The organism is Kitasatospora saccharophila, from assembly GCF_039529925.1.
GTDB classification, from domain to species: Bacteria; Actinomycetota; Actinomycetes; order Streptomycetales; family Streptomycetaceae; genus Kitasatospora; species Kitasatospora saccharophila.
Map to the genome: position 1 here is coordinate 1 of NZ_BAAANS010000036.1, position 55,935 is coordinate 55,935.

The 55,935-nt window shown below is 75.8% G+C and carries 53 protein-coding genes; 34 read left to right on the plus strand and 19 right to left on the minus strand.

The genetic code is table 11. The features are described 5' to 3' along the window. Positions 1–487: 487 nt before the first annotated feature. The 5 genes from ABD345_RS24555 to ABD345_RS24575 are packed head-to-tail and all read right to left on the minus strand — an operon-like array spanning position 488 to position 5,748. On the minus strand, positions 488–1,477 hold the full coding sequence (locus ABD345_RS24555; protein WP_344554763.1) for a UDP-glucuronic acid decarboxylase family protein: 990 nt from the start codon (positions 1,475–1,477) through the stop codon (positions 488–490). 2 nt (positions 1,478–1,479) lie between these two features. After that, positions 1,480–2,442 (minus strand): ATP-binding cassette domain-containing protein, encoded by a 963-nt coding sequence (locus tag ABD345_RS24560; protein WP_344554764.1) that lies wholly within the window; start codon positions 2,440–2,442, stop codon positions 1,480–1,482. A gap of 32 nt (positions 2,443–2,474) precedes the next feature. After that, positions 2,475–3,248, minus strand: a complete 774-nt coding sequence (locus tag ABD345_RS24565; protein ID WP_344554765.1) for an ABC transporter permease — start codon at positions 3,246–3,248, stop codon at positions 2,475–2,477. After that, positions 3,245–4,849, minus strand: a complete 1,605-nt coding sequence (locus tag ABD345_RS24570) for a glycosyltransferase (RefSeq protein WP_344554766.1) — start codon at positions 4,847–4,849, stop codon at positions 3,245–3,247. The genes ABD345_RS24565 and ABD345_RS24570 overlap by 4 nt, the downstream gene beginning before the upstream one ends. Beyond that, positions 4,846–5,748, minus strand: coding sequence for a methyltransferase domain-containing protein (locus tag ABD345_RS24575; RefSeq protein ID WP_344554767.1), 903 nt, complete (start codon positions 5,746–5,748; stop codon positions 4,846–4,848). Before ABD345_RS24575 ends, ABD345_RS24570 begins: the two co-directional genes overlap by 4 nt. Before the next feature lie 573 nt (positions 5,749–6,321). Between ABD345_RS24575 and ABD345_RS24580 the strand changes: the two genes are divergently transcribed. The 17 genes from ABD345_RS24580 (at position 6,322) to ABD345_RS24660 (ending at position 23,329) form a co-directional block, all read left to right on the plus strand. Next, complete coding sequence (locus ABD345_RS24580) at positions 6,322–7,692, plus strand: class I adenylate-forming enzyme family protein (RefSeq protein ID WP_344554768.1); 1,371 nt, start codon at positions 6,322–6,324, stop codon at positions 7,690–7,692. A 138-nt stretch (positions 7,693–7,830) separates the two neighbouring features. Beyond that, on the plus strand, positions 7,831–8,112 hold the full coding sequence (locus ABD345_RS24585) for a phosphopantetheine-binding protein (RefSeq protein ID WP_344554769.1): 282 nt from the start codon (positions 7,831–7,833) through the stop codon (positions 8,110–8,112). 8 nt (positions 8,113–8,120) lie between these two features. Then, a complete protein-coding gene (locus tag ABD345_RS24590; RefSeq protein ID WP_344554770.1) occupies positions 8,121–8,342 on the plus strand; it encodes a hypothetical protein in 222 nt (73 codons plus the stop codon). Between the two features lie 181 nt (positions 8,343–8,523). Then, entirely contained in the window at positions 8,524–9,693 is a 1,170-nt protein-coding gene (locus ABD345_RS24595) for a beta-ketoacyl synthase N-terminal-like domain-containing protein (RefSeq protein ID WP_344554771.1), read from the plus strand. A gap of 544 nt (positions 9,694–10,237) precedes the next feature. After that, positions 10,238–10,768, plus strand: a complete 531-nt coding sequence (locus ABD345_RS24600) for a beta-ketoacyl-[acyl-carrier-protein] synthase family protein (RefSeq protein ID WP_344554772.1) — start codon at positions 10,238–10,240, stop codon at positions 10,766–10,768. A gap of 89 nt (positions 10,769–10,857) precedes the next feature. Then, entirely contained in the window at positions 10,858–12,117 is a 1,260-nt protein-coding gene (locus tag ABD345_RS24605) for a beta-ketoacyl-[acyl-carrier-protein] synthase family protein (RefSeq protein WP_344554773.1), read from the plus strand. Between the two features lie 62 nt (positions 12,118–12,179). Then, positions 12,180–13,283 (plus strand): 4-hydroxyphenylpyruvate dioxygenase, encoded by a 1,104-nt coding sequence (gene hppD / locus ABD345_RS24610; protein WP_344554774.1) that lies wholly within the window; start codon positions 12,180–12,182, stop codon positions 13,281–13,283. Then, the gene (locus tag ABD345_RS24615; RefSeq protein ID WP_344554775.1) at positions 13,280–14,221 is read left to right on the plus strand and encodes a phytanoyl-CoA dioxygenase family protein; all 942 of its coding nucleotides are present in this window, start codon (positions 13,280–13,282) and stop codon (positions 14,219–14,221) included. Before hppD ends, ABD345_RS24615 begins: the two co-directional genes overlap by 4 nt. Continuing rightward, positions 14,211–15,158 carry a thiamine pyrophosphate-dependent dehydrogenase E1 component subunit alpha gene (locus ABD345_RS24620; RefSeq protein ID WP_344554776.1) on the plus strand — a complete coding sequence of 316 codons (948 nt, stop codon included), beginning with the start codon at positions 14,211–14,213 and terminating at the stop codon, positions 15,156–15,158. The genes ABD345_RS24615 and ABD345_RS24620 overlap by 11 nt, the downstream gene beginning before the upstream one ends. A 1-nt stretch (position 15,159) precedes the next feature. After that, a complete protein-coding gene (locus ABD345_RS24625; RefSeq protein WP_344554777.1) occupies positions 15,160–16,149 on the plus strand; it encodes an alpha-ketoacid dehydrogenase subunit beta in 990 nt (329 codons plus the stop codon). Next, complete coding sequence (locus ABD345_RS24630) at positions 16,146–17,846, plus strand: class I adenylate-forming enzyme family protein (protein ID WP_344554778.1); 1,701 nt, start codon at positions 16,146–16,148, stop codon at positions 17,844–17,846. Before ABD345_RS24625 ends, ABD345_RS24630 begins: the two co-directional genes overlap by 4 nt. Positions 17,847–17,923: 77 nt before the next feature. Further along, positions 17,924–19,417 carry a condensation domain-containing protein gene (locus tag ABD345_RS24635; RefSeq protein ID WP_344554779.1) on the plus strand — a complete coding sequence of 498 codons (1,494 nt, stop codon included), beginning with the start codon at positions 17,924–17,926 and terminating at the stop codon, positions 19,415–19,417. Continuing rightward, a complete protein-coding gene (locus ABD345_RS24640) occupies positions 19,414–20,352 on the plus strand; it encodes a 3-oxoacyl-[acyl-carrier-protein] synthase III C-terminal domain-containing protein (protein WP_344554780.1) in 939 nt (312 codons plus the stop codon). Before ABD345_RS24635 ends, ABD345_RS24640 begins: the two co-directional genes overlap by 4 nt. A gap of 34 nt (positions 20,353–20,386) precedes the next feature. Continuing rightward, positions 20,387–20,647 carry a phosphopantetheine-binding protein gene (locus tag ABD345_RS24645; protein WP_344554781.1) on the plus strand — a complete coding sequence of 87 codons (261 nt, stop codon included), beginning with the start codon at positions 20,387–20,389 and terminating at the stop codon, positions 20,645–20,647. Further along, on the plus strand, positions 20,644–21,420 hold the full coding sequence (locus ABD345_RS24650; RefSeq protein WP_344554782.1) for a hypothetical protein: 777 nt from the start codon (positions 20,644–20,646) through the stop codon (positions 21,418–21,420). Before ABD345_RS24645 ends, ABD345_RS24650 begins: the two co-directional genes overlap by 4 nt. Beyond that, the gene (locus tag ABD345_RS24655) at positions 21,417–22,643 is read left to right on the plus strand and encodes an alpha-hydroxy acid oxidase (protein WP_344554783.1); all 1,227 of its coding nucleotides are present in this window, start codon (positions 21,417–21,419) and stop codon (positions 22,641–22,643) included. Before ABD345_RS24650 ends, ABD345_RS24655 begins: the two co-directional genes overlap by 4 nt. Continuing rightward, positions 22,640–23,329 carry a 4'-phosphopantetheinyl transferase family protein gene (locus tag ABD345_RS24660; RefSeq protein ID WP_344554784.1) on the plus strand — a complete coding sequence of 230 codons (690 nt, stop codon included), beginning with the start codon at positions 22,640–22,642 and terminating at the stop codon, positions 23,327–23,329. Before ABD345_RS24655 ends, ABD345_RS24660 begins: the two co-directional genes overlap by 4 nt. 16 nt (positions 23,330–23,345) lie before the next feature. Here ABD345_RS24660 and ABD345_RS24665 read toward each other — a convergent pair whose 3' ends face one another. Then, positions 23,346–24,830: an aldehyde dehydrogenase family protein gene (locus ABD345_RS24665; protein ID WP_344554785.1), complete on the minus strand. Its 1,485-nt coding sequence runs from the start codon at positions 24,828–24,830 to the stop codon at positions 23,346–23,348. A gap of 173 nt (positions 24,831–25,003) precedes the next feature. Here ABD345_RS24665 and ABD345_RS24670 point away from each other — a divergent pair, with 173 nt between their 5' ends. Together ABD345_RS24670 and ABD345_RS24675 are read left to right on the plus strand one after the other, a co-directional pair. Further along, complete coding sequence (locus tag ABD345_RS24670; protein WP_344554786.1) at positions 25,004–25,867, plus strand: IclR family transcriptional regulator; 864 nt, start codon at positions 25,004–25,006, stop codon at positions 25,865–25,867. A 233-nt stretch (positions 25,868–26,100) separates the two neighbouring features. Then, positions 26,101–27,420, plus strand: coding sequence for a pectate lyase family protein (locus tag ABD345_RS24675; protein ID WP_344554787.1), 1,320 nt, complete (start codon positions 26,101–26,103; stop codon positions 27,418–27,420). Positions 27,421–27,513: 93 nt separating this feature from the next. Here the strand turns inward: ABD345_RS24675 and ABD345_RS24680 are convergent, their stop codons facing one another. Together ABD345_RS24680 and ABD345_RS24685 are read right to left on the minus strand one after the other, a co-directional pair. Beyond that, on the minus strand, positions 27,514–28,689 hold the full coding sequence (locus ABD345_RS24680) for a hypothetical protein (RefSeq protein WP_344554788.1): 1,176 nt from the start codon (positions 28,687–28,689) through the stop codon (positions 27,514–27,516). Positions 28,690–28,752: 63 nt separating this feature from the next. Next, positions 28,753–29,682 carry a 5-dehydro-4-deoxyglucarate dehydratase gene (locus tag ABD345_RS24685; RefSeq protein ID WP_344554789.1) on the minus strand — a complete coding sequence of 310 codons (930 nt, stop codon included), beginning with the start codon at positions 29,680–29,682 and terminating at the stop codon, positions 28,753–28,755. Between the two features lie 200 nt (positions 29,683–29,882). Between ABD345_RS24685 and ABD345_RS24690 the strand changes: the two genes are divergently transcribed. The 5 genes from ABD345_RS24690 to ABD345_RS24710 all read left to right on the plus strand — a co-directional run bounded on the left by ABD345_RS24690 (position 29,883) and on the right by ABD345_RS24710 (position 35,033). After that, on the plus strand, positions 29,883–30,797 hold the full coding sequence (locus ABD345_RS24690) for a carbohydrate ABC transporter permease (protein ID WP_344554790.1): 915 nt from the start codon (positions 29,883–29,885) through the stop codon (positions 30,795–30,797). Further along, positions 30,794–31,678, plus strand: coding sequence for a carbohydrate ABC transporter permease (locus ABD345_RS24695; RefSeq protein WP_344554791.1), 885 nt, complete (start codon positions 30,794–30,796; stop codon positions 31,676–31,678). The genes ABD345_RS24690 and ABD345_RS24695 overlap by 4 nt, the downstream gene beginning before the upstream one ends. A gap of 114 nt (positions 31,679–31,792) precedes the next feature. After that, entirely contained in the window at positions 31,793–33,097 is a 1,305-nt protein-coding gene (locus tag ABD345_RS24700; protein ID WP_344554792.1) for an ABC transporter substrate-binding protein, read from the plus strand. Positions 33,098–33,102: 5 nt separating this feature from the next. Beyond that, a complete protein-coding gene (locus ABD345_RS24705; protein WP_344554793.1) occupies positions 33,103–34,260 on the plus strand; it encodes an enolase C-terminal domain-like protein in 1,158 nt (385 codons plus the stop codon). Then, positions 34,257–35,033 carry an NAD-dependent epimerase/dehydratase family protein gene (locus ABD345_RS24710; protein ID WP_344554794.1) on the plus strand — a complete coding sequence of 259 codons (777 nt, stop codon included), beginning with the start codon at positions 34,257–34,259 and terminating at the stop codon, positions 35,031–35,033. The genes ABD345_RS24705 and ABD345_RS24710 overlap by 4 nt, the downstream gene beginning before the upstream one ends. Here ABD345_RS24710 and ABD345_RS24715 read toward each other — a convergent pair. From ABD345_RS24715 to ABD345_RS24730, 4 genes are all read right to left on the minus strand, one after another. Next, a complete protein-coding gene (locus ABD345_RS24715) occupies positions 35,020–36,210 on the minus strand; it encodes an RNA-binding protein (RefSeq protein WP_344554795.1) in 1,191 nt (396 codons plus the stop codon). The genes ABD345_RS24710 and ABD345_RS24715 overlap by 14 nt on opposite strands. A gap of 96 nt (positions 36,211–36,306) precedes the next feature. After that, positions 36,307–36,822: a hypothetical protein gene (locus ABD345_RS24720; protein WP_344554796.1), complete on the minus strand. Its 516-nt coding sequence runs from the start codon at positions 36,820–36,822 to the stop codon at positions 36,307–36,309. A 538-nt stretch (positions 36,823–37,360) separates the two neighbouring features. Further along, entirely contained in the window at positions 37,361–38,413 is a 1,053-nt protein-coding gene (locus tag ABD345_RS24725; RefSeq protein ID WP_344554797.1) for a 3-oxoacyl-[acyl-carrier-protein] synthase III C-terminal domain-containing protein, read from the minus strand. 190 nt (positions 38,414–38,603) lie between these two features. After that, positions 38,604–39,269 (minus strand): substrate-binding domain-containing protein, encoded by a 666-nt coding sequence (locus tag ABD345_RS24730; protein WP_344554798.1) that lies wholly within the window; start codon positions 39,267–39,269, stop codon positions 38,604–38,606. Between the two features lie 62 nt (positions 39,270–39,331). Here ABD345_RS24730 and ABD345_RS24735 point away from each other — a divergent pair, with 62 nt between their 5' ends. The 8 genes from ABD345_RS24735 to ABD345_RS24770 all read left to right on the plus strand — a co-directional run bounded on the left by ABD345_RS24735 (position 39,332) and on the right by ABD345_RS24770 (position 47,485). Further along, positions 39,332–40,099, plus strand: a complete 768-nt coding sequence (locus tag ABD345_RS24735) for an IclR family transcriptional regulator (protein ID WP_380276111.1) — start codon at positions 39,332–39,334, stop codon at positions 40,097–40,099. 154 nt (positions 40,100–40,253) lie between these two features. Continuing rightward, a complete protein-coding gene (locus ABD345_RS24740; protein ID WP_344554800.1) occupies positions 40,254–41,468 on the plus strand; it encodes a 4-hydroxybenzoate 3-monooxygenase in 1,215 nt (404 codons plus the stop codon). 26 nt (positions 41,469–41,494) lie between these two features. After that, entirely contained in the window at positions 41,495–42,517 is a 1,023-nt protein-coding gene (locus tag ABD345_RS24745; protein WP_344554801.1) for an amidohydrolase family protein, read from the plus strand. Between the two features lie 29 nt (positions 42,518–42,546). Continuing rightward, positions 42,547–43,233, plus strand: coding sequence for a 4-carboxy-4-hydroxy-2-oxoadipate aldolase/oxaloacetate decarboxylase (gene ligK / locus ABD345_RS24750; protein WP_344554802.1), 687 nt, complete (start codon positions 42,547–42,549; stop codon positions 43,231–43,233). Positions 43,234–43,238: 5 nt separating this feature from the next. After that, entirely contained in the window at positions 43,239–44,186 is a 948-nt protein-coding gene (locus ABD345_RS24755; protein ID WP_344554803.1) for an amidohydrolase family protein, read from the plus strand. A gap of 5 nt (positions 44,187–44,191) precedes the next feature. Continuing rightward, positions 44,192–45,496 (plus strand): protocatechuate 4,5-dioxygenase subunit alpha, encoded by a 1,305-nt coding sequence (gene ligA / locus ABD345_RS24760; RefSeq protein WP_344554804.1) that lies wholly within the window; start codon positions 44,192–44,194, stop codon positions 45,494–45,496. Between the two features lies 1 nt (position 45,497). Continuing rightward, positions 45,498–46,472: a Gfo/Idh/MocA family oxidoreductase gene (locus ABD345_RS24765; RefSeq protein ID WP_344554805.1), complete on the plus strand. Its 975-nt coding sequence runs from the start codon at positions 45,498–45,500 to the stop codon at positions 46,470–46,472. Further along, positions 46,469–47,485, plus strand: coding sequence for an aldo/keto reductase (locus ABD345_RS24770; protein ID WP_344554806.1), 1,017 nt, complete (start codon positions 46,469–46,471; stop codon positions 47,483–47,485). Before ABD345_RS24765 ends, ABD345_RS24770 begins: the two co-directional genes overlap by 4 nt. Before the next feature lie 119 nt (positions 47,486–47,604). Here the strand turns inward: ABD345_RS24770 and ABD345_RS24775 are convergent, their stop codons facing one another. Beyond that, positions 47,605–48,450 (minus strand): DUF4097 family beta strand repeat-containing protein, encoded by an 846-nt coding sequence (locus tag ABD345_RS24775; protein WP_344554807.1) that lies wholly within the window; start codon positions 48,448–48,450, stop codon positions 47,605–47,607. Beyond that, entirely contained in the window at positions 48,447–49,682 is a 1,236-nt protein-coding gene (locus ABD345_RS24780; protein ID WP_344554808.1) for an MFS transporter, read from the minus strand. Before ABD345_RS24780 ends, ABD345_RS24775 begins: the two co-directional genes overlap by 4 nt. 99 nt (positions 49,683–49,781) lie before the next feature. Here ABD345_RS24780 and ABD345_RS24785 point away from each other — a divergent pair, with 99 nt between their 5' ends. Further along, on the plus strand, positions 49,782–50,867 hold the full coding sequence (locus ABD345_RS24785) for a DUF5937 family protein (protein ID WP_344554809.1): 1,086 nt from the start codon (positions 49,782–49,784) through the stop codon (positions 50,865–50,867). 193 nt (positions 50,868–51,060) lie between these two features. On the opposite strand, the gene ABD345_RS24790 is transcribed toward ABD345_RS24785, so the two are convergent. From ABD345_RS24790 to ABD345_RS24800, 3 genes are read right to left on the minus strand one after another with little or no spacing between them, the layout of a single operon-like run. After that, positions 51,061–52,401 (minus strand): MFS transporter, encoded by a 1,341-nt coding sequence (locus ABD345_RS24790; RefSeq protein ID WP_344554810.1) that lies wholly within the window; start codon positions 52,399–52,401, stop codon positions 51,061–51,063. Continuing rightward, positions 52,398–53,237 carry an SDR family NAD(P)-dependent oxidoreductase gene (locus ABD345_RS24795; protein WP_344554811.1) on the minus strand — a complete coding sequence of 280 codons (840 nt, stop codon included), beginning with the start codon at positions 53,235–53,237 and terminating at the stop codon, positions 52,398–52,400. Before ABD345_RS24795 ends, ABD345_RS24790 begins: the two co-directional genes overlap by 4 nt. Further along, positions 53,234–54,532, minus strand: coding sequence for a flavin-containing monooxygenase (locus tag ABD345_RS24800; protein WP_344554812.1), 1,299 nt, complete (start codon positions 54,530–54,532; stop codon positions 53,234–53,236). Before ABD345_RS24800 ends, ABD345_RS24795 begins: the two co-directional genes overlap by 4 nt. Positions 54,533–54,673: 141 nt before the next feature. Between ABD345_RS24800 and ABD345_RS24805 the strand changes: the two genes are divergently transcribed. Continuing rightward, positions 54,674–55,309: a TetR/AcrR family transcriptional regulator gene (locus ABD345_RS24805; protein ID WP_344554813.1), complete on the plus strand. Its 636-nt coding sequence runs from the start codon at positions 54,674–54,676 to the stop codon at positions 55,307–55,309. 55 nt (positions 55,310–55,364) lie between these two features. Here the strand turns inward: ABD345_RS24805 and ABD345_RS24810 are convergent, their stop codons facing one another. Then, positions 55,365–55,625: a hypothetical protein gene (locus ABD345_RS24810; protein WP_344554814.1), complete on the minus strand. Its 261-nt coding sequence runs from the start codon at positions 55,623–55,625 to the stop codon at positions 55,365–55,367. Then, positions 55,622–55,888 (minus strand): hypothetical protein, encoded by a 267-nt coding sequence (locus ABD345_RS24815; RefSeq protein ID WP_344554815.1) that lies wholly within the window; start codon positions 55,886–55,888, stop codon positions 55,622–55,624. The genes ABD345_RS24810 and ABD345_RS24815 overlap by 4 nt, the downstream gene beginning before the upstream one ends. Positions 55,889–55,935 lie beyond the last annotated feature (47 nt).

Sequence of the window (55,935 nt, forward strand, 5' to 3'; positions counted from 1 at the left end):
CTGCCCCCGGGCGACCTGCCGCGCGACCGGTTCCCAGTGGCCGTCCTCCGGCAACCGGCACACCACGGTCGGCCGGCCGATGCCCGGGTACGGCGCGAACGCGTCGGGCGTGTCGGTGTGCCGCCCGCGCTCCCCCCCGGCTGCCGGGCCCGCTCCAGCGCGGGAACCACTGCCCCCGGGCGACCTGCCGCGCGACCGGTTCCCAGTGGCCGTCCTCCGGCAACCGGCACACCACGGTCGGCCGGCCGATGCCCGGGTACGGCGCGGTGGCGGCGGTCGAGTGCGTCGGCGTCCACGGACGCACCCTGGCGGGGGGGTAGTCGGCGGGGACGGCCCGGCCGGTGGGGGGGTGGGGGCGGGCGGGTGTGCAGCAGCCGTCCGGGTCCTCGACGGCGCAGGGGGCGTGCTCTCCTCCGCCCGGCCGAGCGGTTCGCGGCCGGTGGCAGCGGCCGGGCGGGAGGTCGGGAGCCGGGTGGCCGTCGGAGGTTCAGGCCCGGGCGCCGACCGGGCGGCGGGCGAACCAGTCGATGGTCTGCGCCAGGCCGCGGTCGGTGTCGACGGCGGGCTGCCAGCCGAGGGCGGTGCGGGCCAGGGTGATGTCGGGACGGCGCCTGGCGGGGTCGTCGCCGGGGCGGCCGACGAACTCGACCGGGGAGGCGGAGTCGCACAGGTCCCGGATCCGGTGGGCGAGTTCGAGGATGGTCAGCTCCGCGGGGTTGCCGAGGTTGATCGGGCCGGGGTGCCCGGTGGCGGCCGCGGCCAGGATCCCGGCGACGGTGTCGTCGACGTGGCACAGCGAGCGGGTCTGGCCGCCGTCCCCGGCGACGGTGAGCGGCCGGCCCGCCAGCGCCTGGGTGATGAAGGCGGGCACGGCGCGCCCGTCGGTGGGGCGCATCCGCGGGCCGTAGGTGTTGAACAGCCGGACGATGACGGTGTCGGTGCCGCGGGCGGTGCGGTAGGCGGTGGTGAGCGCCTCGGCGTAGCGCTTGGCCTCGTCGTACTGGCTGCGCGGGCCGATCGGGTTGACGTTGCCCCAGTACGTCTCGGGCTGCGGGTGGACCAGCGGGTCGCCGTAGACCTCGGAGGTGGAGGTGAGCAGGAAGCGGGCGCCCTTGCGGCGGGCGAGTTCGAGCGCGTGCTGGGTGCCGTGGGCGCCGGCCCGGAGGGTCTCGACGGGGTGGCGGGCGTAGTCGTGCGGGGAGGCGGGCGAGGCGAGGTGGACGACCAGGTCCACCGGCCCTTCGACGTCGAAGGGCTCGCAGACGTCGTGCCGGCGGAAGGTGAAACCGGGGTCGTCGGCGCGGTCGGCGAGGTTGTCGAGGCTGCCGGTGAGCAGGTTGTCGACGCACACCACCTCGGTGCCGGCGGCGCGCAGCCGGTCGCACAGGTGCGAGCCTACGAAGCCCGCGCCGCCGGTGACCACCGCGCGGCGGACGTGGGGCAGGGGCCGGGGGTCGGGTGCGGGTGCGGGTGCCATGGTCAGGACTCCTCGATCGAGCGGCCGGTGCGGGCGAGGAAGACGTCGTCCAGGGTGGGGCGGTGCAGGGCGATGGTGGCGGTGGCGATGTCCGCCCCGGCCAGTGCCCGCATGATCTGCGGCATCGCGCTCTCCCCGGCGTCGACGGACAGCCGCAGGGCGCCGTCCCCGCGCTCCTCGGCGGTGCGGACGCACTCCTGGGCGGCGAGCACCTCGACGGCCTTGGGGGCCAGGTGGGGTTCGGCGACGGTGACGGTGACCACCTCGCCGGCGATGGAGCGCTTGAGCTCGGCCGGGGTGCCCTCGGCGACCTTGGCGCCGCCGTCGACGATGGCGATCCGGTCGCAGAGCGCGTCGGCCTCGTCCAGGTAGTGGGTGGTCAGGAACACCGTCATGCCCGCGTCGCGCAGCCGGCGGACCTCGGCCCACAGCCGGGCCCGGGCGGCGGGGTCGAGGCCGGAGGTGGGCTCGTCCAGGAACAGCACGGTGGGGCGGTGGACCACGCCGAGGGCGATGTCGAGCCGGCGGCGCTGGCCGCCCGAGTAGCCGCGGCAGGGGCGGTCGGCGTACTCGGCGAGGTCGAAGGAGTCGACGGCGGCGGCGGCCCGGGCCCGCGCCTCGGTCTTGTCCAGGCCGTGCATCCTGGCCTGCAGCACGAGTTCCTCACGGGCCGTCACCTCGTCCCAGGTGCCGCCGCCCTGGGCGACGTAGCCGATGGCGCGCCGGACGTCGGCGGGGCGGGCCAGCAGGTCGGCGCCCGCCACGGTGGCCCGGCCGCCGTCGGGCGGGAGCAGGGTGGCGAGCATCCGCAGGGTGGTGGTCTTGCCGGCGCCGTTGGGGCCGAGGAGTCCGAAGATCTCGCCCTCGGCCACCCGCAGGTCCAGTCCGGCCACGGCGTCCACGGTGGTGGTCCGGCCGCGGCGGCCGGTCCGGTAGGACTTGCGCAGTGCGCTGGTCTCGATCATCGGGGTCCTTCTGCTGGGGGTCGGGGAGGGGTTCAGCGGACGGTGCGGGCGAAGCGGCGGGCGGACCAGAGCAGCGCGGCGAGGGCGACGACCGCCATCAGGGCGAGGCTGCGCCAGACCGCCGGGTCGTCCGGGTGGCCGGTGAACAGCGCGCGCATGCCGGTCACGGCCCAGCTGAACGGGTTCCAGTCGGAGACCCGGCGCAGCCACAGCGGGGCCAGCGCGAGCGGCAGCAGGGTGCCGGAGAGCAGCATCAGCGGCTGGGCGAGGTTGTTGACCAGCTGGCCCAGCACGTCCGGGTTGCCGACCTTGAGCGCCAGGCCGTAGGAGACCGCGGAGCTGGTCAGCGAGATCAGCGCGAGCAGCAGGTAGGCCAGCAGCAGGTCGGGGACCCGCACCAGCAGGCCGAGCGGGGTCGCCAGCACGATGAGCACGGCCGCCTGGACGGCCAGCACCACCACGTCCCGCAGCGAGCGGCCGAGCAGCAGCGCGACCCGGCTGACCGGGGTGACCCTGGCCCGTTCGATCACGCCGGAGCCGAGTTCGGCCAGCAGGCCGAAGCCGACGTACAGGCCGCCGCCCAGGGCGAGCGCGACGAGCATGCCGGGCACGTAGATCCGGTAGGCGTCGGCCATCGTGCCCGCGCCCATCGGGGCCAGGGCGGGCTTGAGCAGCGGCGCGAACAGGGCGAGGTAGACGACGGGTTGGGCGACGCCGAGGAAGATCTGCAGCGGGGAGCGGGACATCAGCAGCAGGTGCCGCTGGAACACCAGCCAGGTGTCGCGGAGGGGCTTGGGGGTCTTCACGGGTGGGCGTTTCCTGTTCGGGACGGGGAGGGCGGCGGGGCGGGGCGGGGAACTCGGGGTCGGGCCGGGAGCAGGGTCTCCAGGTGGTCGGCGGCCGCGGGTGCGCCGCCGGCGGCGGCGAAGGACTCCTGGACCCGGCGGGCCGCGGCGGCGTGGGCGGGGTCGTCCAGGACGGCGAGCAGTTCCGCGCGCAGTTGCTGCGGGCTCGCGTGCGCGAACCGGACCCGGCGGCCGGCCCCGGCGGCGGCGACCTGGGCGGCGTTGATCGGCTGGTCGCCCTTGATCGGGGCGACCAGCAGCGGCACGCCGTGGGCGAGCGCCTCGCAGACGGTGTTCAGGCCGCCGTGGCTGACCACCGCGTCCAGCTTCGGCATCAGTTCGAGGACCGGGACCCGGGGCCGGACCAGGACGTGCGCGGGCGGGTCGGCCACCGTGCCGTCCGGGGCGGCGATCACGGCCTGCAGGCGGTCGCCGAGCGGGCGCAGCGCCTCGACCATCCGGGCGTGGAAGTCGGCGGCGAGGTCCAGGGACAGCGTGCCGACGGTGACCAGCACCCGGCGGCGGGCCGGGTCGAGCCACTCCCAGGGGAAGGCCCGGTCGGGTTCCCGAGCGGCCAGGGCCGGGCCGACCAGCACCGCGTTGTCCGGCCGGGCCGGCGGGCCGGTCAGGGCGGTGCCGGTGAAGCCGATCAGCAGGTGCGGGGAGAAGCGCAGGTCGTGCGGGGGCGTGCCGGGCAGTCCGGCGGCGGTCCACATCGCGGCCATCCGCCCCTCGATCCACTCCTCCACCCGGGGGACGGCGGTGCGGTACGGGCGGGTCAGCTCCATCGTGGTGGGCGCGAGCGACGCCCAGGGCAGGCCGGCGCGGTGCGCGGCGAGGGCGCCGGCCACGGCGTGCTGGTCGACGGCCAGGACGTCCGGGCGGAAGGCGGCCACCGCGCGCTCGATGCCGGGCAGGGTGTGCCGGGCGTGCGGGACGATGTAGCCGTCCCAGCGCGACCTGGCTGCCGCCAGCCCCCGGTCGGCCTGCCCCCGGTGCGCGCGCAGCGGGATCGGCGCGATCGGCGTGTCCGGCCCGAGCAGCGGCCGCAGGAACGCTTCGGACCCGGCCCACAGCACTTGGTGGCCGCGCGCGAGCAGTTCGCGGGAGACGGCGGCGAGCGGGTGCACGTGTCCGAACAGCGGCAGCGAGACGAAGAGGAACCGCCCGCGCGGGGGCCGGCCCCGGGACGGGGCGGGCCCGGGGGGCGCGGCCCCGGCGCCGGGGGAAGGGTCTGGGGCGTTGCTACTGGCGGAAGTTGATTTTCCGTCAGGTTCTGCCGGGGCGCCGGGCGTCGAGCCGGCGGCGAGGGTGGCGACGTCGGCGAGGGTCAGGGTGGTGAGGGCGTCGAGGTCGAGGGTGGTGAGGTGGGTGGCGAGGTCGGCGGCGGGGCCGTAGCGGGTGCGGAGGGCGAGGCTCCAGGCGGCCAGGTCGTGGCTCTCCAGGTGGAGTTCGCCGTCGAGGAGGGTGTCGGGGCGGAGGGTGTCGGTCCAGTCGGCGGGTCGGCCGAGGACGGTGCGCAGGAGGTCGGCGACCTCGCGGAGCGGGGGGTGCGCGGTCATGGCCGGGGTTTGACGGCGCGCAGGGCGCCGTAGGTGATGACGCCGGTGTCGAAGCCCTTCTTCATCAGGGGTCCGGCGTGGAAGAAGCCGAGGACGTCGACGCCCCGGGTCCGGGCCAGGTCGCGCATCGCGGCGGGGCCGCGGTCGATCTGCGGGATGCGGGCGAAGGCGGGGTCCCAGGAGTTGGCGACGGCGGCGCTCCAGTCGGCGACGGCGACGTCGGTGAAGCCGGCGGCGCGGGCGAGTCCTTCGTGCTCCTCCAGGGAGGAGAAGTCGGGCATCACCTGGTGCTGCAGGATCTGCCGGACGAGTGCGCGCTCGTCGGCGTCGAGCGCGCCGTCGCGGACGGCCCAGGTGGCGACGGCGAGGGTGCCGCCGGGGCGGAGCAGGCGGTGGGCCTCGGCGAAGAAGGCGGGGCGGTCGGGGAGGTGCATGAGGCTCTCCATCGCCCAGACCACGTCGAAGGCGGCGTCGGGGTGTCCGGTGGAGAGGGCGTCCTGCTGGTGGAAGCGGGCGCGGTGGTCGAGGCCGGCGGCGCGGGCCTTCTCGTTGGCGCGGGCGGCCTGGCGGGCGCTGAGCGTGACGCCTTCGACCGTGCAGCCGAGCGGGCCGGCCAGTTGGAGGGCGGGGCCGCCGATGCCGCAGCCGACGTCGAGGATCCGGGAGCCGGCCGGGACGGCGGCGTGTTCGACCAGTTCGCGCACCAGCCGGTCGGTGGCGGCGTGCCGGTCGGCGCCGTCCAGGGCGGGGCTCTGGCCCTCGTCCCAGAAGCCGTGGTGGACGTGTTCGCCCCACAGCTCCTCGTACAGGTCGAGGGTGATGTCGTAGTAGCGCTCCACGGCCGTGTTCAGGCCGGGGTCGGTCGCGGGTTCGCGGGCTGGTTCCACTGCAGGGTCCACTGGGCCGGTCCTCAAAAAGTTGACATGGATGCGCCCATAAATGGCGGCCGGAAATGCCGCGGAAATGCGCGCGATAACGTCGGATTGGTCTGGTCCATCGCAAGATCGACCCGCCGGGGAAACGACCCGTGGGCATGCGGATGACACTCCGGCCGCAGCGGCGGCGGCAGCGGGGCACGCCGGGCGGGGGCGGCGGTGGAGCTGACCGGTCGTCAGCGGACGATCCGTCAGGAGCTGGCAACAGGCTGCCGTACCAGGCGAGTTGGCCAACCGGCGGTCACACTAGCGAGGGGGTGCTCCCCCGTCAACGCAGCGGACGCGACCGGCGGGGACGACCGGCGGGAGCGGGGCCGGGGCGGGCCCGCGGCGGGTTCGGGGCGGCGGAATTCGGCCGGGGCGCGGATTCCGGCAACAGGTCTTGACACCCGGTCAATTCAGCGTTGAAAGTTCGGCGTGGGAATTTCACAGGTTCCCCACGACCGTGCCAGGAAGAGGTTCGGGTTCTCCATGAAAGACGTTTCGGCAGCTCCGGCGCATAGCGTGGGAGCGCTCCCACAGGCCCTGTCCGGGCCGTTGGCACCCGAATGGGTCGACGAGGTGCTCCTGCGCGGCCCGGGCGCCGAGCCCTGCCTCTTCTTCGACGAACCGGTCACCCGGGACGGGCTGCGCCGGCTGGTCCGGGAGCGGCAGGCCGCGCTGGGCGCGGCCGGGCTGCGCCGGGGCGGATCGGTGGCGGTCCGGTTGGCGCCCTCGCTCGAACTGGTCGTCCAGCTGCTGGCCGGCTGGCGGACCGGGGCCCGGGTGGCGCTGCTCGACCACCGGCTGACCCCGTTCGAGACCGACCGGGCGCTGGAGCGGCTGGCGCCGCAGGTGCTGGTCGACGCGGAGCACCCGGTGCCGGGCGGTCCGGCCCGCGGCCACTACCGGCAGCTCGCCCGGGTCACCCCTCGGCCGGGCCGGCCGGCCGAGGGGCCGCACGCGCTGGTCCAGCTCAGCTCGGGATCGACCGGCCCGGCGAAGGTGATCGGGCGGACGGCGGCCGACCTGGTCGCCGAACTCGGCCGGTACGAGCGGATCGACGGGGTCCCCCGGGCGGGCGAGCGGATGGTCTCGCTGGCCTCGCCGGTGCACGTGCTGGGCCTGGTCGGCGGTCTGCTGCACTGCCTGCACGCGGGGGTGCGGCTGGCCTTCCCCGAACGGATCACGGCCGAGGGCGTGCTGGCCGCGGTGGCGGCCGGCCCCGAACCGACCACCCTGCTGGGCGTGCCGTTCCACCTGGAACTGCTGGGCTGGGCGGCCGATCCGCCCCGGCTCCCCCAGCTGACCGGCATGACCACCGGCGGCGAGCCGGTCCGCGCCGAGGTCCACCGGGCCTTCGTCGACCGGTACGGCGTCCGGCTGGGCAGCATGTACGGGATGACCGAGGTCGGCGTGATCGCCACCGACCTGTCCGGGGCGCACCGCCCCGAACTGACCCCCGCGCCGGGCCTCGGCCTGCGCGAGGCGGACGGCGAACTGCTGGTCGCCGCCGAGCGCTCGCCCTACCTGGACCCGGCCGGCGCGGAGCGCTGGGCCGACGGCTGGCTGCGCACCCGGGACGGCGGGTCGGTCGATCCCGGGACCGGGCGGGTCCGGGTCCGCGGGCGGCTCGACTCGCAGGTGTCGGTCGGCGGGCTGAAGGTCGACCTGACCGAGGTCGAGCACACCGTGGCCGCGCTGCCCGAGGTCGAGTCCGCGGTCGTCCTGCACGGCTCCGCGATCGAGGCGTACCTGGTGCTCGCCCCCGGCGGCACCGCGGCCGCGGTCGAGGAACGGCTGGCCGAGCGGTTGGCGGCGTACAAGCGACCCCGGCTGCTGCACGTGCTGGAGCGGCTGCCGCGGACCGCCACCGGGAAGCCGGTGCGCGACCGGGCCGCGCTGGCGGCGGCCGTCCGGCGGCCCTGAGCGCTCTGAGCGTTTGAGGGGTTGAGCGGTTGAGCGGTTGAGCGGTTGAGCGTCAACGGCATGGTCCTGAACGGTCCGGCCCCGGCGGCCGGGACCCGAGAAGTCGAAGCAACGGAAGAAGAAGAGGAAGGAGCGGCGATGTCCACCGAGGCGATCACCCTCGACGAGATCCGCGCGTTCGTGCTGTCCGCGCTGGGCGAGATGAACTACGACACCACCGACGTCGACGACGACACCCGGCTCGGCCCGGCCGGCGCGGACCTGGAGTCGCTGGCGCTGGCCGAGCTGGGCGTCCGGGTGGAGGAGCGGTTCGGCGTCCGGTTCGACGACGACGAGGCGGAGCTGCTGGGCACCATGACGGTCGGCGAGTTCGGTGCGGCGGTGGCCGCCCGGCTGGCGTCCGCGACGGCGGGGCACTGACCGTGGCGGTGACGGCCAGGGAGGAAGTGCTCGCGCTGCTCGCGGAGTTCGGCGGGCGGACGCCGCAGGAGGTGCCGGAGCGGATCGACTCGATGGAGCTGGCCTGGCTGGCGCACGTGATCGAGCAGCGGCACGGGCAGCGGCTGGACGACGACACGCTGGCCCGGATCGCCACGGTGTCCGACGCCGCACTGCTGCTGGACGGGCTCCGGACCGGGACGCAGCGGTAGCGGCGGGACGGGACGGAGCAGGACGGGACGGGACGGAGCGGGAGAGCGACCGGACCCGGTGGGCGGCCCCGTACGGCCGGGCCGCCGGACGGCGCGGGACGTGCGGAACGCACGGAACGCACGGAACGCACGCGGAAGAGTCGATGACAGGGCGAGACGCACGAAGGGGAGGTGACCGAGGATGACCGACACCGTACTGACGGCCGTCCGTCGGGGCCCCCGGTCCGTGGTGCTCGGCGGGACGGGGGTGCTGAGCGCGTTCGGGCGGGGCGTGGGGCCGCTGCTCGGGGCGGCGCTGGAGGGGCGGGCGGCGTTCGGCCCGGTGGGGCGGTTCGAGGTGGCCGGGCGGCGGACCGACCGGGCCGCCGTGCATCCCGAACCGCTGCGCCTGGAGGCGGAGTTGGACCGGGTGGTCGAGGAGGCGTGCGGGACGGCGGGGCTGTCCGGGGCGGAGCGGGCCGACTGTCCGCTGTACCTGGCGGTGCACGGCGATCCGGCGCTGGCCCGGGCGGTGCCCGAGCGGCGCGCGGAGCACGCGGTGGGCGCGTTCGCGGCCGCCGTGGCCCGGCGGACCGGCCTGTCGGGCCACGGCGGCCGGGCGTACACCTCGGGCTGCACGGCCTCGGCCGACGCGGTCGCGGACGCCGCCTCGGCGGTGGCGCGCGGCCGGGTGGAGCGGGTGGTGGTGGCGGCCGGGTACCTGGTGGAGGCGGACCAGTTCGCGGTGTTCGACGCGGGCGGGGCGCTGGCCCGGGACGGGCGGGTGCGCCCGTTCAGCGCGGGCCGGACGGGGCTGCTGCTCGGGGACGGGGTGGCGGCGGTGGTGGTCGAGGCGGCGGACGCGGCCCGGGCCCGGGGCGTCGATCCGCCCGCCGTGCTGGCGGGTTGGGGCCGCGCGGGCGACGCGTACCACGTCTGCCGGCCCCGGCCGGACGGGGCGGGGCTGGCCCGGGCGATCGGGGCGGCGCTGCACCGGGGCGGGGTGGGCCCGGAGCGGGTCGGGTACGTGAACGCGCACGGCGCGGGCAGCGTGCTCGGTGACCGGGCCGAGGCGGCGGCGCTGCTGCGGGCGCTCGGACCGGCGGGCGCGCGGGTGCCGGTCTCCTCGACCAAGTCGGTGCACGGCCAGGCCCTGGAAGCCGGGGCGCTGCTCGAACTGGTGCTGACGGTGGCCGCGCTGCGGGCCGGCCGGCTGCCGGTGAACGCCGGGCTGCTGGGCCCGGACCCGGACTGCCCGCTGAACCTGGTGCGGGCCTCCGACACCCCGGCGCCGCCGCCGGGTGCGTACGCGCTGAGCCTCAGCACGGCGTTCGGCGGCGCGAACACGGCGCTGCTGGTGGGTGTCCGGTGAGCGCCGACGGGCTGCGGGAGCTGGCGGCGGCCGGAAGTGGCGGACGCCGTGCTGCCGGTACTGCCGGGGGCCGGGGCGTCCTCGTTCGACCCGCTGACCAGCGAAAACACCCGGCCCCGCCCGAGCGGGCACCCCTCCGGGCCCCGTGCCGCACTGCCGATCACCGCCTCACTGGCGGGCGCCCGGTCAGCGCCGCCGGGCTACGGGAGCTGGCGGCGGCCGGAAGTGGCGGACGCCGTGCTGCCGGTGCTGCCGGAGGGCGAGGCGTCCTCATTCGACCCGCTGACCACCGAAAACACCCGGCCCCGCCCGAGCGGGCACCCCTCCGGGCCCCGTGCCGCACTGCCGATCACCGCCTCACTGGCGGGCGCCCGGTCAGCGCCGACGGGCTACGGCGGCCGGGAGTGGCGGATGTCGTCGTGCCGGGGGGCGGGGCGTCCTCGTTCGACCCGCTGACCAGCGAAGGCACCCGGCCCCACCCGGGCGGGCACCCCTCCGGGCCCCGTGCCGGACGGCCGGTCACCGCCTCGCTGGCGGGTGTCCGGTGAGCGCCGACGGGCTGCGGGAGTTGGCGGTGGCGGCCGGGTTGCGGGTGTTGGCGGCCGGGCGGTGGCCGGAGTCGGCGGCGGACGTCGTGCTGCCGGTGCTGCCGGGGTTCGTGGCGTCCTCGTTCAGCCCGCTGGCCGCCGAGGCCGCCCGGCGCTGCTTGGACGCGCACCCGTCCGGGGCCGGTGCCGGGGGGCCGGTGACCGCGGTGGTGGTGGCCAGTGCGCTGGGTGATCTGGCGGGGGCGGTGCGGGTGGCGGGGGCGGTGGACGGCGGGGAGCGGCTCGGGCCGCTGCTGTTCTTCCAGGCCGTGCCGAACGCGGTGGCCGGGCACCTGGCGGCGCGCCGGGACCTGACCGGTCCGGTGGTGTGCGTCGGTGACGCCCGCTCCGGGGTGGCGGTCGCCGAGGGGCTGCTCGCGGACGGGGACGCCGGGCTCGCGCTGCTGGTGCTGGTCGAGCAGTCGGCCGTACCTGGCGGGGCGGAGCGCGCCGCCGCCGTCCTGCTCGCGCCGCCGGACGCGTACTGACCGGGGTGCCGCACCGGCTCGCGCAGGAGAGACACCGGGCCCGCCGGGCGCTGGTTCGCAACACGTCGTCAGCTGGAGGGAGCACGGGCATGGGCACGGACGTCACGGTCACCGGGATGGGTCTGGTGACGCCGGTCGGCGGCAGCGCCGGGGCGGTGTTCGACGCGATGTGCGCGGGCCGGTCGGGGCTGCGCCGGCCGGATCCGGACGGGCCGTTGGCCGGGTCGCTGGAGGTGGCGGGGTTCGCTCCGCCGATCGATCCGGTGTCGGTGCTGCCGGCGCCGGAGACCCGGGTGGTGGACCGGTACATCGTGCTGGCGCTGCGGGCGGCGGCGGACGCGCTGGCGGACGCCGGGATCGTGGCGGGCCGGGACGTGGACCCGTACCGGATCGCGGTGGTGCTGTCGGGGACGGGCGGGCTGGCGACGCTGGAGTCGCAGGTGGTGGCGCGCACCGAGCGCGGGCGGCTGGGGGTGAGCCCGTACCTGCTGCCGGGGATGCTGCCGAACATGGCGGCGGCCCGGGTGGCGATCGGGCACGGCATCCGGGGCTACAGCTCCTCGGTGGGGACGGCGTGCGCGGCGGGGGCGCAGTCGGTCGCGGAGGGGTGGCGGCTGCTGCGCGAGGGGTTGGCGGACGTGGTGGTGACGGGCTGCGCGGAGGCGCCGCTGTTCCCGACGCTGGCCGACACCTTCGCCAACGCCCGTGCGTTGGCCCGTGGTTGGGCCGACGATCCGGCGGGGGCGAGCCGGCCGTTCGACCGGCGGCGCAGTGGTCTGGTGCTGGGCGAGGGGGCGGGCGTGCTGGTGCTGGAGCGGGCCGCGCACGCGGACGGCCGGGGTGCGGCGGGGTACGCGGACGTGCTGGGCTGGGGGGCGACCAACGACGCGCACCACCCGACCACGCCGCGCCCGGACGGGGAGGGCGCGGCGGCCTGCATGCGGCTGGCGCTGCGCTGCGCGGGTCTGGCGCCGGGGGGCGTGGGCTACGTGAACGCGCACGGCACCGGCACCCGGCTGGGCGACCGGGCGGAGGCGTCGGCCGTCCGGCAGGTGTTCGGGGCGGACGGGCCGCCGGTGAGCGCGACCAAGGCGGTCACCGGGCACCTGTTGGGCGCGTCGGGGGTGGTGGAGACGGCGGTGTCGGTGCTGGCGCTGCGGCGCGGGCTGCTGCCGCCGACGCACAACCTGGACGACCCGGATCCGGAGTGCGCGCTGGACCACGTCCGCGGGGGGCCGCGTCCGGCGCCGGGGATCCGGCACGTGCTGGCGAACTCGTTCGGGTTCGGCGGCCACAACGTGAGCCTGGTGCTGGGCCCGCCGAGCACGGCGCTGGCCCGCCAGGTCTGAACAACTTCCGCCAATGACAAGCGAACTGACGCTCCGTCGGAGAAGAGAAGGAACTGCACGCGATGGATTTCCTCGATCTCGACCACGTCGAGTTCCACGTGGGGGACGCGCGCCAGGCGGCGTACGTGCTGTCCGCGGGGCTCGGCTTCCGCCTGCTGGCGCAGGGCGGTCCGGAGACCGGCCTGCCCGGGCAGCGCAGTCTGCTGCTGGGGCAGGGCGACTGCCGGGTGCTGCTGACCTCGGGCCTGGAGCAGGGGCACCCGGCGGCGCGGTACGTCGCCCGGCACGGGGACGGGGTGGCCGTGCTGGCGTTCGGCACGCCGGACGTGACGGCCGCGTACGCGGGTGCGGTGGCCGGCGGGGCGCTCGGGCTGGAGCCGCCGCGGGAGCGCGGCGGGGTGGTGACGGCGGTGGTGTCGGGCTTCGGTGACGTGGTGCACCGGCTGGTGGAGCGGCGGGGCGCGGGCGGGGGGTTCCTGCCGGGCCTGGTCGCGGTGCCGCAGGCGTCCGGCTCGCCGGGGCGGGCGCCGGGGGCCCAGGAGGGTTCGCCGGGGCCGGAGTTGGTGCGGGCGATCGACCACGCGGCGGTGTGCGTGCCGGACGGGTGCCTGGACGACACGGTGGCGTACTACCGGGAGGCGTTCGGGTTCGAGGTGGTCTTCGAGGAGTACATCGAGGTCGGCGGGCAGGGCATGTTCTCCCGGGTGGTGCAGAGCCCGTCGGGCGGGATCACCCTGACGCTGATCCAGCCGGACGGGGCGCGCGAGCCGGGGCAGGTGGACGACTTCCTGGCCTGGCACGGCGGCCCGGGCGTGCAGCACCTGGCGCTGTCCTGCGCCGACGTGGCCGGGGCGGTGGACGCGATGGCGGCGCGCGGGGTCGGGTTCGCCCCGACGCCGGACGCCTACTACGACACCCTGCCGGTGCGCCCGGCGGAGCGGCTGCGCAGCCGGGGCGTCCTGCTGGACCGGGACCACTGGGGCGAGCTGTACCAGATCTTCGCGACCTCGCTGCACGTGCGGCGGACGTTCTTCTGGGAGCTGATCGAGCGGCACGGCGCCCGCACCTTCGGCACCGCGAACATTCCGGCGCTGTACGCGGCCAAGGAGCGCGAGCTGGCGGCCCTGCGGGTTCCGGCGGCGCGCGGCGGGGTGGTGGCGAAGTGAGCACCGGGACGGGTGAGCTGCGGTTCGAACTGACCGCCGGGGAGCTGGAGTTGCTGCCGGACGAGGCGGACGTCGCGTTCTACGCGGAGCACGGCTGGTACCTGAGCCGGCAGGTGTTCTCGGACGCCGAGGTGGACGCCCTGGCGGCGGCCGCCGAGGCGTACTACGCGGGGGCGCGCAGCCGGGAGCTGCCGGTGCGCCCGCCCCGGCTGGCGGCCTGGAAGCCGGCGGACGGGCCGGTGCAGCGGCACAACGACTACGTGCACTACGAGAGCGACCCGATCGCGCGGGTGCTGCGCAAGCCGCTGCTGGGGGCGGTGGCGGCGCTGCTGGCGGGGGTGTCGGAGATCCGGGTGTTCCAGTCGACGCTGATCCTGAAGCCGGCGGTGGCGGGCGAGCCGAGCAACGTGGTGCCCTGGCACATCGACAAGCACTACTGGTCGACGTCGAGTTCGGAGCGGATGCTGACGGCGTTCGTGCCGTTCCACGACTGCGACGAGGAGATGGGCACGCTGACGGTGGTGGACGGCAGCCACCGCTGGCGGGAGGTGGGCCGGGAGGACTCGGTGACCCGGCACTTCGCGGACCGCGACCGGGGCGACCTGGAGCGGCTGCTGGCGCTGAACGCGGCGCACAACGGCGCGGAGGTGCGGAAGGTGCCGCTGGTGATCCCGAAGGGTCACGTGTCCTTCCACCACTGCCGCACGTACCACGGCTCGGGGCCGAACGTCAGCGGGCGGCCGCGCCGGGCGGTCTCCTTCCACCTGCAGGACGGGGCGAACGAGTACCGGCGCTTCCCGCTCTCGGACGGCGGCGCGGCGGTGTACAACCACGACGTGCTGGTGCGCCGGCTGCCGGACGGGCGGCCGGACTACGCGGACCCGGAGTTCTGCCCGGTGCTGTGGCGTTCCGCCGGGGCGGGCCGTGATGGCTGCTGACGCGGACCTGTACCGGACGGTGGCGCTGATCCGGGGCTTCGAGCGGCGGGCGGTGGAGCTGGTCCGGGCGGGGGTGGTGCCGGGCGGCGTCCACCCGTACACCGGGCAGGAGGCGATCGCGGCGGGCAGTTGCGCGGCGCTGCGGCCGGACGACGTGATCACCTCGACCCACCGGGGGCACGGGCACGTGCTGGCGAAGGGGGCCGACCCGGCCCGGACGATGGCCGAACTGGCGGGCCGGGAGCCGGGGTTGAACCGGGGCCGGGGCGGTTCGATGCACGCGGCGGACTTCTCGCTGGGGGTGCTGGGCGCGAACGCGATGGTGGGCGCGGCGGTGCCGATCGCGGCGGGTGCGGCCTGGGCGCTGCGCCGGGCGGGCTCGGACCGGGTCGCGGTGGCGTACTTCGGGGACGGCGCGGTGAGCCAGGGCGTGGTGCTGGAGGCGTTCAACCTGGCGGCGCTGTGGCGGGCGCCGGTGGTGCTGGTGTGCGAGAACAACGGGTTCGCGACCTCGACCCGGACGGCGGACGCGGTGGCGGGCAGCATCCTGGGCCGGGCCCGGGCGTTCGGCATCCCGGCGCACGCGGTGGACGGGACGGACCCGCGGGCGGTGCTGGACGCGACGGCCGCGGCGGTGGCCCGGGCCCGGGCGGGCGGCGGGCCGACGCTGCTGGAGTGCGCGGCGTACCGCTTCGACGCGCACCACACCTGGGAGCACGCGGCGCGGCCGGGCTACCGTTCGGCGGCGGAGGAGGCGGCGGGCCGGGCCCGGGACCCGCTGGAGGTGCAGGGGGCGCGGCTGGCGCCGGAGGTGCGGTCAGCGATCGACGCGGAGATCGACGAACTGCTGGACGCGGCGGTGGAGTTCGCCCGCGCCGCGCCGCACCCGGATCCGGCCTCGGCGCTGGAGCACCTGTACGCGGCGGAGGTGGGTTGAGGTGCCGAAGCTGTCGTACCTGAAGGCGTTGAACCGGGCGCTGGGCGACGAGATGGCGCGCGACGCGTCGGTGTGCGTGTTCGGCGAGGACGTCCGGGTCGCGGTGTCGAACGTGACGGCGGGGCTGGCGAAGCGGTTCGGGCCGGAGCGGGTGCTGGACACCCCGATCTCGGAGCAGGCGTTCACCTCGTTCGCGACCGGCGCGGCGCTGGTGGGGCTGCGGCCGCTGGTGGAGTTCCAGATCCCGTCGCTGCTGTTCCTGGCGTTCGAGCAGATCGCCAACCAGGCGCACAAGTTCTCGCTGATGTCGGGCGGGCAGGCCCGGGTGCCGGTGACGTACCTGCTGCCGGGTTCGGGCTCGCGGGAGTCCTGGGCGGGGCAGCACTCGGACCACCCGTACGGCCTGTTCGCGCACGTCGGGGTGAAGACGGTGGTGCCGGCCACGCCCTCGGACGCGTACGGGCTGCTGCTGTCGGCGCTGCGCGACGACGACCCGGTGGTGGTGTTCGCCCCGGCGGGGGCGCTGGGGGTCCGCGAGGACGTGGACCTCGCGGCGCTCGGTCCGGTGCCGCTGGGCCGGGGCCGGGTGCACCGGTCGGGCACCGACGTGACGGTGGTGGCGGTGGGCCACCTGGTGCACGAGGCGCTGTCGGTGGCCGAGGAGCTGGCCGGCCGGGTCTCGGTCGAGGTGTTCGACCCGCGCACCCTGCACCCGCTGGACCGGGCGGGGCTGGCGGCCTCGCTGGCCCGGACGGGCCGGCTGGTGGTGCTGGACGACTCCAACCGCTCCTGCGGGTTCGCCGCGGAGGTGCTGGCGACGGCCGCCGAGGGGGCGCGGCTGCGGGCCGCGCCGCGCCGGGTGACCCGCCCGGAGGGGGCGGTGCTGCCGTTCGCCCCGGCGCTGGACCGGGCCTGCCAGCCGGGTCGGGCGCAGTTGCTGGCGGCTATCGAAGAAGTGACGGGCGTACGCGGGGAAGGTGGCGGGGCATGAGGGACACCGGTATCAGGGCGCGGCTGGCCGCCGACCCGGGGCTCGGCACGGGCAACGTGCTGACCTCGCTGCTGGCGCACGGCGCGGACCCGGACGGGCCGGGCGCGGCGTTCGACGTGCCCGTCGACGGCTTCCCGGCCGAGCACGGGCTGACGCTCGGCGAGCTGCGGGAGCGGGTGGCGGCCCGGGCCGCCTGGTGGCACGGGCACGGCGTCGGGCCGCGCGACCCGGTGGCGCTGTACGTGTCGGGGTCGGCGGACTGCCTGCTGAACTTCCTGGCGCTGACTTGGCTGGGCGCCGTCCCGGCACTGTTGAACCGGCACCTGCCGGGCGACGTGGCGGCCGAGTACGTGCGGCGGCTGCGGGCGGTGGCGCTGCTGACCGACGCCGAGCACCGGGAGCGGCTGGCGGGCGAGGACCCGGAGGTGGTCCTGCACGCGGACGCCGGCGGGCCGGGCACGGGCGATCCGGCGGCGGCGCCCGTCCCGTACCGGCACCACGCGGACGACCCGGTGGTGATCACGCACTCCTCGGGGACCACCCGGATGCCCGCCGCGGTGGTGCACTCGCACGCCAGCCTGTTCGCGGCGGTGAAGCTGTTCCGGCTGGCGGCGCCGCGCGCCCGCGGCACCGAGCGGATCCTCAGCGCGCTGCCGGCCGCGCACGCGGCGGGCGTCTCCACGCTGAACCTGGCGCTGTGCCACCGCAGCGAGGTGCTGTTCCTGTCCGCGCAGGACGGCGACGGGGTGCTGGCGGCGATCGAGCGCTGGGAGCCGACCGGCGTGTTCGGCTTCGCCGCGACCTGGGCGCAGCTGGCCCGGCACGACCTGTCCGCCCGCCGCCTGGACTCCGTCTCGCTCTGGTTCAACACCGGGGACTGCGCGCACGAGCCGCACGTGCGCCGCCTGGTGGCGGCCGGCTCCCGGGTGACGGTGACCCGGGAGGGGGTGCGGCGGGTGCCCGGCTCGCACTTCGTGGACGGCCTGGGCTCCACCGAGATGGGCCACTCCGCGTTCCACCTCACCCACGGCCCGGACACCGGGCGGTACGGGCGCTGCGTCGGCGTGCCGCACGGTTTCGCCGAGGTCGCGCTGCTGGACCTCGCCACCGGCCGGGAGGTGCCGGTCGGCGAGGTCGGCCACTTCGGCCTGAAGGCGCCGACGCTGGCGCCCGGCTACTGGAACGACTCGGCGGCGACGTACCGCAACCGGCTGGACGGCTACTACCTGACCGGCGACCTGCTGTACCGCGACGCGGAGGGCTACTACTTCCACGTCGACCGGGCCGTGGACGCCGTCGACCTGGGCGGCGGCGAGTGGCTGTACACGGCGCTGAGCGAGGAGCGGATCCTGGTGGCCTGCCCGGACGTGCTCGACTGCACGGTGGTGTCGCTGCGCACCGGGGCGGCGGGTTCCGGGGCGTCTGCGGGTTCTGGGGTGCCTGGGGGTTCTGGGGTCTCTGCGGGTTCCGTGGACGGTCCGGTGGTGACGGACGTGCTGCTGGCGCTGCGTCCGGGAGCGGATCCGGCCGTCGACCGGGCCGCGGCCGTCCGGGCGGCGCTGACGCCCGCGGCGGCGGCGACCCTGCGGGCGGTGCTGGTGATCGGCGAGGAGGAGCTGATCCTCGGGCCGACCGGCAAGGTCCGCAAGTTCCTGATGCGGGAGCGGCACCGGGCCGCGGCGGCGGTGACGGCGTGACGGGGCCCGGTGCCGGTGCGGCGGGGCCCGGTGACGGCGTGACGGGACCCGGTGACGGCGGGAACGGAGGCGGCCGCGTGACGGGACCCGCCGAGCGGATCGAGGTGCCCTTCGCCGGGGACGGTTCGGGCGTCGGCGAACTGTCCTGGGGCATGTGGGAGATCTGGCACGCGATGGTGGCGCAGCGCAGTTCGCTGCCGATCGGCGGCACGGCCGCCCTCCCGGCCGACCGCACGGTCGAGTCGGTGGCGGCGGAGCTGCGCTACCTGATGGGCCGCTTCCCGTCGATGCGCACCCGGCTGCGCTTCGGCCCGGACGGGCACCCGACGCAGGAGCTGTTCGCCTCCGGGCGGATCGGTCTCGAACTGTACGACGCGCCGGCCGGGACCGATCCGGGCGGGCTCGCGGCGCAGGTCGAACTGGCCTACCGGGAACGGCCGTTCGACCACGCCGGGGAGTGGCCGGTGCGGATGGCGGTGGTCCGGGCGGGCGGCCGGCCGACCCACCTGGTCAGCATCATGAACCACCTGGTGTCGGACGCCGCGGGCGGGGCGATCATGCTGCGCGAGGTGCGCGAGCGAGCGGACGGGCCGGTGGCCGGGCTGCAGCAGCTGGAGCAGGCGGCCTGGCAGGGTTCGGCGGCCGGGCAGCAGCAGAACGCGCGGGCGCTGCGTCACTGGGAGCGGATCCTGCGCACCGTTCCCGCCCGCCGCTTCGCCCCCTCCACCGATCCGCGCGAACCCCGGCACTGGACGGGCGAGTTCCGCTCCGCCGCCCTCCCGCTGGCCCTGCCGGTGGTCGCCGCCCGCACCGGCGGCGACCCGCGCGCCGTCCTGCTGGCGGTGTACGCGCTGGCGCTGCGCCGGATCGGTGCGGCGGAACCGGTGGTGCTCCGACCGGTGGTCAGCAACCGGTTCCGTTCGGCGCTCGGCGGGGCGGTGTGCATGGCCGCCCAGGCGGGCATCGCCGTCCTGGACACCGGCGACGGCGGCGTCCCCGCGGCCGTCGCGGCGGCCCGGGGCGCGACCCTGGCCGCGTACAAGCACGCGTACTTCCACCCGGAGCGGCTGAACGAACTGATCGCCCGGATCTCGGCGGAACGCGGCGAGGACCTGGACGTGCAGTGCTTCTTCAACGACCGCAGCACCCGCCCGGCAGCCGCCCCGACCGACCCGCCCCCCACCCCGACCGCCCTACGGGCCGCCCGGGCCCGCAGCACCTTCCGCTGGGTCCGGCGCACCGACCTGCCCGGACGGATCCTGCAGGCCCAGTTCGAGGACGCCCCGGAGGGCCTGCTGATGGAAGTCCTGACGGACACCCGGCACGTCTCCCCCGCCGACGCCGAGACGCTGGCGCGCACGGTGGAGGAACTGGCGGTCGGAGCCGCGCTCGACTTCCTGACGGCGGACGGGGAGGCGGGGGCGGGGGCGGAAACGGAGCCGGAAGCCGGTGCGGGCAAGGAGCCTGACGTCGCGGGCGCGAACGCCGTCCCGGGCGCGGACGCCGGTGCGGACGCGGGCGCGGACGCGGGCGCGGACGCCGGTGCGGCGGGGGCGGGGGTGCGGCGGTGACGTCGCTGTTCGCGGTCTCGGACCACCTGCCGGCCGGGCGGGTGCCGATCGAGGCGTTGGCCGGGGAGCTCGGGTTGACGCCGATGCAGGTGCGGATCTTCCGCCGGTACCACGGGCTGGGCGAGGTCAGCCGGGACGAGGGCGGCAGTCTGCTGGACCTGTTGCGCGGCGCGGTCGCGGGGCTGGCGCCGCTGCGCGGCCGGGAGCACCTGGTGCGCTACGTGCTGCACGCCCGGTCCTTCCCGACCGTCGCCCCGTACCCGTACGACCCGGTGCGGGAGCTGTGTGCGGAGCTGGGTCTGGACCCGGGGGTGCCGGTGTTCTCGGTCGGCCACCACGCCTGTGCCTCGGGCCTGTTGTCGATCGACGCGGCGGGCCGGCTGCTGGCCGCGGACGGCGATCCGGACGCGCTGGCGCTGGTGCTGGCCGGGGAGAAGGCGTTCACGCCGGAGGCGGCGGCGGTGCCGGGGAGCTCGTTCTTCGGCGAGGGTGCCGGGGCGTGCCTGGTCTCGGCGTCCGGCGGGCGTGACCGGGTGCTATCGTACGCGGTCGACCTGCGCGGCGAGTTCGACACCGTCACGGACTCGGCGGAGCTGGAGTCGGAGTTCCAGCGGATCTACGGCGAGGCGCTGGCGGCGGTGGTGCGCGCGGCCGTCGAGGAGGCCGGGCTGACGCTGGAGCGGGTCACGGCCGTCCTGCCGCACAACGTCAACCGGGTGGCCTGGCACCAGGTCTGCCGGGTCCTGGGCTACCCGCGCGAGCGGGTGGTGCTCGACCACGTGCCGACGGTCGGGCACGTCTTCTGCGCCGACCACTTCGTCAACCACCGCACCGCCCGGCAGCGCGGCCTGCTGCGCCGGGGCGAACCGTACGTGATGGCCGCGGCGGGCGCCGGGCGCGGTGCGACGTTCGCCGCCATGGTCCTCCAGCACTGACCGTCCTCCCCCTCTCTCCGCGAAGGATCCCCTCATGGCCTCTTCCGATCAACTGACCGCCGCCATCTGTGAGTTGCTGCCGGTCGTGCTCAAGCGCGAGGTGTCCGGCGCGGACGCCGGCACCGAACTGCTGGACGCCCTCGGGCTGAACTCGACCACCGGCCTGGAGCTCGTCCTGGAACTGGAGGAGCGCCTCGGCCTGGAGATCAGCGTGGAGGACCTCGGCCGGGACGACTTCGCCACCGTCGGCTCGCTGGCCGCGTACGTCGCGGACCACCTGCTGGCGGACGCGTGAGCCTGCGCACCCTGCTGCCGCCCGCCCCGGCCGGCGCCCCCGCGCCCCGCTGGGGGGTGCGCCGGGCCGCCCGGCTGGCCTTCCCGGAGCCGTCCGCGCTGGCCGCCGACCCGGTGCACGCGGCCCGGCTGCACCGCTACCTGACCGATCTGCTCGCCCCGTACGGCCTGTCCGTCCGCACGGACGCGCCGGGCACGCCGGGCCTGCCAGGCGCGCCGGACGCGCCGGACGCGGGTTCGCCGGGCCCGCCGGTCTCCGGGCAGTCGTACGGGGAGATGGCCGAGGCGCTGATCCGGGCGGTCGTCCCGGCGGGCGAGCAGGTCGACCTGCTGGTGCTCGCGCACTCCGTCCCCGACCTGACCCCGGGCCGGGCCACCGCCTGCCGGCTGGGCCACGTCTGTCCGGGCGCCCCGCTGTCCTTCGCGGTCAGCGGCCAGGACGGCACGGCCGCGTTCACCGCGCTGCGGCTGCTGACGGCGTACGCGGACTCGGCCGGGCTGCGGCGGGCGCTGCTGCTGGTGGTCGAGCAGGACGCGCTGCCGTACGACCCGGGCGTCCCGGTCGCGCTGCCCGCCGTCAGCCGGGGCGTCGCGCTGCTGTTCGGCGACCCGCTGCCGGGCGAGCGCGTCCTGCGGCTCGACCCGGCCGGCATCACCCCCGCCGGACCGCACCCCGCCGACCCGGCCCAGCCCGGCACCGGCCTGTGGTGGGAACTGGGGGCGCTGTCCTCGCCCGAGGAGGCCCCGGACCGGACCGGCGAGGTACCGCGATGACCACCCCGCGCCACCCGACCCACCACCACGACCACCACCAACCGACCTCCCCCGCCAGCGAATTCGTCACGGCAGAGGCGGACGAGGAGACACCCGGGCGCAGCCCCGGCCCGGACCGGCGAGGTGCCGCGATGACCGCCCCGCTCCGCCTGACCGATTACCGCGCCCGCGGGTACCGCCGGCTCCCCTCCTCCGTGCGCGACTTCGTCGAGGGCGGGGCGGGCGAGGAGCGGACGCTGGGGGCGAACCTGCGGGCCTTCGGGCGGGTGGTGCTGCGGCCCCGGGTGCTGGTCGACGTGTCGGCCCCCGACACCGCGACCGAGCTGCTCGGTGCCCCGCTGGCCACCCCGGTCGGCGTCGCGCCCACCGCGTACCACCGGCTGCTGCACCCCGAGGGCGAGCTCGCCACCGCCCGCGGGGCCGGGCGGGCCGGGGCGCTGTACGTGGTGAGCCTGTTCGCCTCCCGGACGCTGGAGGAGGTGGCCGCCGCGGCCACCGGGCCGTGCTGGCTGCAGCTGTACTGGCTGCGCCGCCGCGAGGTGCTGGCGGACCTGGCCGGGCGGGCCGCCGCGGCCGGCTACCGGGCCCTGGTGCTGACCGTGGACGCCCCGTACCTGGGCCGCCGGCACCGCGACGCCCGCAACGGCTTCGCGATCCCGCCGGACGTCCGGGCCGTCAACCTGGACCCGGCACTGATGGCCGCCGCCCACCGGCCCGCCCCCGGCCGTTCCGCGCTCGCCGTGCACACGGCCGAGGCCGTCGACCCGTCGGTGACCTGGTCCGACCTGGCCTGGCTGCGCGCCCGCAGTCCGCTGCCGCTGGTCCTGAAGGGCGTCCTGACCGGCGAGGACGCCCGGCGGGCCGTCGAGCACGGGGCGGACGCGGTCGTGGTCTCCAACCACGGCGGCCGCCAGCTCGACCGCGCCCCGGCCGCGTTGGACGCCCTGCCGGAGGTGGTGGACGCGGTCGGCGGCGCCTGCCCGGTGCTGTTCGACGGCGGGGTCCGCAGCGGCGCGGACGCCTTCGCCGCGCTGGCGCTCGGCGCGCGGGCGGTGCTGCTCGGCCGCCCGGTCCTGTGGGGCCTGGCGGCCGACGGCGCGGACGGCGTGGCCGGGGTGCTCGGCGTGGCCACCGAGGAGCTCGCCCACACCATGGCCCTCACCGGCCGTCCCTCGCTCTCCGTCCTGGACCGTTCCGCGGTCTCGCTGGCGGCGCCGCGATGACCGCCCGCCAGGACGACGCCGTGCTGCTGCACCTCGTCCCCGACCCCGGCCCCGGCCTCCCCCTCACCCCGCTGCTGGCCGACCTCTCCCCCGCCGAGCGGCTGCGCGCCGACACCTGCCGCGACCCCGACACCCGGCGCCGCTACGTCCTCGCCCACGCCGCCCTGCGCCGCCTGCTCGCCGACCGCCTCGGCACCGCCCCCGCCGCGCTCCGCTGGCGGCACGGCCCGCACGGCAAACCCGCCCTCCCCGACGGCGGCCCCCGGTTCAACCTGTCGCACTCCGGTGCCTTCGCCCTCGTCGCCCTCTCCCCCGTCCGCCCGGTCGGCGTCGACCTGCAACGCGTCCTCCCGCACACGGACCCCGCCGCGATGGCCGCCCGCTACTTCCCCCCGGCGGAGGGCCGCCTCGTCCGCGCCGCCGCCGACCCCGCCGCCTGCTTCGCCCGCCTCTGGGCCCGCAAGGAGGCCCTGGTCAAGGCGCACGGCGGCCGCCTCGTCGAGGGCCTGCGCGTCCCCGTCGAGGACCTGCGCGTCCCCCTCGGACCCGCCACCGCCCCCGAGGACGCCTGGTCCCGCGCCTACCGCCTCACCGACACCCCCGCCCCGCCCGGCTACCACGCCGCCCTCGCCCTCGCCGGCACCGCCCCGTTCCACGTCACCACCCGCACCTGGAGCTGGACCTGACCGCCCCGGGGCGGGGTCAGTCGCGGAGTTCGGCGGGGAGGAGGTCCGGCGGGGCGTCCTGGTAGGTGACGGGGCGGAGCCAGCGGTGGATGGCGCTGGTGCCGACGGAGGTGGTGGGGGTGGTGGCGGCGGGGTAGGGGCCGCCGTGCTGCATGGCGGGGGTGACGGCGGTGGCGGTGGGCCAGGCGTTGAGGACGAGGCGGCCGGCCAGGGGGGCGAGGCGGGCGAGGAGGGGGAGGGTGCGGGCGGGGGGTTCGTCGGGGGCGTGGTGGCGGGCGGCGGTGAGGGTGCCGGGGAGGCGGGCGAGGACGGCGGGCAGGTCGGTGTCGTCGTGGTAGCGGACCAGGACGGTGAGCGGTCCGAAGCACTCGTCGAGCAGGTCGTCGTGGAGGTCCTCGGCGGCGACGGCGAGCAGGCCGGGGCGGACGGCGAGCGGGGCGTCGGCGGTGGGGGCGGGGCCGGGAGCGAGGAGGACCTCGACGCCGGGGAGGGCGGCGCGGTGGGCGGCGCCGGCGAGGTAGTTCTCGCGGATGCGCGGGTCGAGCAGGGGTGCGGCGGGGGCCTGGGCGGCGGCGGTGGTGGCGGCCCGCTCCAGGGCGTCCAGGGCGGGGCGGGCGGCGGGCACGAGGACGAGGCCGGGTTTGGTGCAGTACTGGCCCTGGCCGAGGGTGTAGGAGGCGGCCAGGCCGGTGCCGATCTCGGCGGCGCGGGTGGCGGCGGCGCGTTCGGTGACGACGACGGGGTTGAGGCTGCCGAGTTCGCCGTGGAAGGGGATGGGGCGGGGGCGGGCGGCGGCGAGGTCGTGCAGGGCGCGGCCGCCGCGCAGCGAGCCGGTGAAGCCGACGGCGGCGGTGAGCGGGTGCTGGACGAGGTGGGTGCCGGCGGCGAAGCCGTGGACGGTGCCGAGGACGTCGGCGGGCAGGCCGACCCGCTCGGCGGCTCCGCGCAGCAGGCGGGCGCAGAGTTCGCCGGTCTCGGGGTGGCCGGGGTGGGCCTTGACCACGACGGGGCAGCCGGCGGCGAGGGCGCTGGCGGTGTCGCCGCCGGGGACGCTGAAGGCGAGCGGGAAGTTGCCGGCGGCGAAGACGGCGGCGACGCCGAGCGGGGTCTTGGTGCGGCGCAGGTCGGGGCGGCCGGTGGCGGGGTCGGCGCGGTCGATCCGGACCTCGAGGTAGCCGCCGTCCGCGACGGTCCGGGCGAAGCTGCGCAACTGGTGGGTGGTGCGGGCGAGTTCGCCGGTGAGGCGGGCTTCGCCGAGGGCGGTCTCGGCGTCGGCGGTGGCCAGGATCTCGGGGCGGGCGGCGTCCAGGGCGTCGGCGGCGGCGTGCAGCAGGGCGGCCCGGCGGGGGCGGTCGGCGAGCGCGTCGAGGGTGCGGGCGGCGGCGGTGACGGCCCGGTCGACGTCGGCGGGGCCGGCTTCGCGGGCGGGGTGGGCGCGGACGGCTCCGGTGCGCGGGTCGGTGCTGGGGACGGGGGCGCCGGTTCGGGTTCGGTCGGTCATGGCGCGGGCCTCCTCGTGGGGTGGCGGGGTCGGGTAGCGTCCGGTGCACGGCGGGGTGCGGCCCGCTGTGGGGCCGGACGGCCCGTCAACCCTCAGTTGTTCAGTATGCTGAACGGCAGTCAACTATTTGAACTTCGCGGGACGATACGCCGCGGGACAGAATGGGGTCAAGGATGCCCTCGCCGACCAACGCCGCCCGGGGCGGCACCCACCGGGGCGACACCGGCCGAGACGGCGCCGACCAAGGCGGCGGCCCGGGCCCCGGCCCGAGCGGCGGCCCGAGCGGCGGCGCCCAGGTGAAGTCCGCCGTGCGGACGGTGGAGCTGCTGGAGTACTTCGCGGGGCGGCCCGGGATGCACAGCCTGGCGGAGGTGCAGGAGCAGACCGGCTACCCGAAGTCGAGCCTGTACATGCTGCTGCGCACGCTGGCCGAGCTGGGCTGGGTGGAGACGGACGCGACCGGCACCCGGTACGGCATCGGGGTGCGGGCGCTGCTGGTGGGCAGCTCGTACATCGACGGGGACGCGGTGGTGGCCGCGGCCCGCCCGGCGCTGGACGTGCTGGCGGAGGACACCGGGGAGACCATCCACCTGGCCCGGCTGGACGGGGCGAACGTGGTGTACCTGGCGACCCGTCAGTCCCAGCACAGCCTGCGGCCGTTCACCCGGATCGGGCGGCGGCTGCCGGCGCACTCGACCTCGCACGGCAAGGCGCTGCTGGCGACGCTGGGCGACGAGGCGGTGCGGCGGCTGCTGCCGGAGCGGCTGGAGCCGCTGACCGAGCACACCCACACCGACCGGGAGGAGCTGATCCGGGAGCTGGCCGAGGTGCGCGCCCGGGGCTACGCGGTGGACCGGGAGGAGAACACGCTGGGGCTGCGCTGCTTCGGGGTGGCGATCCCGTACCGCACCCCGGCCCGGGACGCGGTGTCGGTGTCGGTGCCGGTGGCGCGGCTGACGCCGGGCCGCGAGCAGACCATCCGGGACGCGCTGTTCGACGCCCGGGACCGGCTGACCCTGGCCACCCGGCACCTGTGAGCCCCGCCCCCGCCCGCCGCTGACGCGGCGTCATGTACCTTTCGGCGCCCCGCACCCCGCGTGCGGGGCGCCGTCGCGTTCCGGCGCCGGACGCCTTGACAGGGCCGCGCGGGGCTCCCTAGGTTGCGGACACGGATGCGACCGACGTTCACGTCCGTGAACCACGGTCGTCCGACCGCACCGCGCACCGCACGCATGCACCCCACCCGACCAGCTCGACGAGGAGCACCGTCATGCGTCTGCCCCGCACCGTCCGCACCGCCGGACCGCTGTTCGCCGCCGCCGCCCTGTGCGGCTCGCTCGCCTGCGTCCCGCCCGCCCACGCCGCCGACCTCGGCCACTCCGTGCTGGCCGCGAAGGACGGCTGGGCCTCCGCCACCACCGGCACCACCGGCGGGTCGAAGGCGGACGCCGCGCACACCTTCACCGTCTCCACCCGGGCCCAGCTGGTGGCGGCGCTGGGCGGCAAGAACTCCGGCAACGGCTCGAACGCCACCCCGAAGATCGTCTACGTCTCGGGCGTCATCGACCTCAACACCGACGACTCCGGCAAGCACCTGAACTGCTCGGCGTACGCCGTGAACGGCTACTCGCTGCCCGCGTACCTGGCGGCCTACGACCCGAAGACCTGGGGCACCTCGGCGGTGCCCTCGGGGGCCCAGGAGGACGCCCGCGCCGCCTCGCAGAAGAAGCAGGCCGACAAGGTGCAGATCAACGTCGGCGCGAACACCACCGTCGTCGGCGTCAACGGCGGCACGCTGCGCGGCGGCGGGCTGGTGGTGAAGAACGTGGACAACGTGATCGTCCGCAACCTGTCCTTCGAGAACGCCGCCGACTGCTTCCCGCAGTGGGACCCGACCGACGGCTCGACCGGCAACTGGAACTCCGAGTACGACGCGATGACCGTCTACGGCGCCACCCACGTCTGGGTGGACCACGACACCTTCTCCGACGGGGCCGTGCCGGACTCCAGCCTGCCGAAGTACTTCGGCCGGGTCTACGAGGTCCACGACGGGCTGCTGGACGTGGTCAAGGGCGCGGACTACGTCACCGCCTCCTGGAACGTGTTCCGGGACCACGACAAGACCAACCTGATCGGCAACAGCGACAGCGCCTCCGCCACCGACGCGGGCCACCTGCGGGTGACCTTCCACCACAACCTGTGGCAGAACACCGTGCAGCGCGCGCCCCGGGTCCGCTTCGGGCAGGTGGACGCCTACAACAACTACTACGCGCCGACCGCCGGGGACTACGAGTACGGCATCGGGGTCGGCAAGTCCTCGCAGATCGTGGCGCAGAACAACTACTTCGCGCTGCCCTCCGGCATCACCGCCGCCCAGGTGCTCTACAACTGGGGCGGCACCGCGCTGACCGCGAGCGGCAACTCCGTCAACGGCACCGCCACCGACCTGACCGCCGCCTGGAACGCCGCCAACCCCGGCAAGCAGCTGGGCACTTCGGCGGGTTGGACGCCCACCCTGCGCACCGGGGTGGACGCGGCGAACACCGTCCCGGCGAAGGTCACCGCGGGCGCGGGCGCCGGCCGGCTCTGAGCCCCCGCGGCGCGGCCGCGCACCGCGAGGGCCCCGGCGGAACTCCTTCCGCCGGGGCCCTCGCCCGTTCCCTCCGGGGTATCCGAGTGAGCGTCAAGAAGGCTGGTTGGCATGGCTGTTCAAGTAGGAGCGGACGGCGGCCAGGTCGGCGTCGGAGGCCAACCCGGCGTGGTACAGGCGCAGTTCGTCGGCGTCCTGGACGTCCCGCGGCGGGCCGCCGCCGAGCGCGGCGACCACCGGGAGGTTGGCGGCCAGCACGGTGCCCGGGCGGCGGTGCGGGGCGGCGAGCGGCAGCAGGTGGGACGGCAGGACCAGGCCGTCGGTGCGGGCCAGCAGCCAGTCGGCCTCGACGCCGGGGTTGGGGCCGCTGCGGTGCGGGAGCGGGTCGGCGTGCAGCAGGATCCGGAAGCCGGGCGGGGCGGCGGCCCGGACGGCGGCGACCGCGGCGGCCTGCAGCCGGCGGGCGGCGGCCAGCCGGTGGGTCCGGGCGACGGCGGCCAGGTCGGCGCCCAGCAGCCGCTCGACCCGCTCCCACTCCTGCGCCGGATCGGTTTCGGGCCCCGCCGTTCCGGGCCCCGCCGTTTCGGGCGCGCCGCGCCACAGCGGTTCCAGGGCGGCCCGGGTCGCCGCGCGCAGGGCGTCGGCGTCGGGGCCGTAGCCGGCGCGGCAGGCGGGGCAGAAGCACAGCGACATCAGGAACTGCCCGGCGGGGCCGAGCGGAACGCCGCCGATCTTGTCGTGGGCGTGCAGGTGCGCGAGCCCGTACCAGCCGCAGGACTCCAGTTCGGTGCCGGTGGCGCCGGGCCGGACGGCGGCCTCGGCGGCGAGGTCGGCGCAGTACTCGACGACCTCGTCCTGGGCGATGCACGGCGCCCAGGGGTAGGACTCGCCGTAGGCGTTGTGCACGGTGCGGTGCGGGTTCTCGCGTCCCAGGCGGGAGTTGTGGGCGAGCACCACCCAGCTGTGCACGTCGAGCCCGGCGGCGGTGAGGGCGGTGGCGGCCTCGCCGAACGGGTCGGCGCCGTCCAGCCAGTGCTGGGCGGCGGGGCGCAGCGCGCGGCCGCGCCAGCGGGCGGGGTCGGGCGGGTAGTAGGCGGCGAAGTGCGGGGCGGTGACGATCCGCCGGGCGGGGTGGCGGGGGGTCAGGGCGCGGGTGGAGTGGTAGGCGGCGGCGAGGGTGGTGCCGTGCAGGCCGAGTGCGGCGAGCCGCTCGGGGGCGGCGGGGTCGCCGGTGACGTCCCACGGGTAGAGGAAGGCGCTGGCGCGCACGGGGTCTCCTGGCGGGCGGGGCACCCGGCCGGTGGTGCGCCGGCCGGACACCGGGCGGGCGGGTCAGAGCAGGGTGCGGCCGTGGGCGACCAGTTCGGCGAGGGCTTCGACGTGGGCGGGGGCGGGTTCGGCGAGCGGGGCGCGGACGGTGCCGACGTCGAGGCCGTCGAGCCGGACACCGGCCTTGACCAGCGAGACGGCGTAGCCGCGGCCCTGGTTGCGCAGTTCGACCAGCGGGCGGAAGAAGCCGTCGAGCAGGCGGTGGGCGAGGGCGTCGTCGCCGCCGTTGACGGCCCGGTGGAAGGCGAGGGCGAGGTCGGGGGCGAAGCAGAAGACGGCGGAGGAGTAGAGGGTGACGCCGAGGCCGCGGTAGGCGAGGCCGGTGAGTTCGGCGGTGGGCAGGCCGTTGAAGTAGCGGAAGTCCAGGCCGGGGTGGGTGGTGCGGACGGCGCTGATGACGCGTTGCAGCAGGTCGAGGTCGCCGATGCCGTCCTTGAACCCGATGACGTTGTCGAGGGCGGCGAGGGCGGCGACGGTGTCGGGTTCGAGGACGGCGTTGTCGCGGGCGTAGACGATGACGCCGAGCCGGGTGGCCCGGGCGAGGTCGGTGTAGTGCCGGAGCAGGCCCTGCTGGGAGGGCTTGACCAGGTAGGGCGGCAGGGCGAGGACGCCGTCGGCGCCGGCCTCCTCGGCGCGGCGCAGGAACTCCAGGGCGAGGGCGGTGCCGTGGCCGACGCCGGCGACCACGGGGACGGCGCCGGCGGTCTCCTCGACGGCGGCGGCGACCACGGCCCGGTACTCGTCGAGGTCGAGGGCGTGGTACTCGCCGGTGCCGCAGGCGGCGAACACGGCGCCGGCGCCGGCGTCGAGGCGGGCCCGGACGTGGGCGCGGAAGGCGGCGAGGTCGAGGCGGCCGTCGGGGGCGAAGGCGGTGACGGGGAAGAACAGCAGGCCGTCGAGGCGGCTGCGCAGGCGGTCGGGCGTGTCGGGCACGGGGGTCTCCTGTCGGGACGGCGGGAGGGGCGCTGCTGCGGCACCACAGCAGCGTTATACATCATTCTGATTGCAGTACACATCCATGAACGAAGAATCAAAATCCTTGCGTGCGAAGAGGGTTGACGGCCCATCACACCCTCCCTAGGGTGTCCACACATGTGAACGGCGTCCACGAATGTAGAGGAGGTGAGCTCCCCGTGACGCTCGCCGGTCCGTACGGAGCCCGCGTCCGCCGGGCACTCACCCCGTACGCCCTGATCGCTCCGACCGCGCTGCTGCTGGTGGGTTTCCTGCTGGTCCCGCTCGGCAGCGTCGGCTACTACGCACTGCAGCACCGGGTGGTGAACGAGCCGTACGACGACGCCTTCGTCGGGCTGGACAACTTCTCCCGGATGCTGGGCGACCAGCAGTTCTGGCACAGCCTGCTGTTCTCGGCGAAGTGGGTGGCCGCCGAGGTGGGCCTGCAACTGCTGCTGGGCCTGGCCCTGGCCCTGATCGTGAACGAGACCTTCGTCGGCCGGGCAGTGGCCCGGGCGCTGGTGTTCTCGCCCTGGGCGGTGTCCGGGGTGCTGACCACCGGGATCTGGCTGCTGCTGTACAACCCGGCCACCGGGGTCTTCCACCAGCTGTCCGCACTCGGCCTCGGCGACCCGGCGACCTCGGTGCTGGGCGACCCGGGCACCGTGTTCCCGGCCGTGGTGGTGGCCGAACTCTGGCGCGGCGTCCCGTTCTTCGCCATCCTGGTCCTCGCCGACCTGCAGTCCGTCCCGAAGGACCTGTACGAGGCGGCGTCGATCGACGGCGCGGGCCGGCTGCGCAGCTTCTGGCACGTGACGCTCCCCCACCTGCGGGACGCCATCGTGCTGGCCACCCTGCTGCGCGCGGTGTGGGAGTTCAACAACGTCGACCTGCTGTACACCCTGACCAACGGCGGCCCGGCCGGGGCGACCACCGGCCTGCCGCTGTACGTGGCCCAACTGGCCCGCAAGTCCTACGACTTCGGCTACGGCTCGGCGCTCACCGCGGCGGCCTTCGTGCTGCTGCTGTTCTGCTCGGTGCTGTACCTGCGGCTCAGCCGCTTCGAGGGCCGGGGCGAGGGGGTGCGGCGATGAGTTCCGAAGCCACCCCGCTGCCCGCCGCCCGCCGCCCCGCCGCCCGGGTCCCCCGGCGCGCCGCCGTCCGGGCGGGCACCGGGCGGGTGCTGCGGCTGTTCCTGCCGCTGGGCCTGTACCTGGTCTTCACCCTGGTCCCGTTCTACTGGATGCTGCTGTTCGCGCTGCGCCCGGCCGGCTCCACCGCGCTGCTGCCCTGGCCGGTGACCTTCGAGCACTTCGACACGGTGTGGAACGGCATGGGCTTCCGCACCTACTTCACCAACAGCGTGCTGATCGCCGTCCTGACCCTGGTGTCGGTGACCTTCTTCGCCCTGATGGGCGGGTACGCGCTGGCCAGGTTCCGCTTCCGCGGCCGGCGGGCGTTCATGCTGGCGCTGCTGTGCACCCAGTTCGTGCCGGGCGCGATGATGCTGATCCCGCTGTTCAACGTGTTCCGGCTGCTGCACCTGATCGACACCCGGTGGAGCCTGGTGGTCGCCGAGACGGTCTTCCAGCTGCCGCTGGCGATGATCCTGATGAGCGGCTTCGTGAAGAACGTGCCGGTGGAGCTGGAGGAGTCGGCGATGGTGGACGGCTGCGGCCGGCTGCGCGCCTTCCTCGCCGTGGTGCTGCCGCTGCTGCGGCCGGGCATCGTCGCGGTGGGCTCGTTCGCCTTCATCGGCAGCTGGAACAACTTCCTGTTCGCGCTGATGTTCCTCAACGACCCGGAGCTGCAGACCGTCCCGGTGGGGCTGCAGACCACCATCGGCGAGAACACCGTGGACTTCGGCGCGCTGGCCGCGGGCGGCGTGGTCGCCGCGGTGCCGGTGGTGCTGGTGTTCGCCTTCGTGCAGAAGTACCTGGTCCAGGGCCTGAGCGCCGGCGCCGTCAAGGGCTGAGCGCCGCCCGTCCCGCGAGTTCCCCGACCCCGCGCTCCCCGTCCCGCGAGTTCCCCGCGCGTTCCCCGACCCCGGGCTCCCTCCCGCCCCCGTCACAGACAGGACTCCCCACCCATGGCCCGTCCCCTGCGCAGCGCCGCCGCGGCCCTCACCGCGCTCGGCCTGCTGACCGCCTGTTCCGCCTGCTCCTCGGGCGGCTCCTCCGGTGACTCCGCGAAGAAGACGGTGATCACCTTCTGGGACAACAACGCCGGCCCGGCCCGCACCCCGCTGTTCCAGCACCTGATCGACGGGTTCGAGAAGGAGCACCCGGAGATCGAGGTCAAGTACGTCGGGGTGACCAGCTCCGAGGTCGCCGAGAAGTACAACACCGCGATCGCCGCGCACTCCACCCCCGACGTCGGCGGCGTCACCACCGCCCTGCTGGCCTCGCTCACCGCGCAGAAGGCGCTCGTCCCGCTCGACGACCGGCTGGCGGGCAGTCCGCTGAAGGGGGAGCTGTCGGCGGCGATGCTGGAGACGTCGAGGGCCGCGGCCGGCGGCAAGGGCCTGTACCAGCTGCCGTCCTCCGGCAACCAGGACGTGATCTGGTACCGGGCGGACAAGTTCGAGGCGGCCGGGATCGCGGTCCCGAAGACCTGGGACGAGCTGTTCGCCGCCGCGGCGAAGCTCACCGACAAGCCGGCGAACCAGTACGGCTTCACCATCCGCGGCGGCGCGGGCTCCGGCTTCCAGGTGCTCGCCGAGGCGTACGCCTACTCCGGGATCACCGGCGTGTTCGACGCGGACGGGAAGTCCACCGTCGACGACCCGAGGAACGTCGAACTGATCGCGAAGATCGCCGCCCAGTACAGGAACACCACCCCGGAGGCCGACGTCTCCAACGCCTACCCGCAGATGCTCGCCCAGTTCCAGGCCGGCCAGGTGATGATGGTGCACCACAACCTGGGCTCCACCAAGGACGTGAAGTCCGCGCTCGGCGACAAGGCGGCCGGCATGCTGCTCCCGGCCGGGCCGGACGGCACCGCGACGCTGGCCAACCCGGTCGACGGCTTCGGGGTGTTCAAGAACTCCAAGCACCAGGACGCTGCCTGGACCTTCCTGGAGTACCTGGACTCGCACGCGTCGAACTCGTACTGGAACGAGAACGCCGGGCAGATCCCCGCCAACACCGCGGCCTACGCGGACGACTGGTACGTCAGGTCGGGCATCACCAAGCAGGCCGGGGACGCGCTGAACAGCGGGAAGCTGGTGCAGCCGCCGGTCTACCTTCCGCAGTACTCGAAGATCACCAAGACCGAGGCGGAGCCGAACTTCCAGAAGGTGCTGCTGGGCCAGATGTCCCCGGCGGACTTCGCCGCGTCGGTGGCCGGGGCGCTGACCAAGGCGCAGGCCGACTACCGGGCGAAGAACGGCTGACGGGGGTGGCAGCCGTCGAATCGGTCGAGGTGACCTTCTTCACCACCCTCGCCCGCACCGCCGTCGACCCGCACGGCCACCGGCACCCCGCCGAGCCGCACCGGGTCCGCGAGGCCCTGCTGACCGTCACCGACGCCGACGGCGTCGCCGGGCGGGTGCTGGTGCAGCCCGACCACCTGCGCCCGCACGTGCTGGAGAAGTACGTCCGGCCCGCGCTGCTCGGGCAGGAGGCGCTGGAGCGCGAGCGGCTGTGGACCGCGCTGGCCCGGCGCCAGCGCGGCGCGGGCGGCGGCCTGACCGACCGGGCGCTGTGCTTCGTCGACCTGGCGCTGTGGGACCTGGCGGGCCACCGGCTGGGCCAGCCGGTGTGGCGGCTGCTCGGCGGCGCCCGCCGGGAGGCCCCCGCGTACGCCTCCACCATGTGCGGCGACGAGATGCCCGGCGGGCTGGCCACCCCGGCGGACTACGCGGCCTTCGCGGTGCGGCTGGTCGAGCAGGGCTACCGGGCGATCAAGCTGCACACCTGGATGCCGCCGGTGGCGGGCGCGCCGAGCGTGGCGCTCGACGTCGCGGCCTGCACGGCGGTGCGCGCGGCGGTCGGCCCGGACGTCGAACTGATGCTGGACGCCAACCACTGGTACTCGCGCACCCAGGCGCTGCGGCTCGGCCGGGCGCTGCAGGAGCTGGGCTTCTCCTGGCTGGAGGAGCCCATGGAGGAGGCGTCGGTGTCCTCCTACCGGTGGCTGGCCGAGCAGTTGGACATTCCGGTGATCGGCCCGGAGACCTCCTGGGGCAAGAACTTCACCCGCGCCGAGTGGGCGGCCTCCGGCGCCTGCGACATCCTGCGCACCGGCACCACCGACGTCGGCGGCATCACCCCGGCGGTGCGCACCCTGCACCTGGCCGAAGCGTTCAACCTGGACTGCGAGGTGCACGGCAACGGCTCCGGCAACCTCGCCCTGCTCGGCGCCAGCACGCACAGCCGCTGGTACGAACGCGGCCTGCTGCACCCGCTGGTGGACTTCGACCTGCTGCCGCCGCACCTGAACTCGGCGGTCGACGCGATCGACGGACGCGGCGTGGTGGTCTTCCCCGAACGCCCGGGCCTGGGCGACGATTTCGACCTCGACTACATCAAGTCCCACACCCTGGAGGTGTCGTGACACTCGTTCTGCTCACCGGTGCGGCCGGCGGCGTCGGCACCATGCTGCGCGAGCTGCTGCCCCCGTACGGCCACCGGCTGCGGCTGGCCGACCTGAAGCCCGTCGCGGACGCGCCGGACGCGCTGGCCTTCGACCTGGCCGACGCCGACGCCGTCCGGGCCGCGGTGCGCGGCGTGGACGCCGTCGTCCACCTCGGCGGGATCGCGCTGGAGGACACCTTCGCCAACATCGCGCACAGCAACATCGAGGGCACGTACCAGTTGTACGAGGCGGTGCGGGCCGAGGGCGTGCGCCGGGTGGTGTTCGCCAGTTCGAACCACGCGGTGGGCTTCACCCCTCTGCACGGCGAACTGCCGGTGCGCGCCGACGTCCCGCCCCGGCCGGACACCTACTACGGCCTGTCCAAGGTGTTCGGCGAGTCGCTGGCCTCGCTGTACGCCGACAAGTACGGGATCGAGACGGTCTCGCTGCGGATCGGCTCCTGCTTCCCCGAACCGCGCTCGCCCCGGATGCTCTCCACCTGGCTCAGCCCCGGCGACTGCGCCCGCCTGGTGCACGCCGCCCTCACCGCGCCCGGCGTCGGCCACACCGTGGTCAACGCGATCAGCGCCAACACCCGCGCCTGGTGGGACCTCGGCCCGGCCCGGGCGCTCGGCTACGAACCGCAGGACGACGCCGAGGCGTACGCCGGACGGATCCTCGCCGAGCACGGCGAACTGGACCCGGAGAGCGCGGACGCCCGGCTGCTCGGCGGGTACTTCACCACCCTGTAGCGGTGACCTCGACGCGTTCGCGCACCAGGTCGACCGCGGTGATCCGGCCCGCCACCCGCTGCCCCGGGGCCGGATCACCGCCGCGCAACCCGACCGGCAGGCCGTCCAGTCCGTCCAGTCCGTCCAGTCCGGCCGTGCCGTCCGGGCCGGCCACGACGGTGACCGGCGCGCCGACCCGCAGCTCCCGCAGCCGGGCCCACCGGACGTCGCCGGGAGCCGGGTCGGGGGCCCAGCGCAGGCGCAGGACGCCGTCCGGGTCGGGGCGGGCGGCGGTGAACAGCGGGAGGTCCTCGCCCACGTAGATCGACAGCAGCACGGCGCCCCGGGCGGCCGAGAGGTCGGGGGCAGGGCCGCCGGATTCGTGGATGCCGCCGGTGATCCGGCCGTCCGCGTGCTCGACGACCAGTTCGAAGGTGTCGTCCTCCTCGGTCAGCGCGGCCAGCCGCGCGGCCACCGCGCCGGGGTCGCCGAGGACGTCGGGCCGCACCGAGAGCCAGGCGCGCGGGGCGAGGCCGGCCCGGACGGCGTCGAGGTTGGCGGGGGTGAGCCGGTGCCAGCGGGTGGTGGCGGTGTGCTCCTCCAGCAGCGCGGCCCCGCCCTGCTCCACGCACCGGCGCAGCCGCGCCCAGAACTCCCGGTCGGCGGGGCGCGGTTCTACCTCGTGCGGCTCGGGTTCGGGATCGTACGGGGAGGCGTCGATCCGTTCGGCGAACAGCCCGGAGGCGTGGGTGGCGGCGACGGCCCGCTCGCACGGCAGGCGGCTGCCGACGTACAGGTACTGGTCGTAGCCGACGTGCGCGGCGAACCGGTCCTCGCACTCCAGCCGGCCCCAGAACCCGCTGTCGCGCAGCATCGCCCGCACCAGCTCCTGCGCGAGCGGTACGCCCACCCGCAGCCCGTCGTGCAGCCCGTCCCGGCCGCCGGGCAGCAGCGCGTCCAACTCGTCGTCCCCGTAAGGCGGTTCGATCCCGAAGTGGACCAGCCCCGAGGGCAGCGACGGCTCCCGGACCTCCAGCACGCCCACCCCGGAGTCCGCGGCGAACGCGGCGACGGCGGCGAGGTACGCGGCCTCGACCGGGCCGTGGTCGCTGTCGATGTCCTCGGCGCCGGTGTAGTGGCCGCGCTCGTCGCGGTCGGCGGGGTCGTACTTGGTGACGCGGTACACGTACGGCAGCATCGGGCGGTCACCGCTCCTCGGGGCCGACGGGCTCCGGGCCGACGGGGCCGCCCGGGGCGCGTTCGACCCGCCGGGGGCGGTCGGGGGCGGCGGTGCTCATCCGCGTGCTTCCCAGCGGGCGCCGGGGCCGACCACCAGCCGGCCGCCGGAGGGCAGCCGCAGCCCCCAGCCGGGAACGGCGTCCGGGGCAGGGAGGGCGGCGGGGAAGACGCTCAGCCGGTGGTCGCCGAACTCGATCCGGGTGCCCCAGCCGGGTTCGGTGATCCGGACGTCGGTGATCTCCCGGCCGACCAGCACCCGCAGGTCGGCGACCAGGCGCGGGAGCGCGTCGCCGGAGGCGGCGGCCGGCACGGGGCCGCCGGGGCCGGTGCGCTCCAGCCGCCAGTCGGGGCCGCCGACGGTCAGCCAGCGGTAGGCGAGCCCGTTCCTGCCGTTCGACCGGCGGTGCGTCAGGGCGAGCAGCAGCGCGAACCGGCCCCGGCTCTCGCTGGGGACGTGCACCGAGGTCACCTTCCCGCCGTGCAGCACCGCCAGCTGCCGCCGCAGGGCGGGCAGGTCCGTCGAGGTGCCGGGGTGCTGCAGCTCCGGAGCGGGGTCCGTCTGGGTCGTCACCGGACACAGTCTCCGGCCGGGGGCGGCCGGTCGTCCAACCGTTATCGGCGCGCCGCGTACGGGGGTTGACGCCGGTCCGGGCCGGGTCCGCGGCCGGGGCGCCCGGGACGCCGCCCACGGGCCGGGCGTCGACCGGACCCCCGGGTCGGCCGAAATCTCGTTCGAGCCACCATCGGTCGAACGGATGAATCGGACGACGGCTGCGCCCCGCGCGACCTCCCCGTCCGCGCCGCCCCGGACCTCGCGCGGGCAGCCGTCCCCGAACGGGCTCCCGCCCGGGCCGGGCGCCCGGAGCTGCTGGCGGCGCCGGCCGACGGCTACCGGCGCCCCTTCACGGCCGCGGAGCTGGAGTACCTGACGGTGCTGGCGGCCCTGGACGCGGTGTCCGGCATCCAGTACGGCGCCGCCGCCGGCGATCCCGAACTCCTGGAGCGCGGCCTGCGGACCCCGGCCCGGCTCCGCGATCCGTCCCTCGGCGGCCTGACGCGGGTCGTCATCGACTCCGGAGGGCCCACCCCGGCCGGGTGCCGGGGCCGGTTCAGGTCCAGGTCACCAGCAGGGCGGCGGCGGTGACGCCGGGGCCGAGGCCGAGGAGGAGGCCGCGGTCGCCGGGGCGGGGCGGGATGCGGTGGGTGCGGTCGAGGACGGAGAAGACGGTGGCGCCGCCGAGGTTGCCCTCCTCGTGCAGGACGTCGCGGGAGTGCCGGACGAAATCCGCGTCGACGCCGAGGGCCTTGGCCAGCCGGGTGAGGATGGCGGGGCCGCCGGGGTGCAGGACGCCGAAGTCGAGCGGGCCGCCGGCGTTGCGGTCGAGCCAGTCGAGCAGGGCGGGGGCGAGGTCGGTGACGGAGCGCAGCGAGTCGCGGGTGGAGGAGAAGTGGTCGCCGCGCTCGTCGGTGTACTTGCGGTAGCGCGCGACGGTGTGCGGGAGGGTGTGCTCCCAGGTGTGGTCGATCCGCAGGGCGGGGGCGCTGCCGAGCGGGCGGGCGGCGACCAGGGTGGCGGCGACGGCGTCGCCCCAGAGCGCCTTGTAGATCTGGTCCTCCAGGGTGCGGTCGGTGTCCTGGTAGAGGGAGGAGAGGAACTCGCCGACCAGGACGAGGACGGTGTGCCCGGGGTTCCGGGCGAGGTGCTCCTCGGCGAGGATCAGGGCGAGGGCGCCGCCGGCGCAGGCGGCCTGGGTGAGGCTGCGGACCCGGGTGCCGGGGCGCAGGCCGAGGTCGTTGAGCAGGTGGGTGCCGAGGCCGGGGACCTTGTCGGCGGTGGAGCTGGAGACGATCACGCAGTCGATGTCGCCGGGGGTGAGGTCGGCGTCGGCGAGGGCCGCGGTGGCGGCTTGCCGGGCGGCGGCGCGGACGGTGTCGAAGGTGGCGTCCTTGCGGTGGGCGGTGTCGCGGGCGGCGGTGATCTCCTCGTAGGGGGCGAGGTAGCGGCGGGTGCCGGGCAGGTTGTCGAGCGCCATGCCGATCGCGTCGTACTGCGGGTGGTCGGGGTTGCGGGCGAGGATGTCCGCGCGGATCCGGGCGGCGTCGACGGTGTGCGGTCCGCGGACGAGCGCGGGGCGGGCGACGTGGGCGGTGGTGCTGGGCATCGGCGGGACTCCCCCGGGTCGGCGCGACTGGGCGGGCGGCCGGGCCCGGAGCCTTCCGGGCGCGGCCGCTCGGCGCACGCACGCGGTCGCTCGGTGTACGCACGGGCGTGTGCGGGATCATCGCATCCCTTTTCCGACGCGCCGTCAATCCCCGTTCCGGGGGCCGGATTTCGGACCGTCCCGGTCCGGTTCAGCGGGGGCCGCGGGGGCGCATGCCGTGGGCCCGGGCGGTGGCCGAGGCGGCGTCGGAGGCGAGCAGGTCGAGCAGGTCGCGGGCGGCGGCGGGGCGGGCGGCGGTGCTGAGGACGGCGGCGGCGAAGGTGGAGGTGATGGCGGTGTCGCCGGGCAGCGGGCCGAGGATCCGGACGCCGGGGAGGCCGGCGAGTTCGCTGTGCTGCTGGAAGGCGAGGTCGGCGCGGCCGTCGGCGAGCAGCCGGCCGGCGGGGGTGCCGGGCGGGGCCTGGAGGAGGCGGACGCGGCCGTCCAGGCCGAGCCGGGTGACCAGGGCGCGCAGGGCGGTGCCGCTGGGGCCGGTGGAGTGGGCGACGGCGCGGGCGGCGGTGAGCAGGGCGCGCAGGTCGTCGGCGGTGTCGAGGGCGGCGGGCGGTGCGTCGGCGGCGACGGCGGCGACGGTCTCGGAGTCCCAGAGCGGCCGGGGGGCTTCCGCCAGTCCTTCGGCGTGCAGCGCGGCGAGCGCGTCGGCGGCGAGCACGGCCAGGTCGGCGGCGGCGCCCGCGCGGATCCGGCGGGCGACCTCGACGCCGTCGGCGGCCTCGAAGCGGACGGGGGGCAGCAGCGGGGCGAGGGCGGCGAGGGCGGGGCGGACGGCCATCGAGGTCAGGGCGAGCAGGTGCACGGGGGTTTCCTCCGGGGGGCGGGCGCGGGACGGGCGGGTGCGAGACTGGCGGGATGAGCGGGATGAGTACGGACCGGGTTTCGGCGGCGGGCAAGGTGCTGCAGGTGCTGGCGGCGTTCGACCGCGAGCACCCGTCGCGGACGCTGTCGGAGATCGCGCAGTGCACGGGCCTGGCGGTGAGCACGGCGCACCGGGTGGTGGCGGAGCTGGCGTCCTGGGGGGCGCTGGAGCGGGCCGAGGACGGGTCGTGGCACGTGGGGCTGCGGCTGTGGGAGATCGCCTCGGGGTGTCCGCGCACCCAGATCCTGCGGGACGCGGCGCTGCCGTTCATGCAGGACCTGTACGAGGCGACGCACGAGAACGTGCAGTTGGCGGTGCGCGAGGGCGCCGAGCTGGTGTTCGTGGAGCGGATCGCCGGGCACCGTTCGGTGGAGCTGCTGACGATGGTGGGCACCCGCTTCCCGGTGGCCTCCACCGGGATGGGCCGGGTGCTGCTGGCGCACGCGCCGCGCGAGTTCCAGGAGGAGGTGCTGGCGGAGCCGCTGCGCCCGTGGACGCCGTACACGGTGACGGATCCGCGGACGCTGCGGGCGCAGTTGGACCTGATCCGCCGGGAGCAGGTGTTCGTGAGCGACCGTCAGCTGTCGGAGAGCACGGTGGCGGTGGCCGCGCCGGTGCGGATCGGCCGGTCGGGGCCGGTGGACGCGGCGCTGGGGATCGTGGTGGCGGCGCGCGGCGCGGAGCGGGCGCGGGGGCTGCGGGAGCCGTTGCTGCGGGCGGTGCACGGGATCTCCGAGGAACTGGGGCGGCGGGCCCGCACGGCGCTCTGACCGGTCCAGTCTGCGCGGCGGGGGCGGCCGGGGGCGGGACGTTTCCGTCAGGCGGAAAGGGTGCGGACGGGCGGCGGGGTGAGCTGCCAACGTTCGGGGCGGGCCGGACCTCGTCCGGGCCGCCACCCTCACCCCGCCCCGCCCTGGAGCCGTCATGCCCGATTCCGCCGTCGACCCGGTCGACACCGTCACCGAAGTGCCCGTCGCGGTGGTCGGCGCGGGTCCGGCGGGGCTGATGCTGGCCCACCGGCTGGGCCGGGCGGGCGTGGACGCGGTGGCGATCGACCTGCGCGGCCGGGAGGAGATCGCCACCACCCACCGGGCGGGCATCCTGGAGGCGGACGCGGCCCGGGACCTGGTGGAGACCGGGGTGAGCGACCGGATCCTGCGCGAGGGCCACGAGCACGGGGGCACCGAGCTGCGCTTCGGCGGCCGGGCGCACCGGATCGACTTCCGCGAGCTGGTGGGCGCCTCGGTGTGGCTGTACCCGCAGACCGAGGTGTTCACCGACCTGGCGGACGCCCGGGAGCGGGACGGCGCCGCGGTGCACTTCGGGGTGCGCGGCACCGAGGTGCTGGACGTGGACACCGACCGGCCCCGGGTGCGCTTCACGGCGGCGGACGGGACGCGGCACGAGCTGCGGGCCCGCTACGTGGTCGGCGCGGACGGTTCGCGCAGCACCTGCCGGGGCCTGGTCCCGGAGCCGCTGCGCGTCCGGTACGGCACCGAGTACCCGTTCGCCTGGTTCGGCGTGCTGGTCCGGGCCCCGGCCAGCGCCCCGGAGTTGGTGTACGCGCACTCGGAGCACGGGTTCGCGCTGATCAGTCAGCGGACCGAGAGCGTGCAGCGGATGTACTTCCAGTGCGACCCGGACGAGCGGACCGCCGACTGGTCGGACGAGCGGATCTGGGCGACCCTGCAGGCCCGGGTCGCGGGCCGGGACGGCTTCCGGCTGGTCGAGGGCCCGGTCCTGGAGCGGTCGGTGCTGCGCTTCCGGTCCTTCGTGCAGGAGCCGATGCGCTGGGGTTCGCTGCTGCTGGCGGGCGACGCCGCGCACACCGTGCCGCCGACCGGCGCGCGCGGGCTGAACCTGGCGCTGCACGACGTGAAGGTGCTGGCGGGCGTGCTGCTGCGGGCGCTGGGCGCCGAGGGCGAGCCGGCGCTGGCCGACTACCAGCCGCTGGCGCTGCGCCGGGTCTGGCGGGCGCAGCACTTCTCGTCCTGGATGACCCGTCTGCTGCACACCGCGCCGGGCGCCGCGCCGTTCGAGCTGCGCCGCCAACTGGGCGAGCTGGACAGCGTGGTGGGCACCCGCGCGGGCCGCGCGTACCTGGCCGAGCAGTACACCGGCTGGCCGACCTCCGCCTGACACCCCCAACCTTCCGGGAGAACTCCGTGATCATCGACGCGCACGGCCACTTCACCACCGCTCCGCCGCAGCTCGCCGCCTGGCGCGAGCGCCAGGCCGCCGCCGCGGGCGACCCGGCCGCCGCCCCCGACCCGGCCGAGCTGCGGATCTCCGACGACGACCTGCGGGAGGCGATCGAGTCCAACCAGCTGCGGCTGATGGACGAGCGCGGCACCGACCTGACGGTGTTCTCGCCGCGGGCCAGCTTCATGGCGCACCACGTCGGCGACTTCGCGGTCTCCTCCGTCTGGGCGCGGATCTGCAACGACCTGGTGCACCGGGTGAGCGCGCTGTTCCCGGCGCGCTTCGCGATGGGCGCGATGCTGCCGCAGTCGCCGGGCGTCGACCCGGCGAGCTGCCTGCCGGAGCTGCGGCGGGCGGTGGAGGAGCTGGGCGCGGTCTCGGTGAACCTCAACCCGGACCCGTCGGGCGGGCACTGGAGCGCGCCGCCGCTGACCGACCGCAGCTGGTACCCGCTGTACGAGGCGCTGGTGGAGTACGACGTGCCGGCGATGGTGCACGTGTCGACGTCCTGCAACCCGGCGTTCCACACCACCGGCGCGCACTACCTGAACGCCGACACCACCGCGTTCATGCAGCTGCTGCAGGGGAACCTGTTCGCGGACTTCCCGTCGCTGCGGCTGGTGGTCCCGCACGGCGGCGGCGCGGTGCCCTACCACTGGGGGCGCTTCCGCGGGCTGGCCCAGGCGCTGGGCGGGCCGACCCCGGAGGAGCTGGTGGGCCGCAACGTCTTCTTCGACACCTGCGTCTACCACCGGCCGGGCATCGACCTGCTGGCCTCGGTGGTGCCGTCCGAGGGGCTGCTGTTCGCCAGCGAGATGATCGGCGCCGTCCGGGGGATCGACCCGCTGACCGGCCACCACTTCGACGACACCCGGCGGTACGTGGACACCACCGACCGCCTCACCGACGCGCAGCGGGCGGCCGTGTACGCGGGCAACGCGCTGCGCGTGCACCCCCGGCTGGCCGCCCGCCTCGCCGCGCGCTGACCGCCCCCGACCCCCAGGAGGAGAGACCCATGCACACCGAACTCGGTGTCGTCCGCACGAGGATCGAGCGGCCCGACCCGGCCGCGGTGGCCGCGCTGGCGGCCTTCGGCACGGCGACCGTCCACGAGGCGATGGGCCGCACCGGCCTGACCCGCCCGTACCTGCGCCCGGTGTACCCGGGGGCGCGGCTGTGCGGCCCGGCGGTGACGGTGCTGCTGCAGCCGGGCGACAACTGGATGCTGCACGTCGCGGCGGAGCAGGTCCGGCCGGGGGACGTGGTGGTGGCGGCCTGCACGACGGAGAGCGAGGACGGGTTCTTCGGCGAGCTGCTGGCGACCTCGCTGCGCTCCCGGGGCTGCGCGGGCCTGGTGATCGACGGCGGGGTGCGGGACGTCGCGGACCTGCGGGCGATGGACTTCCCGGTGTTCTCCCGGGCGGTGAACGCCCGGGGCACGGTGAAGGCCACCCTGGGCTCGGTCAACGTGCCGGTGGTGTGCGCCAACGCGCTGGTGCGGCCGGGCGACGTGGTGATCGCGGACGCGGACGGCGTGGTGGTGGTGCCGCGCGAGCGGGCCGCCGGGGTCGCCGGGGCGTCGGCGGAGCGGGAGGCGAACGAGGCGGTCAAGCGCGAGCGGCTGCGCGCGGGCGAACTCGGCCTGGACATGTACGCGATGCGCGGCCCGCTGGCCGAGCTCGGCCTGCGCTACGAGGACTGATCGCCATGACGGAACGGACGGAACAGCACGTGACGGAACAGCAGAAGACCCCGGGCTGGCTGGACTGGCACCCCTCCCCCGGCCGCCCTGCCCTGGAGCTCCCGGCGGGCGCGGTGGACGCGCACTGCCACGTGTTCGGCCCGGCCGCCGCGTTCCCGTACGCGCCGGAGCGCAAGTACACGCCGTGCGACGCCTCCGCCGAGCAGCTGTTCGCGCTCCGCGACCACCTGGGCTTCGCCCGCAACGTGATCGTCCAGGCCACCTGCCACGGCGCCGACAACCGCGCCCTGGTGGACGCGCTGCGCCGCTCCGGCGGCCGGGCCCGCGGCGTGGCCACCGTGCGGCCGGGCGTCTCGGACGCCGAGCTGCGCGAGCTGCACGAGGCGGGCGTGCGCGGGGTGCGGTTCAACTTCGTCCGCCGCCTGGTGGACGTCACCCCGCGCGCGGACCTGTGGGACGTGGTGGAGCGGATCGCCCCGCTCGGCTGGCACGTGGTGCTGTACTTCGAGGCCGCCGACCTGGCCGAGCTGCGCGAGTTCTTCCTCTCCATCCCGGTGCCGCTGGTGATCGACCACCTGGGCCGTCCGGACGTCTCCGAGGACGTGGACGGGCCAAAGTTCGCCGGGTTCCTGTCCTTCCTGCGGGCCCGGGACGACGTCTGGTGCAAGGTCAGCTGCCCGGAGCGGCTCTCGCTGACCGGCCCGCCCGCGCTGGACGGCGAGCGGAACGCCTACCGGGACGTGGTGCCGTTCGCCCGCCGGGTGGTCGAGGAGTTCCCCGACCGGGTGCTGTGGGGCACCGACTGGCCGCACCCCAACCTGAAGGGCCACATGCCGGACGACGGCCTGCTGGTCGACTTCCTCCCGCACGTCGCCCCGAGTGCCGAACTGCGCCGGCGGCTGCTGGTGGACAACCCGATGCGCCTGTACTGGCCCGAGAACGAAGGGAGTTGAGCGTCATGGCGATCGACCGCAGCTACCGGCTGGTGCCCGGCACCACGATCTTCGACGCCGAGCAGTCCGCCCGCGGCTACCACCTCAACCAGTTCTGCATGTCGCTGATGACGGCCGAGAACCGGGCCGCCTACCTGGCCGACGAGCGCGGCTACCTGGACGCCTGGCCGCTGCGCGAGGAGCAGAAGCGGGCCCTGCTGGAGCGGGACCTCAACGCGGCGGTGCGCGAGGGCGGGAACATCTACTTCCTCGCCAAGTGGGGCGCCACGCTGGGCTTCTCGTTCCAGCAGATGGCGGGCTCGATGACCGGCATGACCGAGCAGGAGTACCGGGACATGATGGTCTCCGGCGGCCGCTCGGCCACCGCTCCGACCAGCCGGATCGACCACGCCGTGCTGGAGGCCGCGCACGCCGCCGACGCCCCGCCCGCCGAGCACGCCGCCGTCTCGGCCGCCGTGTTCACCTCGCACGTCCCGGCGATCGGCGCCGCGCTGGACCACGGCAAGACCGACGAGCCGTACTGGCGGCCGGTGTTCGCCGGGTACGAGCACTCCCGGCGGTGGGCCGCCGCGCACACCCCGGACGTGGTGGTGCTGGTCTACAACGACCACGCCAGCGCCTTCGACCTCTCGCTGATCCCGACCTTCGTGCTGGGCACCGGCGCCGCCTACCCGGCCGCCGACGAGGGCTACGGCCCGCGCCCGGTGCCCGACGTCGAGGGCGACCCGGAGCTGGCCGCGCACCTGGCGCACTGCCTGATCCGGGAGGACTTCGACCTGACCCTGGCCAACGAGATGCCGGTCGACCACGGGCTGACCGTGCCGCTGTCGCTGATGTTCGGCGAGGTGGAGCGGTGGCCGTGCAAGGTGATCCCGCTGCACGTCAACGTGGTGCAGTACCCGGTGCCGTCCGGGTCGCGCTGCTTCGAGCTGGGCCGGGCGCTGCGCCGGGCGATCGAGTCCTACCCGCGCCCGCTGAACGTCCAGGTCTGGGGGACCGGCGGGATGAGCCACCAGCTCCAGGGCCCGCGCGCCGGGTTGATCAACCGGGAGTGGGACAACGCGTTCCTCGACCGGCTGGTGTCCGACCCGGCGGGCCTGGCCCGGGTGCCGCACCTGGAGTACGTCGAGGAGGCCGGCTCGGAGGGCATCGAGCTGGTGATGTGGCTGATCGCGCGCGGCGCGCTCGGCGACGTCGACGACGGCGGCGCGGTGGACGTCGAGCACCGCTTCTACCACGTGCCGGCGTCCAACACCGCCGTCGGCCACCTGATCCTGACCAACAGCCCCCAGCGCCCCGAGGAGAACTGACATGACCACCCAGCAGCCCCTGCGGATCGCCCTGGCCGGCGGCGGCGCGTTCGGCGCCAAGCACGCCGCCGCGCTGCGCCGGATCGAGGGCGTGGAGCTGGCCGCCGTGGTCTCCTCCTCGCCGGACAGCTCACGGAGGTTCGCCGCCGAGCAGGGCGTCGACCGGGCGGCGGGCAGCCTGGCGGAGGTGCTGGCGATGGACGACGTGGACGCGGTGATCCTGGCCACCCCGACGCCGCTGCACGCCGCGCAGACCCGGCAGTGCCTGGCGGCGGGCAAGCACGTGCAGGTGGAGATCCCGGTCGCGGCCTCGCTGCCGGACGCCGAGGCGTCGGTCGCGGCGGCCGAACGCACCGGCCTGGTCGCGATGGCCGGGCACACCCGCCGCTTCAACCCCAGCCACCAGTGGGTGCACCGGCGGATCGCGGCGGGCGGGCTGAACATCCAGCAGCTGGACGTGCAGACCTACTTCTTCCGCCGCACCAACCTCAACGCGCTCGGGCAGCAGCGCAGTTGGACCGACCACCTGCTGTGGCACCACGCCGCGCACACCGTCGACCTGTTCGCGTACCAGACCGGTTCGCCGATCGTCCGGGCCAACGCGCTGCAGGGCCCGCTCCACCCCGAGCTGGGCATCGCGATGGACATGTCGATCCAGCTGCAGGCGGCGAGCGGGGCGATCTGCACCCTCTCGCTGTCCTTCAACAACGACGGCCCGCTGGGCACTTTCTTTCGGTACATCGGGGACACCGGCACCTACCTGGCTCGCTACGATGACCTGGTGACCGGAGAAGACGAACCGATCGACGTCAGCGGCATCGACGTCTCCCTTGACGGCATCGAACTGCAGGACCGCGAGTTCGTGGCCGCGATCCGCGAGGGCCGCGAGCCGAACGCCTCGCTCGCCCAGGTGCTGCCCTGCTACCGCACCCTGGCCGACCTGGAACGGCAGCTGGCCGTACCGGTGGGCGCGTGAACGCCCCGCGCACGGACGCCCTCCGCCGGATCGGGCCGTTCGAGGTCCCGGCCGTCGGCCTCGGCTGCATGAACCTCAGCCACGCCTACGACACCCCGCCCTCCCCCGGGGACGCCGCCAAGCTGCTGCTGTCCGCCCTGGAGGCGGGGGTCACCCTGTTCGACACGGCCGCGCTGTACGGCTACGGCGCCAACGAGGAGCTGGTCGGCCGGGTGCTCGGCCCGCACCGCGACGAGATCGTGCTGGCCTCCAAGTGCGGCATGACGGGCGTGGACGGACGGCGGGTCATCGACGGCCGCCCGGAGACGATCCGGCGCACCGCCGACGAGTCGCTGGCCCGGCTCGGCACCGACGTGATCGACCTGTACTACCTGCACCGGCTCGACCCGGCCGTCCCGGTCGAGGAGAGCGTGGGCGCGCTGGCCGAGCTGGTCGCGGCGGGCAAGGTCCGCACCATCGGCCTGTCCGAGGTGTCGGCGGCCACCCTGCGCCGGGCGCACGCGGTGCACCCGATCACGGCGCTGCAGAACGAGTACAGCCTGTGGACCCGCAACCCGGAGCGCGGCACCCTGGCCGCCACCCGCGAACTGGGCGTCGCCCTGGTCGCGTTCAGCCCGGTCGGGCGCGGCTTCCTGACCGACGCGCCGCCCGCGGTGGCCGAGCTGCCGTCCGACGACATCCGGCGGACCATGCCGCGCTTCACCGACGCCCACTACCCCGCCAACCTGGCCCTGCGCGCCGAACTCGCCGCCCTGGCCTCGGACGCGGGCCTGACGGTGGCCCAGCTGGCGCTGGCCTGGGTGCTCTCCCGCGGCGAGCACGTCGTCGCCATCCCCGGCACCCGCTCGGTGGACCACCTGCGCGAGGACGTCGCCGTCCTCGACCTGGACGTCCCCGCCGAACTGCTGGCGGCGGCGGGCCGGGTGCTGTCCGACGGGACCGTGCACGGCTCCCGCTACGCGGAGGCCACCCTGCCGGAGATCGACACCGAGCGCTGCGGCGCGGCGGGCTGAGCGGAGCACCTGACGGTGCGGCCGGTGCGGGCGGGAAGGCGGGTGACCGCTCCGCCGGCACCGGCCGCACCGGGTCCGGCGCCCGCCGCCGCGCCGCGCCCGCTGACGGGCTTCCGCCGCTACCCGCCGGCGGGCAGCACCGCCACCGAGGCGGAGGTGGTGCGCAGCCGGACGTGGTGGTCCGCGTCGGGGCGGGCGGGCAGGCCGATCCGGACGTCGGCGGAGGCCGCGTCCGAGTCGAACGCGTAGCCGCCGTCCTGCTCCGGGAGCCGCAGCGCCACCGAGGCGGACGTGGACTCCACGGTCAGTTCGCCGGGCGGGGCGGTGAAGCCCAGGTCGGCGCTGCCGGAGCGGATCGACACCGTCGCGTGCTCCGGGCGCAGGCCGACGGCGGTGCAGCGGATCGAGGCCAGCGACAGCGCGAGGTCGCCGTGCAGCCCGGACAGCGCGATCTCCCCGGAGTCCTGGCGGACCGTCAGCGCGGTGCCCTCCGGGACGGTGAGCCGCAGCCGCCCGCCGCACCGGTCGAACGGGCCGCCGCTCGCGGCGGCGCACCGCACGGGCACGGCGCCGTCGCTCCCGGCCGGGCCGAACCCGACCGGGCCGGGGCCGTCGGAGCCCTCGGGCAGGTACTCGGCGGTGACGGCGTCCCCCGACGAGCCGGTGATCTCGACCCGGCCCGACACCCCGTCCAGCAGCAGCGCCCGGGGGCGGCCCGGCAGTACCCGGAGCCCGTCCGCGTCCGTCCCCGTCCCCCGCCCGTCCCGGCCGGCCAGGGCCACCGCGCCGGCCCCGACCAGGACCAGCGCGACCGCCGCCGCGCCGAACCGCCACGCCCGCCGACGGGACCGCGGCGGGGCGGTGGGCCGCGGCGGATCCGTGAGCAGCGGCGGATCCGTGGGCAGCGGCGGTCCCACCGGCCGCGGCGGGACGGACGGGTGCGGTGGCTGCTGATGCTCACTCATGCCCTGCCGTGTGCCCGCCCGGAACCGGTGCATGCCCCGCCGCCGGTGCGGTGGACGGCGCCCGCGGCGGCGAGGGTCCCGGCGGCCAGCGCGGGCCAGAGGGCGAGCGGGGTGAGGGCGGTGATGACGGCCGGGGAGAGGGCCAGGCCCAGGCCGGTGGAGAACTGCAGGCGGGACAGCGCCCGGCCGAGCCCGCCGACCGGGGCGAGCGCGGTGACCAGCGGCGTGGCGCTGCCCGCGTAGAGGATCTCGCCGAGGGTGCACGGGACGGTCACCAGCGCCACCGCGAGCGGACCGAGCGCGGTGGCCGGCAGGAAGGCCAGGTAGCTGGCGGCGAGCACCGCCCCGGCGAGCGCCAGCACCCGGGCCCGGGGCCAGCGGGCCGCCGCCCACCGGGTGACCGGCACCTGGAGGGTGACCACCAGCACGGTGTTGGCGACGAACACCGCCGCGGGCCAGGCCGGCGAGGCGTGCAGGACCGTCACCAGCACCAGCGGCACCGCCACTTCGGGCACGTTCAGGCAGAACACGTACACCGTGTTGGCCAGCAGCACCGCCCGCAGCGGCCGCGGCCCGCCGTCCGCCGCCGCCGGGCCGGGGGCCCGTTCGACGCGCCCGGCGCTGACCTTGACCGAGCGGGCCAGGGCGGCGGCGGCCAGGAAGCCCGCGCCGGAGAGCGCGGCCAGTGCCCGCAGGGCGGGGGCGCCGCCGGTCAGGCAGCCGGTGGCGAGCAGCGCGCCGAGGCCGAGCCCGGCGTTGCGGACGGCGCGGGCGGCGGCGAGCGCGGTGTCCCGCAGGCCGTCCTCGGCGACGGTGGTGACCAGCGCCGCGTGCGCGGCCGGCCAGCCCTGGTTGCCGATGCCGAGGAACAGCGCGGCCAGCGCGAACAGCGCGACGCTCCCGGTCGGCGCGGCCAGCAGCGCGGCCACCCCGGCCACCCGCACCAGCATCGCGGCGGCGACGGCGCTGCTGCGGGCGCCGCGGTCCAGCCAGCGGCCGAGCGGCGGCATGCAGGCCAGGCCCGCGACGATCCCGCCGGTCATCGCCAGCCCGGTGGTGGCCGCGTCCAGTCGCAGCACCGCGATGCCGTAGAGCAGCAGGAACGGGCGCAGCAGGCCCGATCCGAGGGCGTCGACGAGCAGGGCGGCGGCGTAGCGCGGGCCGCCGCCGGCCCGGACGAGTCGACCGAACGTCGGGCGGGGCGGCGCGGCGGCGGGGGTGGTGGTGGTCATGGCGCCACGGTGCGGGCGGGGCGGCGGGGCCGTCACGTCGGTTGACGCTTTCCGTCAACCGGGGCCGGGGCCGCGGCCGTGAGCAGCGAGAATACCGGGGTGACCCTGCGCATCGACCTCGCCGGGACGCCGCCGGAACGGATCCGGTTCGGTGTCTCCCCGCTCGCCGAACTCACCGCGATGCTGCACGTGCTGGCCTCGCCGGAGCACCACCCGCAGCTGGCCGGGTGGGCGGCGGGCGTGTGGGCGGGGCTGCGCCCGGAGCTGGCCGAGCGGCTGCGCGAGGCGGAGTTCCTGTGGCGCTCCTCGCGGGCGGACTTCCTGGTGCCGGCCCGGCCGCGGGCCACCCTGGCGGCCGAGCTGGACGAGGTGGACGCGCTCGGCGACGACCGGTACGCGCGGGCGGCGCTGGTCACCACCTGCGGCTCCAACCGGTGGTCCTTCGCCGACCGCTCCCCGCTGCACGACCCGGCGGCCCGGGCGGCGGCGCTGGACCGGGCGCAGGCCCGCGGCCCGGTGCAGGAGGCGTTCGCGGAGCGCCTGCTGGCGGATCCAGCGGCGGTCCGGGTCCGGGTGCGGGAGACCCTGGAGCTGTGCGCGGAGGCGTTCTTCGACGCGGAGTGGCCGGCGCTGGCCGCCCGGCTGGGGCGGGACGTGCGGGACAAGGCCGAGCTGCACCGCCGCCAGGGCCTGGCCGCCGCGCTGGCCGGGGTGTCCGCGGCGGTCGCCGTCACCGCGGACGGCGGCTCGCTGGTCCTCGACAAGCTGCAGGACTCCACCGCGCGGGCCGGGACGGGCGGGGTGACCTTCCTGCCCAGCGTGTTCGGCCACCCGCACCTGGTCGCCGTGTACGCCCCGGGTTGGCAGCCGGTGGTGCAGTACCCGGCGGCGGGCGGGGAGCGCCCGGCGACCGTCCCGCTGGAGACCGTCGCCCTGCGCCTGGAGGCGCTCGCCCACCCGGTGCGGCTGCGCCTGGTCCGCACCCTGGCGCGCGGCCCGCACACCACCGGCGAGCTGGCCCGCGCCTGGGAGCTCACCCCGCCCGAGGTCTCCCGCCACCTCGCGGTGCTGCGCCGGGCCGGCCTGCTCACCGCCCACCGCCGGGGCCGGAACGTCCACCACGTCCTCGACCTGGCCGCGACCGGCACGCTCGGCACCGACCTGCTGTCCGCCGTGCTGCGCTGAAGAGCCCCGCCGGGGGCTCACGAGAGCGAAATCAGGGGCTCGGGGAACGGCGAGGCCGTGGCTGCTGCGGGTTCACTGCCGTGGCGCGCGTCTGCTTCGGGTTCTGTTCACTGCACGCGGCAGCACGGACACTTCGATGGGCTCGGGCCGTCAGCAGCACGGACTCGCCGTTCCCCGAGCCCCTGGTGGTTGCTCACCCGAACCCCCCTCGTCTCGTGTCCAGGGCGCAGCGGCGTTGGAGGGCCAGGGCGAGGGCCATCAGGGCGGCGGGCAGCAGGGTGAAGCCGGTGAGCAGGGCGGTCAGTGCGGTGTCGCTCTGGGCGGTGTGGGTGCCGCCGGTGCTGGGGGCGAAGCCGCCGAGGGCGAGGGCGGCCGAGTACAGGTAGGGGCCGACGGCGGTGCCGGTGGCCTCGGTGGCGGTCCACAGGCCGGTGTAGGCGCCGGCTTCGGCGTTCTCGGCGGCGGCGACGGCGTCCGGGAGCATCGCGAACGCGAAGAGTTGGAGTCCGGCGAAGGCGGTGCCCATGGCCATCACCACGGCGGCGGTGGCGGTGACCCGCGCTCCCCCGTCGAGCAGGGCGGCGGGCAGCAGGAGCAGTGAGCCGGTGGCGAACACGGCCTGGGAGATGAGCAGTCCGCGCTGTTTGCCGTTGCCCTCGCGCCGGGACCAGGCGGTCCAGGCGGGGCCGGAGAGCATCGCGGGGGCGAGGAAGAGGCCCATGAACAGGGCGGTCAGCCCGCTGTGGTGGAAGACGTGCTCGGTGACGTAGGGCAGGGCGGCGAGGAAGAGGTGGGTGGTGGTGCCGGTGAACAGGTAGGAGAGCAGCAGGGGGCGGAAGTCGGGGTCGCGCAGGGCGGTGCGCAGGTCGGCGCGGGTGGAGTGGCCGGCCCGTTCGGCGGGTGCCTTGAAGCCGCACTCGGCGGTGAGCCGGCGCACGCCGAGCAGGGCGACGGCGCCGGAGGCGGCCACCGCGGCGGCCAGCAGCACGGCCATCCGGGCGTAGTCGGCGCGGGTGCCGCCGGAGGAGAGCGCGGGGGCGGCGACTCCGGCGGCGAGCAGGCCGACGGTGAGCAGGGCCATCCGGAACATGAAGACCCGGGTGCGTGCGTGGTAGCCGACGTCCAGGTCGGACGGGGTGGTGAGGTAGGGCACCTGGAAGGCGGCGAACAGCAGGTTCCCGGCGGTGAACCAGCCGCCGACCCAGAGCGCGGCGGCTCCGCCGTGCAGGCCGGGCGGGACGCTGAACAGGGCGGTCAGCGCGGCGCCGAGCAGCAGGCCGACGCGCATCATCCGCCGCCGGTGGCCGTCGCGGCGGGCCTGCCGGTCGGAGCGGGAGCCGAGCAGCGGGTGGGCGAGCACGTCGACGGCCTTGGGCAGCAGCAGGGCGAGGCCGGCCAGGGCGGGGCTGACGCCGAGCACGTCGGTGAGGAAGTACAGCAGCAGGAGTCCGGGCACGGTGACCCAGACGCCCATGCCGACCGATCCGGCGGCGTACAGGGTGAGTGCCCGGCGGCCCGGCTCCGCCCCGGTCACTTCCGGCCCCGGTGGCGGGCGACGACCCCGGCGGCGAGTGCGGCGCCGTCGAAGGCCCCGGCGGCGGCGCGGGCGCGCAGGGTGCGGGCGACGATCCGGTCGGTGAGGGCGGGCAGGTGGCGGGCGAGGAAGAACTCGACGGCGCCCTTGCGGGTGGTGGTGACGTCGCGGTGCGGGCGGGTGGAGAAGGCGGCCTTGCCGATCGCGTCGAGCACGCCCTCCAGCGGCTCGTAGACGCTCATGCCCTCCAGGGAGAGTCCGGCGGCCTTGGTGGAGTCGTGGATCGGGCTGCGCACCGCGGACGGGTAGACGCAGCTGACGCCGACGTGGGTGCCGAGTTCGAGGCGCAGCGCGTCGGCGTAGGCGACCATGGCGCGCTTGGAGGCGCCGTAGGCGGCGGCGAGCGGGAGCTGCATGACGGCCATCCGGGAGGTGACCATGACGACCCGGCCGCGGGCGGCGACCAGGGCGTCCACGCAGGCGGCGGTGGTGCGCCAGGTGCCGAGCAGGTTGATCTCCAGTTGGCGGCGGACCTCGGTGCCGGGGGCGTGCTCGGCGGGGGCGGGGCCGCCGGTGCCCGCGTTGTTGACCAGGACGTCGAGGCCGCCGAGGGTCTGCAGTGCTTCGGCGACGGCGGTGGCGACGCTGTCGTCGTCGGTGACGTCGCAGCGCAGCACGGGGAAGGGTTCGTCGCCGGCGGGGCGCAGGTCGAGGCCGAGGACGTGCGCGCCGGCGGCGGTGAGGCGGGTGCCGAGGGCGCGTCCGATGGTGCCGGAGGCGCCGGTGATCAGCACGCGGCGGCCGCGCGGGTCCTGGCGCCGGTTGAGTACGGTCACGGGGTCTTCTCCTTCTGCGCGCGGCGGGCGCCGACCTTGAGTTCGCGGGGGACGGCGGCGACGTACTGGTCGAAGTCGATCCGCATCATCGGCCGCTTGTCGCCCCAGCGCCGGACGGCGGCGGCGTGCGCGCGGCGGACGTGTGCGCGCTGCCGCTCGGCGCCGGGGAGGGCGTAGCGTCCGGCGAGGTGGGCGGCGAACAGTCGACCCTGGGCCTCGACGACGGGGAGCGCGGCGCCGGTGGACTGCATCAGCCCGACGAAGCCGAGCGTCGGGTCGTCGAGGTGGAACACCCTTTGGTAGAGCGGGAGTTGCTCGGGGTCCGGGCCGGTCCAGCGCTGGTCCAGGAAGGGGATCGTGACGCGGTAGCCGGTGGCCCAGACGATGACGTCGACCTGGTCGGTGCGGCCGTCGGTGAAGTGCACCCGGGTGCCGTCGAGCCGGTCGATGCCGGGGCGGGCCTCGATCTCGCCGTGGGTGAGGCGGTGCAGGACGGTGTCGCTGATGGTGGGGTGGTTCTGGAACAGGCCGCCGGCGGGTTCGGGCAGGCCGTAGCGGCCGGGGGTGCCGACGGCGATCTTGAGCACGGTCTGCGCGACGGCCTGCCGGATCCGCCAGGGCAGCACGGCGAGCGCGCCGCCGGTGGCGTCGGCGGGGCGGCCGAACAGGTACTTGGGCACGATGTGGGTGCCGTGCCGGGCGGAGAGCAGCACCGGGCCGTCGGCGGTGTACGAGGCGTCGACGGCGATGTCCATCGCGGAGTTGCCGGTGCCGACGACCAGCACCCGCTTGCCCGCGTAGGCGTCGGCGGATCGGTGGTCGTGGGCGTGCAGCTGGGTGCCGGCGAAGTCGCCGGGGTAGCCGGGGCTGGGCCACTTCGGTTCCCGGTTGTGGCCGTTGGCGACCACCACGGCGTCGTGGCGTTCGCCGTCGACCCGCCAGCCGTGCTCGTCCCGGGCGACCCGTTCGACGTGCGTCCCGAACCTGACCCGCTCGGTGATGCCGAACTGCTCGGCGTAGTCGGCGAGGTAGCGGGCCACCCGGGCGGCGGACGGGTAGTCGGGCCAGTGCGCGGGCATCGGGAAGTCGGCGAACTCGGTGCGGCCCTTGCTGGTGTTCAGGTGCAGGCTGTCGTACGCCGGGGAGCCGCCGTCGCCGTCGTCGCCCGCCCACAGGCCGCCGACGCGGGTGCCGCGCTCCAGGACGGTGACCTCCAGCCCCTGGTCGAGCAGTGCCTTGGCGGCGGCCAGTCCTGCCGCGCCGGCGCCGATCACCGCCACCCTGGTCGTACCCATGCCGGGTGCTCCTCTCGCGGTCCGTGGAAAGGCGCTCATTCAATCGAATGATGGAGTCCGGCACAATGGGTGTTGACCTGCTGGTTGTCGCTCCATCACCTGATGGATTTCTTCCGCTGCGGTCCGCTATCCTCGATGCCCATGAGCGCCCTGCCCGAGGACGGCCCCCGCGAACGCATCCTGGCGACCGCCACCCGCCTGTTCGCCGAGCGCGGCTACGACGCCACCAGCACCCGGGCGATCGGCGACGCGGTCGGCCTGAACATCGCCACCGTCGCCTACCACGTCGGCGCCAAGCCCGAGCTGTACCGCGAAGTGATGCGCCGGGCCCACCTCGCCCAGCGCGGGGTGGTCACCGAGGCCCTGACCCGGCTGCACGCCTGCGGCCCCACCCCCGGCGAGACCCGGGCCGCGCTGCTCGCCTTCGTCGACGACTACCTGTCCTTCTGCCTCAACCACCCCGAGGTCCCGGCGCTGTGGATGCGCCGCTGGCTGGCCGAGGGCGCCGACCACTCCGACATCGAGAGCGAGTTCGCCGGCCCGCTGGTCGCCGAGGTGGCCGCCGCCGTCCGCACCGTCCTCGACCGGGCCGGCCTCGGCGCCGGGGCGGACGTCGAGATGCTGGTCTTCACCATCGTCTGGACGTCCCACTCCTTCGGCCAGGCCGGCGTCATCGACCCCGCCGGCACCCGCCGCGGCCCGCTCGACCTCCCCGTCCTGGACCGCTTCCGCCGCCACCTGCACACGGTGGTCACCGCCGTCCTCGACCACGGCTGACCCGGGCCCGGCGGCGCTCGGATCCCTCACGGCGTCCGGCTTCCGCTCCCGGCGTTCAGCCGCCCAGGCCGGGGACCCAGACCAGCCGCAGCACGTCGACGGTGCGCTGCTCCGGGTCGACGAACAGCTCGGCGGTGACGGACCGGGCCAGCACCACGCTGCGCAGGTCGCCCCACTCGTCCACCGGCGCGCCCGCCCGGTCGTCCAGCAGCACCAGGGCGGCGTTGACGAGCGCGAACAGCACCTCGTCCGCCTTGGAGATCTCCACCATGGTGCGGGCCGGCTGCTCCTGCAGCCAGATCCGCCAGCCGCTCACGCGGCGGCCGCCCCGGCCCGCTCCGACCGCCCCGCCAGCAGCAGCGGCGCCACCGCGGCCCGGAAGCCCGCCCGGTCGTTCCCGTAGGCGGCGGACATCGCCCGCAGCCACCAGGCGCCGATCACCGCCTCGCGTTCCAGCGGGTCCTCCAGCGGCCCGAGTTCGCCGTAGAACCGGGCCCGCTCCTCGTACGTGAGCGCCTGCTCGATGCCGTTGATGCTGCGCGGCACGCGCAGCGTTCCGGACTCTGCCGTCGCGGTCATCCCTCTGCCCTCCCAGCTGTCTGCTCCGACCGTACCCGGCCGGGCCG

Coding starts and splice junctions, on each gene's coding strand:
- ABD345_RS24555 (WP_344554763.1), bottom strand. CDS start 1,477: ATGGCACCCGCACCCGCACCCGACCCCCGGCCCCTGCCCCACGTCCGC.
- ABD345_RS24560 (WP_344554764.1), bottom strand. CDS start 2,442: ATGATCGAGACCAGCGCACTGCGCAAGTCCTACCGGACCGGCCGCCGC.
- ABD345_RS24570 (WP_344554766.1), bottom strand. CDS start 4,849: ATGACCGCGCACCCCCCGCTCCGCGAGGTCGCCGACCTCCTGCGCACC.
- ABD345_RS24585 (WP_344554769.1), top strand. CDS start 7,831: ATGTCCACCGAGGCGATCACCCTCGACGAGATCCGCGCGTTCGTGCTG.
- ABD345_RS24595 (WP_344554771.1), top strand. CDS start 8,524: ATGACCGACACCGTACTGACGGCCGTCCGTCGGGGCCCCCGGTCCGTG.
- ABD345_RS24605 (WP_344554773.1), top strand. CDS start 10,858: ATGGGCACGGACGTCACGGTCACCGGGATGGGTCTGGTGACGCCGGTC.
- hppD (WP_344554774.1), top strand. CDS start 12,180: ATGGATTTCCTCGATCTCGACCACGTCGAGTTCCACGTGGGGGACGCG.
- ABD345_RS24620 (WP_344554776.1), top strand. CDS start 14,211: ATGGCTGCTGACGCGGACCTGTACCGGACGGTGGCGCTGATCCGGGGC.
- ABD345_RS24630 (WP_344554778.1), top strand. CDS start 16,146: ATGAGGGACACCGGTATCAGGGCGCGGCTGGCCGCCGACCCGGGGCTC.
- ABD345_RS24645 (WP_344554781.1), top strand. CDS start 20,387: ATGGCCTCTTCCGATCAACTGACCGCCGCCATCTGTGAGTTGCTGCCG.
- ABD345_RS24655 (WP_344554783.1), top strand. CDS start 21,417: ATGACCACCCCGCGCCACCCGACCCACCACCACGACCACCACCAACCG.
- ABD345_RS24660 (WP_344554784.1), top strand. CDS start 22,640: ATGACCGCCCGCCAGGACGACGCCGTGCTGCTGCACCTCGTCCCCGAC.
- ABD345_RS24665 (WP_344554785.1), bottom strand. CDS start 24,830: ATGACCGACCGAACCCGAACCGGCGCCCCCGTCCCCAGCACCGACCCG.
- ABD345_RS24670 (WP_344554786.1), top strand. CDS start 25,004: ATGCCCTCGCCGACCAACGCCGCCCGGGGCGGCACCCACCGGGGCGAC.
- ABD345_RS24675 (WP_344554787.1), top strand. CDS start 26,101: ATGCGTCTGCCCCGCACCGTCCGCACCGCCGGACCGCTGTTCGCCGCC.
- ABD345_RS24695 (WP_344554791.1), top strand. CDS start 30,794: ATGAGTTCCGAAGCCACCCCGCTGCCCGCCGCCCGCCGCCCCGCCGCC.
- ABD345_RS24700 (WP_344554792.1), top strand. CDS start 31,793: ATGGCCCGTCCCCTGCGCAGCGCCGCCGCGGCCCTCACCGCGCTCGGC.
- ABD345_RS24715 (WP_344554795.1), bottom strand. CDS start 36,210: ATGCTGCCGTACGTGTACCGCGTCACCAAGTACGACCCCGCCGACCGC.
- ABD345_RS24725 (WP_344554797.1), bottom strand. CDS start 38,413: ATGCCCAGCACCACCGCCCACGTCGCCCGCCCCGCGCTCGTCCGCGGA.
- ABD345_RS24735 (WP_380276111.1), top strand. CDS start 39,332: ATGAGTACGGACCGGGTTTCGGCGGCGGGCAAGGTGCTGCAGGTGCTG.
- ABD345_RS24740 (WP_344554800.1), top strand. CDS start 40,254: ATGCCCGATTCCGCCGTCGACCCGGTCGACACCGTCACCGAAGTGCCC.
- ligK (WP_344554802.1), top strand. CDS start 42,547: ATGCACACCGAACTCGGTGTCGTCCGCACGAGGATCGAGCGGCCCGAC.
- ABD345_RS24755 (WP_344554803.1), top strand. CDS start 43,239: ATGACGGAACGGACGGAACAGCACGTGACGGAACAGCAGAAGACCCCG.
- ligA (WP_344554804.1), top strand. CDS start 44,192: ATGGCGATCGACCGCAGCTACCGGCTGGTGCCCGGCACCACGATCTTC.
- ABD345_RS24765 (WP_344554805.1), top strand. CDS start 45,498: ATGACCACCCAGCAGCCCCTGCGGATCGCCCTGGCCGGCGGCGGCGCG.
- ABD345_RS24775 (WP_344554807.1), bottom strand. CDS start 48,450: ATGAGTGAGCATCAGCAGCCACCGCACCCGTCCGTCCCGCCGCGGCCG.
- ABD345_RS24780 (WP_344554808.1), bottom strand. CDS start 49,682: ATGACCACCACCACCCCCGCCGCCGCGCCGCCCCGCCCGACGTTCGGT.
- ABD345_RS24800 (WP_344554812.1), bottom strand. CDS start 54,532: ATGGGTACGACCAGGGTGGCGGTGATCGGCGCCGGCGCGGCAGGACTG.
- ABD345_RS24805 (WP_344554813.1), top strand. CDS start 54,674: ATGAGCGCCCTGCCCGAGGACGGCCCCCGCGAACGCATCCTGGCGACC.
- ABD345_RS24815 (WP_344554815.1), bottom strand. CDS start 55,888: ATGACCGCGACGGCAGAGTCCGGAACGCTGCGCGTGCCGCGCAGCATC.